Annotated in this window: 56 protein-coding genes and 1 pseudogene (1 of these 57 cut by a window edge); 28 read left to right on the top strand and 29 right to left on the bottom strand. The window is 72.6% G+C overall.

Translation table 11 applies throughout. The annotated features are described in order from the left end of the window. The 6 genes from ABZ810_RS31870 to ABZ810_RS31845 all read right to left on the bottom strand — a co-directional run. Positions 1-277 carry the beginning of a molybdopterin-dependent oxidoreductase gene (locus ABZ810_RS31870; protein ID WP_358409626.1) on the bottom strand. The gene continues 851 nt to the left of window position 1, outside the view, so 277 of the gene's 1,128 nt are visible here — the first part of the coding sequence; it begins with the start codon at positions 275-277; its stop codon lies off the left edge, out of view. Continuing rightward, positions 253-870, bottom strand: coding sequence for an SAM-dependent methyltransferase (locus ABZ810_RS31865; protein WP_358409624.1), 618 nt, complete (start codon positions 868-870; stop codon positions 253-255). Before ABZ810_RS31865 ends, ABZ810_RS31870 begins: the two co-directional genes overlap by 25 nt. Then, positions 867-1,508, bottom strand: a complete 642-nt coding sequence (locus ABZ810_RS31860; RefSeq protein WP_358409622.1) for a TIGR04282 family arsenosugar biosynthesis glycosyltransferase — start codon at positions 1,506-1,508, stop codon at positions 867-869. The genes ABZ810_RS31865 and ABZ810_RS31860 overlap by 4 nt, the downstream gene beginning before the upstream one ends. Next, on the bottom strand, positions 1,505-2,164 hold the full coding sequence (locus tag ABZ810_RS31855) for a glycosyltransferase family 2 protein (RefSeq protein WP_358409620.1): 660 nt from the start codon (positions 2,162-2,164) through the stop codon (positions 1,505-1,507). The genes ABZ810_RS31860 and ABZ810_RS31855 overlap by 4 nt, the downstream gene beginning before the upstream one ends. Then, positions 2,161-3,165, bottom strand: coding sequence for an NAD-dependent epimerase/dehydratase family protein (locus ABZ810_RS31850; RefSeq protein WP_358409618.1), 1,005 nt, complete (start codon positions 3,163-3,165; stop codon positions 2,161-2,163). Before ABZ810_RS31850 ends, ABZ810_RS31855 begins: the two co-directional genes overlap by 4 nt. Before the next feature lie 98 nt (positions 3,166-3,263). After that, positions 3,264-5,354: a DNA topoisomerase IV subunit B gene (locus ABZ810_RS31845; protein ID WP_358409616.1), complete on the bottom strand. Its 2,091-nt coding sequence runs from the start codon at positions 5,352-5,354 to the stop codon at positions 3,264-3,266. 228 nt (positions 5,355-5,582) lie between these two features. Here ABZ810_RS31845 and ABZ810_RS31840 point away from each other — a divergent pair, with 228 nt between their 5' ends. The 3 genes from ABZ810_RS31840 to ABZ810_RS31830 all read left to right on the top strand — a co-directional run bounded on the left by ABZ810_RS31840 (position 5,583) and on the right by ABZ810_RS31830 (position 7,930). Continuing rightward, entirely contained in the window at positions 5,583-6,485 is a 903-nt protein-coding gene (locus ABZ810_RS31840) for an ABC transporter ATP-binding protein (RefSeq protein ID WP_358409614.1), read from the top strand. Continuing rightward, a complete protein-coding gene (locus ABZ810_RS31835) occupies positions 6,482-7,555 on the top strand; it encodes an ABC transporter permease (RefSeq protein ID WP_358409612.1) in 1,074 nt (357 codons plus the stop codon). The genes ABZ810_RS31840 and ABZ810_RS31835 overlap by 4 nt, the downstream gene beginning before the upstream one ends. Before the next feature lie 144 nt (positions 7,556-7,699). Continuing rightward, positions 7,700-7,930 (top strand): hypothetical protein, encoded by a 231-nt coding sequence (locus tag ABZ810_RS31830; RefSeq protein ID WP_358409610.1) that lies wholly within the window; start codon positions 7,700-7,702, stop codon positions 7,928-7,930. A 113-nt stretch (positions 7,931-8,043) separates the two neighbouring features. On the opposite strand, the gene ABZ810_RS31825 is transcribed toward ABZ810_RS31830, so the two are convergent. Beyond that, the gene (locus ABZ810_RS31825; protein WP_358409609.1) at positions 8,044-8,787 is read right to left on the bottom strand and encodes a GNAT family N-acetyltransferase; all 744 of its coding nucleotides are present in this window, start codon (positions 8,785-8,787) and stop codon (positions 8,044-8,046) included. Between the two features lie 50 nt (positions 8,788-8,837). Here ABZ810_RS31825 and ABZ810_RS31820 point away from each other — a divergent pair, with 50 nt between their 5' ends. Further along, positions 8,838-9,578, top strand: coding sequence for a peroxide stress protein YaaA (locus tag ABZ810_RS31820; RefSeq protein WP_358409607.1), 741 nt, complete (start codon positions 8,838-8,840; stop codon positions 9,576-9,578). Positions 9,579-9,661: 83 nt separating this feature from the next. Here ABZ810_RS31820 and ABZ810_RS31815 read toward each other — a convergent pair whose 3' ends face one another. The 4 genes from ABZ810_RS31815 to ABZ810_RS31800 all read right to left on the bottom strand — a co-directional run bounded on the left by ABZ810_RS31815 (position 9,662) and on the right by ABZ810_RS31800 (position 16,148). After that, entirely contained in the window at positions 9,662-10,648 is a 987-nt protein-coding gene (locus ABZ810_RS31815) for a hypothetical protein (protein ID WP_358409605.1), read from the bottom strand. 261 nt (positions 10,649-10,909) lie between these two features. Beyond that, positions 10,910-12,589 carry an RNA polymerase sigma factor gene (locus ABZ810_RS31810; RefSeq protein ID WP_358409604.1) on the bottom strand — a complete coding sequence of 560 codons (1,680 nt, stop codon included), beginning with the start codon at positions 12,587-12,589 and terminating at the stop codon, positions 10,910-10,912. 256 nt (positions 12,590-12,845) lie between these two features. Further along, the gene (locus ABZ810_RS31805; protein WP_358409603.1) at positions 12,846-15,128 is read right to left on the bottom strand and encodes a SpoIIE family protein phosphatase; all 2,283 of its coding nucleotides are present in this window, start codon (positions 15,126-15,128) and stop codon (positions 12,846-12,848) included. A 438-nt stretch (positions 15,129-15,566) separates the two neighbouring features. Beyond that, positions 15,567-16,148, bottom strand: a complete 582-nt coding sequence (locus tag ABZ810_RS31800) for an HhH-GPD-type base excision DNA repair protein (RefSeq protein WP_358409602.1) — start codon at positions 16,146-16,148, stop codon at positions 15,567-15,569. Positions 16,149-16,232: 84 nt separating this feature from the next. Between ABZ810_RS31800 and ABZ810_RS31795 the strand changes: the two genes are divergently transcribed. The 11 genes from ABZ810_RS31795 (at position 16,233) to ABZ810_RS31745 (ending at position 26,443) form a co-directional block, all read left to right on the top strand. Further along, positions 16,233-16,952, top strand: a complete 720-nt coding sequence (locus tag ABZ810_RS31795; RefSeq protein ID WP_358409601.1) for a molybdopterin-dependent oxidoreductase — start codon at positions 16,233-16,235, stop codon at positions 16,950-16,952. After that, the gene (locus ABZ810_RS31790; protein WP_358409599.1) at positions 16,939-17,706 is read left to right on the top strand and encodes a cytochrome b/b6 domain-containing protein; all 768 of its coding nucleotides are present in this window, start codon (positions 16,939-16,941) and stop codon (positions 17,704-17,706) included. The genes ABZ810_RS31795 and ABZ810_RS31790 overlap by 14 nt, the downstream gene beginning before the upstream one ends. Positions 17,707-17,797: 91 nt before the next feature. Next, positions 17,798-18,052, top strand: a complete 255-nt coding sequence (locus ABZ810_RS31785) for a hypothetical protein (protein WP_358409598.1) — start codon at positions 17,798-17,800, stop codon at positions 18,050-18,052. Positions 18,053-18,282: 230 nt separating this feature from the next. Next, on the top strand, positions 18,283-19,785 hold the full coding sequence (locus ABZ810_RS31780; protein WP_358409952.1) for a hypothetical protein: 1,503 nt from the start codon (positions 18,283-18,285) through the stop codon (positions 19,783-19,785). Positions 19,786-19,875: 90 nt separating this feature from the next. Continuing rightward, positions 19,876-21,009 (top strand): SseB family protein, encoded by a 1,134-nt coding sequence (locus ABZ810_RS31775; RefSeq protein WP_358409596.1) that lies wholly within the window; start codon positions 19,876-19,878, stop codon positions 21,007-21,009. A gap of 4 nt (positions 21,010-21,013) precedes the next feature. Then, the gene (locus ABZ810_RS31770; RefSeq protein WP_358409595.1) at positions 21,014-22,984 is read left to right on the top strand and encodes an SseB family protein; all 1,971 of its coding nucleotides are present in this window, start codon (positions 21,014-21,016) and stop codon (positions 22,982-22,984) included. Next, on the top strand, positions 22,981-23,343 hold the full coding sequence (locus tag ABZ810_RS31765; RefSeq protein ID WP_358409594.1) for a hypothetical protein: 363 nt from the start codon (positions 22,981-22,983) through the stop codon (positions 23,341-23,343). The genes ABZ810_RS31770 and ABZ810_RS31765 overlap by 4 nt, the downstream gene beginning before the upstream one ends. Before the next feature lie 45 nt (positions 23,344-23,388). Then, the gene (locus ABZ810_RS31760) at positions 23,389-24,180 is read left to right on the top strand and encodes a putative hydro-lyase (protein ID WP_358409593.1); all 792 of its coding nucleotides are present in this window, start codon (positions 23,389-23,391) and stop codon (positions 24,178-24,180) included. A 54-nt stretch (positions 24,181-24,234) separates the two neighbouring features. Further along, a complete protein-coding gene (locus ABZ810_RS31755; protein WP_358409591.1) occupies positions 24,235-24,987 on the top strand; it encodes a 5-oxoprolinase subunit PxpA in 753 nt (250 codons plus the stop codon). 5 nt (positions 24,988-24,992) lie between these two features. Further along, positions 24,993-25,598, top strand: a complete 606-nt coding sequence (gene pxpB / locus ABZ810_RS31750; RefSeq protein WP_358409951.1) for a 5-oxoprolinase subunit PxpB — start codon at positions 24,993-24,995, stop codon at positions 25,596-25,598. Next, positions 25,595-26,443 carry a biotin-dependent carboxyltransferase family protein gene (locus tag ABZ810_RS31745; RefSeq protein WP_358409590.1) on the top strand — a complete coding sequence of 283 codons (849 nt, stop codon included), beginning with the start codon at positions 25,595-25,597 and terminating at the stop codon, positions 26,441-26,443. Before pxpB ends, ABZ810_RS31745 begins: the two co-directional genes overlap by 4 nt. Positions 26,444-26,476: 33 nt before the next feature. Here ABZ810_RS31745 and ABZ810_RS31740 read toward each other — a convergent pair whose 3' ends face one another. The 6 genes from ABZ810_RS31740 to ABZ810_RS31715 are packed head-to-tail and all read right to left on the bottom strand — an operon-like array spanning position 26,477 to position 32,530. Continuing rightward, on the bottom strand, positions 26,477-27,403 hold the full coding sequence (locus ABZ810_RS31740; protein WP_358409588.1) for a fumarylacetoacetate hydrolase family protein: 927 nt from the start codon (positions 27,401-27,403) through the stop codon (positions 26,477-26,479). A gap of 5 nt (positions 27,404-27,408) precedes the next feature. Beyond that, a complete protein-coding gene (locus tag ABZ810_RS31735) occupies positions 27,409-28,341 on the bottom strand; it encodes a VOC family protein (protein ID WP_358409586.1) in 933 nt (310 codons plus the stop codon). Between the two features lie 17 nt (positions 28,342-28,358). After that, positions 28,359-29,357, bottom strand: coding sequence for an amidohydrolase family protein (locus ABZ810_RS31730; protein WP_358409584.1), 999 nt, complete (start codon positions 29,355-29,357; stop codon positions 28,359-28,361). After that, positions 29,354-30,517: an FAD-dependent oxidoreductase gene (locus ABZ810_RS31725; RefSeq protein ID WP_358409582.1), complete on the bottom strand. Its 1,164-nt coding sequence runs from the start codon at positions 30,515-30,517 to the stop codon at positions 29,354-29,356. The genes ABZ810_RS31730 and ABZ810_RS31725 overlap by 4 nt, the downstream gene beginning before the upstream one ends. Positions 30,518-30,527: 10 nt before the next feature. Then, on the bottom strand, positions 30,528-31,547 hold the full coding sequence (locus ABZ810_RS31720; RefSeq protein ID WP_358409581.1) for a cyclase family protein: 1,020 nt from the start codon (positions 31,545-31,547) through the stop codon (positions 30,528-30,530). Continuing rightward, positions 31,544-32,530: a fumarylacetoacetate hydrolase family protein gene (locus tag ABZ810_RS31715; protein ID WP_358409580.1), complete on the bottom strand. Its 987-nt coding sequence runs from the start codon at positions 32,528-32,530 to the stop codon at positions 31,544-31,546. The genes ABZ810_RS31720 and ABZ810_RS31715 overlap by 4 nt, the downstream gene beginning before the upstream one ends. 105 nt (positions 32,531-32,635) lie before the next feature. Here ABZ810_RS31715 and ABZ810_RS31710 point away from each other — a divergent pair, with 105 nt between their 5' ends. Further along, the gene (locus tag ABZ810_RS31710; protein WP_358409579.1) at positions 32,636-33,556 is read left to right on the top strand and encodes a LysR family transcriptional regulator; all 921 of its coding nucleotides are present in this window, start codon (positions 32,636-32,638) and stop codon (positions 33,554-33,556) included. A 50-nt stretch (positions 33,557-33,606) separates the two neighbouring features. Here the strand turns inward: ABZ810_RS31710 and ABZ810_RS31705 are convergent, their stop codons facing one another. Then, entirely contained in the window at positions 33,607-34,311 is a 705-nt protein-coding gene (locus ABZ810_RS31705; protein WP_358409578.1) for a histidine phosphatase family protein, read from the bottom strand. Between the two features lie 43 nt (positions 34,312-34,354). Continuing rightward, a complete protein-coding gene (locus ABZ810_RS31700) occupies positions 34,355-35,146 on the bottom strand; it encodes an SDR family oxidoreductase (RefSeq protein WP_358409576.1) in 792 nt (263 codons plus the stop codon). A 98-nt stretch (positions 35,147-35,244) separates the two neighbouring features. Between ABZ810_RS31700 and ABZ810_RS31695 the strand changes: the two genes are divergently transcribed. Beyond that, positions 35,245-35,841, top strand: a complete 597-nt coding sequence (locus tag ABZ810_RS31695) for a TetR/AcrR family transcriptional regulator (RefSeq protein WP_358409574.1) — start codon at positions 35,245-35,247, stop codon at positions 35,839-35,841. A gap of 13 nt (positions 35,842-35,854) precedes the next feature. On the opposite strand, the gene ABZ810_RS31690 is transcribed toward ABZ810_RS31695, so the two are convergent. Then, a complete protein-coding gene (locus ABZ810_RS31690; protein WP_358409572.1) occupies positions 35,855-36,829 on the bottom strand; it encodes a helix-turn-helix domain-containing protein in 975 nt (324 codons plus the stop codon). A gap of 100 nt (positions 36,830-36,929) precedes the next feature. Here ABZ810_RS31690 and ABZ810_RS31685 point away from each other — a divergent pair, with 100 nt between their 5' ends. Next, positions 36,930-37,334, top strand: a complete 405-nt coding sequence (locus tag ABZ810_RS31685) for a hypothetical protein (RefSeq protein ID WP_358409570.1) — start codon at positions 36,930-36,932, stop codon at positions 37,332-37,334. Here the strand turns inward: ABZ810_RS31685 and ABZ810_RS31680 are convergent. Genes ABZ810_RS31680 through ABZ810_RS31665 form a run of 4 tightly spaced genes read right to left on the bottom strand, consistent with a single transcriptional unit; the run spans position 37,279 to position 40,012 of the window. Beyond that, positions 37,279-37,941: a YdcF family protein gene (locus tag ABZ810_RS31680; RefSeq protein ID WP_358409568.1), complete on the bottom strand. Its 663-nt coding sequence runs from the start codon at positions 37,939-37,941 to the stop codon at positions 37,279-37,281. The two genes, ABZ810_RS31685 and ABZ810_RS31680, sit on opposite strands and share 56 nt — an antisense overlap. A gap of 27 nt (positions 37,942-37,968) precedes the next feature. Continuing rightward, positions 37,969-38,400, bottom strand: a complete 432-nt coding sequence (locus ABZ810_RS31675; protein WP_358409566.1) for a hypothetical protein — start codon at positions 38,398-38,400, stop codon at positions 37,969-37,971. Positions 38,401-38,447: 47 nt separating this feature from the next. Continuing rightward, entirely contained in the window at positions 38,448-39,650 is a 1,203-nt protein-coding gene (locus ABZ810_RS31670; protein WP_358409565.1) for a DUF6596 domain-containing protein, read from the bottom strand. Next, positions 39,647-40,012, bottom strand: coding sequence for a YciI family protein (locus ABZ810_RS31665; protein ID WP_358409564.1), 366 nt, complete (start codon positions 40,010-40,012; stop codon positions 39,647-39,649). The genes ABZ810_RS31670 and ABZ810_RS31665 overlap by 4 nt, the downstream gene beginning before the upstream one ends. A 118-nt stretch (positions 40,013-40,130) precedes the next feature. Here ABZ810_RS31665 and ABZ810_RS31660 point away from each other — a divergent pair, with 118 nt between their 5' ends. Next, positions 40,131-40,973, top strand: coding sequence for an SMP-30/gluconolactonase/LRE family protein (locus ABZ810_RS31660; protein ID WP_358409563.1), 843 nt, complete (start codon positions 40,131-40,133; stop codon positions 40,971-40,973). Between the two features lie 168 nt (positions 40,974-41,141). Beyond that, positions 41,142-41,417: a hypothetical protein gene (locus ABZ810_RS31655; protein WP_358409561.1), complete on the top strand. Its 276-nt coding sequence runs from the start codon at positions 41,142-41,144 to the stop codon at positions 41,415-41,417. A gap of 116 nt (positions 41,418-41,533) precedes the next feature. Here the strand turns inward: ABZ810_RS31655 and ABZ810_RS31650 are convergent, their stop codons facing one another. After that, positions 41,534-42,616, bottom strand: coding sequence for a winged helix DNA-binding domain-containing protein (locus tag ABZ810_RS31650; protein ID WP_358409560.1), 1,083 nt, complete (start codon positions 42,614-42,616; stop codon positions 41,534-41,536). Between the two features lie 75 nt (positions 42,617-42,691). After that, entirely contained in the window at positions 42,692-45,328 is a 2,637-nt protein-coding gene (locus ABZ810_RS31645; protein ID WP_358409558.1) for an AAA family ATPase, read from the bottom strand. 196 nt (positions 45,329-45,524) lie between these two features. Between ABZ810_RS31645 and ABZ810_RS31640 the strand changes: the two genes are divergently transcribed. Next, on the top strand, positions 45,525-47,048 hold the full coding sequence (locus tag ABZ810_RS31640; RefSeq protein WP_358409556.1) for a histidine kinase: 1,524 nt from the start codon (positions 45,525-45,527) through the stop codon (positions 47,046-47,048). Between the two features lie 12 nt (positions 47,049-47,060). After that, positions 47,061-47,666 (top strand): response regulator transcription factor, encoded by a 606-nt coding sequence (locus ABZ810_RS31635; RefSeq protein ID WP_358409555.1) that lies wholly within the window; start codon positions 47,061-47,063, stop codon positions 47,664-47,666. A 124-nt stretch (positions 47,667-47,790) separates the two neighbouring features. On the opposite strand, the gene ABZ810_RS31630 is transcribed toward ABZ810_RS31635, so the two are convergent. Continuing rightward, positions 47,791-48,189 (bottom strand): VOC family protein, encoded by a 399-nt coding sequence (locus ABZ810_RS31630; RefSeq protein WP_358409554.1) that lies wholly within the window; start codon positions 48,187-48,189, stop codon positions 47,791-47,793. A 94-nt stretch (positions 48,190-48,283) separates the two neighbouring features. On the opposite strand from ABZ810_RS31630, the gene ABZ810_RS31625 reads away from it, so the two are divergent. From ABZ810_RS31625 to ABZ810_RS31615, 3 genes are all read left to right on the top strand, one after another. Next, entirely contained in the window at positions 48,284-49,216 is a 933-nt protein-coding gene (locus ABZ810_RS31625; RefSeq protein WP_358409552.1) for a haloalkane dehalogenase, read from the top strand. 86 nt (positions 49,217-49,302) lie between these two features. Further along, positions 49,303-50,049 (top strand): ribonuclease HII, encoded by a 747-nt coding sequence (locus ABZ810_RS31620; RefSeq protein WP_358409949.1) that lies wholly within the window; start codon positions 49,303-49,305, stop codon positions 50,047-50,049. A gap of 71 nt (positions 50,050-50,120) precedes the next feature. Next, positions 50,121-50,750, top strand: a complete 630-nt coding sequence (locus ABZ810_RS31615; protein WP_358409551.1) for an endonuclease — start codon at positions 50,121-50,123, stop codon at positions 50,748-50,750. Between the two features lie 75 nt (positions 50,751-50,825). Here the strand turns inward: ABZ810_RS31615 and ABZ810_RS31610 are convergent, their stop codons facing one another. Continuing rightward, entirely contained in the window at positions 50,826-51,503 is a 678-nt protein-coding gene (locus ABZ810_RS31610) for a nitroreductase family protein (RefSeq protein ID WP_358409549.1), read from the bottom strand. Positions 51,504-51,603: 100 nt separating this feature from the next. After that, entirely contained in the window at positions 51,604-52,875 is a 1,272-nt protein-coding gene (locus ABZ810_RS31605; RefSeq protein ID WP_358409547.1) for a TerD family protein, read from the bottom strand. A gap of 137 nt (positions 52,876-53,012) precedes the next feature. On the opposite strand from ABZ810_RS31605, the gene ABZ810_RS31600 reads away from it, so the two are divergent. The 3 genes and pseudogenes from ABZ810_RS31600 to ABZ810_RS31590 form a co-directional block, all read left to right on the top strand. Then, the gene (locus ABZ810_RS31600) at positions 53,013-53,660 is read left to right on the top strand and encodes a DoxX family protein (RefSeq protein ID WP_358409545.1); all 648 of its coding nucleotides are present in this window, start codon (positions 53,013-53,015) and stop codon (positions 53,658-53,660) included. A gap of 98 nt (positions 53,661-53,758) precedes the next feature. Next, positions 53,759-54,754: a hypothetical protein gene (locus ABZ810_RS31595; RefSeq protein ID WP_358409543.1), complete on the top strand. Its 996-nt coding sequence runs from the start codon at positions 53,759-53,761 to the stop codon at positions 54,752-54,754. 405 nt (positions 54,755-55,159) lie between these two features. Then, positions 55,160-56,026, top strand: a pseudogene (locus ABZ810_RS31590) (DNA-directed RNA polymerase subunit beta); the annotation flags it as partial.

The raw sequence follows: 56,026 nt of genomic DNA, 5'->3' as shown, positions 1-56,026 counted from the left end.
GATAGACGGTCCACAACTTGGCCAGCAGCAGCGGGATCGTGGCCAGGCCGCCGATGACGTGCAGGCCCTGGGTGACCCGGTAGAGGTTCACCGGGCGGGACGGCCAGCGCAGCCAGTCCGGCGGATGCTGCATGAAATGGCTGATGAGCCCGGTGACGAACGCGGTGCCGAACGCCACCGCGAGCCAGACGCCGAGCCACGACGCGGTGCGCTCGTCGTGCAGGCGGCTGCTGAAGCGCCCCCGGGCACGTCCTAGAACCGCAGGCTGACGAACCATCGTCCGGCCTCCTCCCATGACTCCGCGACCGCGGCCCCGGCGCCCGCCGCGAACATCGCCGCGTCGTCCGCGGAGACCCGCGCCCACGCGAACCACTCCCCGACGTTGCCGGCGGTGCGCAGCCGGACCCGCTCGGTGCGCGAACGGGTCCCGGGGGCGGCGACCTCGGCGAGGATCCGGCCGCCGGCGCCGAGCAGCTCCCCCGCCCGGCGCAGCAGCGCGACCGGATCTCCGCCGATGCCGATGTTGCCGTCGGCCAGCAGGATCGTCCGCCACTGCCCCGCGCCCGGCACCCGGTCGAAGACGTCCCGGCAGAGCGCGGGCCCGCCCGCGGCCACGGTGAGCGCGACCGCGTACGGCGCGATGTCGATGCCGAGGGCGAGCAGGCCCCGTTCGGTGAGCGCGACCGTCAGCCGTCCCGGGCCGGAGCCGACGTCCAGCGTCGGGCCGGCGCACCGGCCGAGGAGAGCGGCGTCCCCGGGCCGCAGGTCCAGCCATTCACCCACCGGCAGCGGGCGCCGCCGGCCCGCCGCGTCCTCGATCTCGACGCGGTGCGAGCCCTCCAGGGCCCGCTCGTACAGTTCGCCGATCATGCGCGGACGGCCCGTTCGTCCCGCACGCGGCGCACCGCGGCGGCGAACCGGCCGTGCGGGGCGGCGGCCGCCACCTTGCCCGCGTCCGCGGCCGTGTCGACGTCGGTCAGTTCGGGCAGCAGCGCCACCGACAGGCCCGCGGCGCGGAGCCGGCCGAGCTGGACCCGGCCCGTGTCCGGACGCGACATCGGAACGCCCCGGATCAGCCCGGCGTCGGGCCGCCGCAGGCCCAGCAGCCAGAAGCCGCCGTCCTCGGCCGGGCCGTACACCGCGTCGTGCGCCCGCAGCGCGTGCGCGGCCTGCTGGAGCAGCAGCAGGCTCACCTGCGGGGTGTCCATCCCGATCAGGACGAGCGGATGCCCGGTGTAGGCGTCGTCGAAGGCCGCGGCGAGCCGTTCGTCCAGGCCGGCGCCGCGCTGCGCGACCACCCGGAAGCCCGGCGGCAACCACGGGCCGGGGGCACCGTCCAGCGCGAGCACCCGGCCGGTGGACGTCACCGACGCCACGGTCTCCAGGGTGTCGGCGAGCGCCGCCTCCGCGAGTCCGGCCGCCTCCTCGGGCGTGTACGCGGGCATGAGCCGGGTCTTCACGCGGCCGGGCACCGGCTCTTTGGCGATCACGAGGTAGGTGACGTTCACGACGCGGCCTCCGCGAGGATCCGGCGCATGTCGCGGACGGCCCTGAGGGTGCCGCCGACCGTGCCCGTCACCTTGGAACGGCCCGTACGCGGCAGGTAGGGCACGTCCAGTTCGACGACCCGCCAGCCGGCGCCCGCCGCCCGCAGCACCATCTCCAGCGGGTATCCGAACCGCCGGTCGTGCAGGTCCAGCGCCACGAGGTCGGCGCGGCGCGCGGCCCGCATCGGCCCGAGGTCGTGCAGCCGGGTGCCCGCGCGCCGGTTGAGCGAGCGCGCCAGCACCGCGTTGCCCAGCCGTGCGTGCGGCGGCCACGCCCCGCGCCCGGCCGGGCGCCGCCGCCCGAGGACGAGCCCCGGCCGCGGGTCGGCGGCCAGCTCCGCGACGAGCCTCGGCAGCTCGCCCGGGTCGAGCGAGGCGTCGGCGTCCATCACGCACACCACCTCGGCCGTGGCCGCGAGGATCCCGGTGTGGCAGGCCGCGCCGAACCCCCGTTCCGGCGCGTCCACGACCGTCGCGCCATGCTCGCGGGCGACGCTCGCCGAGTCGTCGGTCGAGGCGTTGTCGACCACGATGGGCCGGTAGCCCTCGGGCATCCGCGCCAGCACCCACGGCAGGGCCTCCGCCTCGTTCAGGCAGGGCAGCACCACGTCGATCATGCGACCGCCCCCGCTCCGGCGAACTCGGCCATCCCGTCGGAGAACGAGACCTCCGCCCGGAATCCCAGCTCGCACCGCGCACGTTCCGGCGAGGCCACGATGTGCCGCACGTCGCCGAGCCGGTAACCGCCGGTCACCCGCGGTTCCGGACCTCCGTACGCCGCCGCCAGCGCCCCCGCCATGTCGGCGATCGTGCGGGGCCCGCCGCTGGCGATGTTGTACGCGCGGAACGCCCCCGCGTCCCCTGCGACCACATGGTCCAGCGCCAGGAGATTGGCCCGGGCCACGTCGCGCACGTGGACGAAGTCGCGCCGTTGCCGCCCGTCCTCGAACACCAGCGGCGGCTCGCCCCGTTCCAGCCGCGACCGGAACAGCGCCGCCACCCCCGCGTAAGGGGTGTCGCGCGGCATCCGCGGCCCGTAGACGTTGTGGTAGCGGAGCGCGGCGACCGAGCCGCCGGTCATCCGGGCCCAGGACGCGGCCAGATGTTCCTGTGCGAGCTTGGTGTCGGCGTAGACGTTGCGCGGGTCGAGCGGCGCCTCCTCGCCGACCGTCCCCGGGGCGAGCGGGCGGCCGCATCGAGGGCAGCCGGGCTCGAAGAGACCCGCCCCCAGCGCCTTCTCCGCACGCGGCCCCGGCCGTACGACCCCGTGCTCGTCGCATCTGTAGGCCCCCTCGCCGTAGACGACCATCGAGGAGGCGAGCACCAGGTGGTGGACGTCCGCACGAGCCATCTCGGCCAGGAGCACGGCCGTGCCGTGCACGTTGACGGAGGCGTAGCCGGGAAGGTCGAAGACGTCGACGCCGAGCCCGACCATCGCGGCCTGGTGGCAGACGGCGTCCACGTCCCGCAGCGCGTGGCGCACCGTTGTGGCGTCCCGGACGTCCTCGCGCGCGTCCGTGCCGTTGTCGAGGCCGCGCACGGAGTGCCCGGCGGCGGTCAGCACGTCGGCGACGTGCGAGCCGATGAACCCGGCGGAGCCGGTGAGCAGCACCTTCATGCGCCCGACGCTAGGTCGCCGGGAGCCCGTTCAGCCGGAAACGCGGCTCGCCGTACGCACCTCGTAAGATTTGCCGGCGGGCCGCGCGGCCGGGCCGGTCAGGTGTCGATGCGCTCGATGTCGAGCTCGGCGGCGCCCGCGGTGATGAACTCGCGGCGGGGCGCGACCTCGCTGCCCATCAGCAGATCGAAGATCTTGGCCGCCTCCTCGGAGTCCTCCACGCGGATGCGGCGCAGGATGCGGTGGCGCGGGTCCATGGTGGTCTCGGCCAGCTGGTCGGCGTCCATCTCACCGAGGCCCTTGTAACGCTGGACCGGCTCCTTCCACCGCTGGCCCTTGCGCTCGAACTCCACCAGCTTCTTGCGCAGCTCTCCGTCGGAGTAGCAGTAGACGTACTTGTCCTGGCCCTTCTTGGGCTTGACGAGCTCGATCCGGTGCAGCGGCGGCACCGCGGCGAACACCCGGCCTGCCTCCAGCATCGGCCGCATGTAGCGGTAGAGCAGCGTCAGCAGCAGGGTGCGGATGTGGCTGCCGTCGACGTCGGCGTCGGCCATCAGGATGATGCGGCCGTAGCGCGCGGCCTCGATGTCGAACGTGCGGCCCGAGCCGGCGCCGATCACCTGGATGATGGCGGCGCACTCGGCGTTCTTGAGCATGTCGGCGACGGACGCCTTCTGCACGTTCAGGATCTTGCCGCGGATCGGCAGCAGCGCCTGGAACTCGGAGTTGCGCGCCAGCTTGGCGGTGCCCAGCGCCGAGTCCCCCTCGACGATGAACAGCTCGCTGCGGTCGTCGGCGGTGCGGCAGTCGACCAGCTTGGCGGGCAGGGCGGAGTTCTCCAGCGCGTTCTTGCGGCGCTGGTTGTCGCGCTGGGTGCGGGCCGCGATGCGGGTCTTGGCCGCGCCCACGACCTTCTCCAGCACGGCGCGCAGCGGCTGCTTCTGGCCGCGCGCCGGGTTGTCGAAGACGTTCTTGAGCTCGCGCGCGACGACCTGCTGGACGATCCGGGTCGCGGCCGAGGTGCCGAGGATCTCCTTGGTCTGGCCCTCGAACTGCGGCTCGGGCAGGCGGACGGTCACGACGGCGGTGAGGCCCTCGAGGATGTCCTCCTTGATGACGTTCTCGTCGCCGTTCTTGAGCAGCTTGGTGGCGCGCAGCTGCTCGTTGAGCACCTTGACCAGCGCGCGGTCGAAGCCCTGCACGTGGGTGCCGCCCTTGGGGGTGGCGATCACGTTGACGAACGACTTGGTGACGGTGTCGTAGCCGCCGCCCCAGCGCAGCGCCACGTCGACCTCGAGGTCGCGCTCGACGTCGGTGGGGGTGAGGTGACCCTGATCGTCGAGTACCGGAACCGTCTCGGTGAAGTGACCGTTGCCCTGCAGCCGCAGCACGTCGACGATCTCGGCGTCCTTGGCCAGGTAGGAGCAGAACTCGCTGATGCCGCCGTCGAAGCGGAAGGTCTCCTCGACGACCTCCTCGCCGCGCTCGTCGCGGACGTCGATGGTCAGGCCGGGGATGAGGAACGCGGTCTGGCGCATGCGGTCCATGACCAGCGGCTGCTCGACCGTGGCGTCCTTGAGGAAGATCTGCAGGTCGGGCCAGAAGCGCACGCGCGTGCCGGTGGTCTTCCTGGCCACCTTGCGGATCTTGCGCATGCCGGACTTCTTCTTGAACCGCCCCTCGGGGCCGGGGGTGGCGAACTCGCCCGGCAGGCCGCGCTTGAAGCTGATGGCGTGGGTGGCGCCGTCGCGGTCGACCTCGACGTCGACCCGCGCCGAGAGCGCGTTGACGACGGAGGCGCCGACGCCGTGCAGGCCACCGGACGCGGTGTAGGACACGCCGCCGAACTTGCCGCCCGCGTGCAGCCGGGTCATGACGACCTCGACGCCGGGCAGCCCGGTCTTGGGCTCGATGTCGACGGGGATGCCCCGGCCGTTGTCGACGACCTCGAACGAGCCGTCGGGGTGCATCGTCACGCCGATGTGGGTGCAGTGACCGGCCAGCGCCTCGTCGACGCAGTTGTCGACGATCTCCCAGAGGCAGTGGGCGAGCCCGCGGCTGTCGGTCGACCCGATGTACATGCCGGGTCGCTTGCGCACGGCCTCCAGCCCCTCCAGCACCGAGAGGTGCCGGGCGGAGTAGCCGTGCTGGTCGTCGGTCGTCACTTCTTCAGCGGTCGCGGCGGTCAACTGCGTGTGCTCCTCGGGGGATGGACGTCGGTGGCAGGGTACTCCTGGGAGCCGACGGTCCTCCTGAAGGCTCGCCGCTGGGTGCGGGCGAGCCGGTGATCGCGATGTTCGAACATACCATCGAATACATCCCGGGGGGTCGAGTTCGGGTCGGCGCGACGGGTGGAGTCTTCCAACTCCACCCGTGGTGGGGTGTCCCCTGACCTGGCGCTCCGTAACGTGCAGATCATGGCACAGACGATCAGTGTTGCCGGTCTCCGCAAGAACTACGGGGACGTGCGGGCCGTCGACGGCGTGTCGTTCGAGGTGGACCAGGGCGAGTTCTTCGGGATCCTGGGCCCGAACGGGGCGGGCAAGACGACCACGCTGGAAATCATCGAAGGGCTGCGAGAGGCGGACGAGGGGACGGTCGCGGTCCTCGGGCTGCCGCCGTGGCCGCGCAATTCAAGGCTACTGCCCCGCATCGGCGTGCAGCTCCAGGCTTCGTCGTTCTTCGAGCGGCTGACGGCGCGCGAGCAGCTCCAGACGTTCGGCTCGCTGTACGGCGTCCCGGCGAAGAAGGCCGACGCGATGATCGAGACCGTCGGGCTCACCGACAAGGCCGACGTGCGCGTGGAGAAGTTGTCGGGCGGCCAGGCCCAGCGGCTGTCGATCGCCTGCGCCCTGGTGCACGACCCCGAGCTGGTCTTCCTGGACGAGCCGACCGCGGCACTCGACCCGCAGGCGCGCCGCAACCTGTGGGACCTGCTGCGCGAGATCAACACCGCCGGCCGCACCATCGTCCTCACCACGCACTACATGGACGAGGCCGAGATCCTCTGCGACCGCGTCGCGATCATGGACAGGGGCAAGATCCTGCGGCTCGGCCCGCCGGCCTCGCTGGTGCGCGGGCTGGACGCGCCGACCCGGGTCAGCGTGGCGAGCGGGGTGCTGGCCGAGGACGAGGCGAAGGACCTGCCCGGCGCCGACGAGGTCTCCGACGACGACGTCTCGCTGACGATCTCCACCCGGGATCCCTCGGCCGTCGTCGCCGCCCTGTCCGCCAGGGACGCGCTGGACGGCGTGCAGATCCGCGGCGCCACCCTGGAGGACGTCTTCCTCGATCTCACCGGACGGGAGTACCGGGCATGAGCACGCTGGCCAGCTTCAAGAGCCTCTCCCGCGCGATGGTGCGGGGATTCCTGCGGGACAGGGGGGCGCTGTTCTTCACCATCCTCTTCCCGCTGATGTTCCTGGTGATCTTCGGTGGCGTGTTCGGCAACCAGACCACCTCCAAGGCCGACGTGATCGAGGTCGGCACGGTGCAGGTGCTGGACCAGGCCAAGGCCGGCGCCGGCGCCGAGCTGGACAAGGTCATGTCGATCACGAAGAGCACCGACCTGAAGGGCGCGCTGAAGAAGGTCGAGGAGGGCGACGCCGCCGCGGCCGTCGAGCAGCGCGGCAACGAGGTGATCGTCCACTACTCGGCCGCCGACCAGGTGGTGTCGGGGACCGTCCGCGGCACCCTGAACTCGATCGTGCAGACCGCCAACATCGCGGCCACCGGCAGGCCGCCCGTCTACGAGCTCAGCGTGCAGCAGGTCGAGGACGACTCGACCAAGGCGATCCAGTTCTTCACGCCGAGCCTGCTGGGCTGGGCGCTGGCCTCGGCGGGCGTGTTCGGCGCCTCGCAGACGCTGGTCACCTGGCGCACCAAGGGCATCCTGCGGCGGCTCCGGCTGTCGCCGGCCCCGATCTCGGCGGTCTTCGGCGCCCGGGTCACGGTCAGCGTCGGCATCGCGATGGCACAGCTGGTGTTGTTCCTGGCGGTCGCGCGGCTGCCGTTCTTCGGGCTGCGACTGGAGGACTCCTGGTGGATGGCGATCCCGCTGGTCGTCTCGGGGGTGCTGGCGTTCCTGTCGATCGGCATGGTGATCGGCGCCTGGGCCAAGACCCAGGAGGCGGCGCAGACCGTCACGCAGCTCGTGGTGCTGCCGATGGCCTTCCTCGGCGGCTCGTTCTTCCCGATCGACGCGTCGCCCGGATGGATGCGGGCGATCTCGTACGTCTTCCCGCTGCGCTATCTGAACGAGGGGATGCTGAACGTCATGACGAGGGGCCTTGGACCGGGATCGGCCCTGCCCCAGATCGCCATCCTTCTCGGCATCTCGGTGGTCGGCGGATTGGTCGCTACCAGACTCTTCCGCTGGGATGACGCGTGACGTTCATAAAACCCTTGCCAAAGCGTGTGATGTCGGTCACTTATTGCCCCATTCTGCTCTGGGCGTACTCGTAGGCAGGTTGGGAACGTCAGCGTCGGGTTAGATGTTCTCCTAAGTACCGACCCCGAGCATGAGGAAGGTGCCGTGACTGGAGCCCTTGCCCCAACCAAGCCGCTGTCCGTCGCTGACCGTTGCGACCGCTGTGGCGCCCAGGCCTACGTCCGTGCTGTCCTTGTAGGCGGCGGCGACCTTCTGTTCTGCGCCCACCATGGGCGTAAGTACGCAGAGGCCCTCCGCGCGAACGGGGCCGACATTCAGGACGAGAGCGACAGGCTGAATGAATCTCCGGCTACCGCCCCCGAGGTCGAGCGGTAAGCCCCTGACATAAATGAATCCCGCGACGGCGGTCACCGACAACGGTGGCCGCCGTTCGCATTCCGCACAGTTATCACGCCAATACTCTCCGTATATGCACGATCTGCGTTCGGTCACTTCACGCGGTAGTGATAACCACCCGCAACGGTGAATCCCGCCCCGTCGTAGAGAGCCCGCGCGGCGGTGTTGCCCTCCACGACGAGCAGATAGGCGCGCCGGCAGCCCCGCGCGTGCCCCCAGTCCAGCAGCGCCGCCAGGACCCTCCTGGCCAGCCCGCGCCGCCGGGCCTCCGGCGCCACCGCCATCGCGTAGATCCCCAGCCACTCTCCCTGCGGCACGGCGCGTCCGGCGGCGACCCCGTCGAGCATCGCGTAACCGGCCGAAACGCCGGTGAGGATCTTCTCGGCCATCGGCAGCTGCTCCGGATACCGGCCGTCCACCGACCACCAGAGGTCGAGCCACTCCCGCGACGGCTCCCCGCCCACCACCACGCCGTCCGGGGCGCCCGCGCCGTCCCGGGCCACGCCCGGCGGCCCGTCGAGCTCCCTGATCATGGCCAGGGTCGGGTCCACCCGCGCGTAGCCCCGGGCCGCCAGCCGCTCGTCCAGCCCGGCGGGGCGCGCCCGGCCCGTGACCGAGAACACGGCGGGCTGCCCGAGACCCGCGTAGAACCGTTCGACCTGGTCGATCGAGGTGTCGAGCGGCCCGGGATCACCGGCCGGGAGCACCGAGTTGGCACGCTTGGTGACCCCGGCGGCGTGCCTGAGCACCCACCCGCCAATATTCTGGGAGTACGGGGCGGGCCAGGCCGCGGCCACCAGATCGTCGACGTTCAGGTCAGCGTTCGCGCCGTTCATCCGCAGCACCCTACGCGGATCACGCCGTCGTCATGCTCCCGGGAGAACCGTTGCTCATCTTGCTGCCGCCGTCGGAACGTAAGGCGACCGACGGGGACGGCCCGCCGCTCGATCTGGCCGGGCTGAGCTTCCCCGAGCTCAACCCGACCCGGGAACGGGTGTTGTGCGCGCTCGGCGAGGTGTGCCTGCGCGCGGACGCGCCGGAGGTCCTGGGGCTGCCCGCCGGGCAGGTCGTGGAGGCGCTCGGCCGCAACCGCGGGTTGTTCACGGCCGCGACGCTCCCGGTGGCGCGGCTCTACACCGGCGTGCTGTACGACAACCTCGACCTGGCCGATCTCCCGGCCGACCGCGCGGCCGACCAGATCGTCGTCTTCTCCGGCCTGTGGGGCGCGCTGCGGCTCACCGACCGCATCCCGCCGTACCGCCTGGCCATGGGCGTCTCGCTGCCCGAGGAGGGACGGCTGGCGGCGTTGTGGCGGCCCGTCCTCAAGGAGGCGCTGCACACCGGCGGCGAGCTGGTGGTCGACATGAGATCGGGCCCGTACGCGGCCGCGTGGAAGCCCCCGCGGCCGGCGGTGGCGGTGCGGGTGTTCCGCGAGCACATCCTCGGCGGCGTGCCGAAGCGCACCGTCGTCAGCCACATGGCCAAGGCCACCCGCGGAAAGGTGGCGCACGACCTGATCAAGGCCGGGGCCGCGCCGGAGACCCCCGAGCAGCTCCTCAAGGCCGTCGCCGGCCTCGGCTACACGGTCGAGCTGAACGGCTCCAATCTGGACGTCATCCTCGCCTAGGGCGTGTCTCGAGGTCGGCGTCCGTGGCGAGCGGGGCAGTCGACTTCGAGACACGCCCCAGGGTCGGCTCACCCCGCGCCCGGTCAGGCGGCGTGCACGTTGAGGTGGCGGCAGGCCTTGACGTACTGCGCGACCTCGTCGCCGCCCAGGTAGGTCCAGGGCAGGCTGCTGGGCCGGCCCCAGGTGCGGGACAGGTGCTGGCGGGCGGGACGGCGCGCGTCGGCCAGGTGGAACGCGGCGCCGAAGAGGTTGTGCGCCTCGATCGTGCGCGGGTGCGGGTACGGCCCCTCGAACCAGCCGCGGGCCGCGCCCTCGACGTCGCGGATCTCGTCCGACGAGAACCACGACGAGGCGCCCCGGATGATCCCGGAGCGTTCCTGCACGAAGTACTCGAAGTAGGCGAGCGGGACCAGCGCCGCGCGCGGGTCGGCGCGGTCGGCCATGCTCATCGCGAAGCGAGCGAAGTCGAACATCTCCTCCGGCACCCCGCCCCACTGCGGGGACAGCTGGACGACACGGGCCACGTGGGAGCCGAACAGGGTCGGATGGCGGTGGTGCGCCTCCTTCCAGAGCGCGTCCTTCTCCTCGCGGTCCAGATCGAGGCCGAGCGCCAGCCAGATCATGCTCTCCCACGGCACGGGGTCGTCCGGCCACATCTCCGCCGCGGTCATCAGCGGCTCGCGGGCGGCCCGCAACTTCTTGGTGAACGCCGTGTAGCCGGCGGCCTGGACGGCACGGGCGCGGGCGTCCGGCCTGATCTTCCAGGCCTCCTCCACGCGGGTGCGGCCGAGCCACAACCACAGGTCGGGGTTGCCGGGGTCCTCGGCGAGCAGGGCCTCGATGCCCTGGCTGTAACCGATGCCGGCCTTGCTGAGCGCCTCGACGCGCAGCGACCGCAGCTCGGCGTCGGCACGGGCCTCCGCCAGGGCGTACACGCCGGCGCGCAGGTAACGGTCGCGGACGGCCTCGACGGCGTGGTCGAGAACGGGGTCCATCCAGGGACGTCCGCCGATCACTTGTGGTGTGCGGGGGCGGGCCGCCGGGGGCCGGCCGAGCCTGTGCTGCTCCACCGGACCTCCAGGCGCCCGACCAAGCTCCATGAGTCCCATAGCGCGGAAGCGTAGGAACGGGCGAGGCTGCGGACGCTACTTGGATGTAAATAGTGTGTTACATGCCGTGGGAAGCCCTGACCTGGAGGTTTTCCACGAGTCATCGGTGATCGCCTGGCCGCCCTCCGGGACGTACACACGCGCGTAACACCGTGCCCGGAAACGCGGGAACGCCGGCCCCGCGCATGGCGGGACCGGCGTCCTCCGGTGGTCGTGCCGGGCCTAGTCCAGGTAGTCGCGCAGGACCTGGCTGCGGCTCGGGTGACGCAGCTTGGACATGGTCTTGGACTCGATCTGCCGGATGCGCTCGCGCGTCACCCCGTAGACCTTGCCGATCTCGTCGAGCGTCTTGGGCTGGCCGTCGGTGAGGCCGAACCGCATCGACACCACGCCCGCCTCGCGCTCGCTCAGCGTGTCGAGCACCGAGTGCAGCTGCTCCTGGAGCAGCGTGAAGCTCACCGCGTCGGCCGGGACGATCGCCTCGGAGTCCTCGATGAGGTCACCGAACTCGCTGTCGCCGTCCTCGCCCAGCGGGGTGTGCAGCGAGATGGGCTCGCGGCCGTACTTCTGGACCTCGACGACCTTTTCGGGGGTCATGTCGAGCTCCTTGGCCAGCTCCTCCGGGGTGGGCTCGCGGCCCAGGTCCTGGAGCATCTGGCGCTGCACGCGGGCCAGCTTGTTGATGACCTCGACCATGTGCACCGGGATGCGGATGGTGCGGGCCTGGTCGGCCATCGCGCGGGTGATCGCCTGCCGGATCCACCAGGTGGCGTACGTGGAGAACTTGTAGCCCTTGGTGTAGTCGAACTTCTCGACCGCGCGGATCAGACCGAGGTTGCCCTCCTGGATCAGGTCCAGGAAGAGCATGCCGCGGCCGGTGTAGCGCTTGGCCAGCGAGACCACCAGTCGCAGGTTGGCCTCGAGCAGGTGGTTCTTGGCGCGGCGGCCGTCCTCGGCGATCCACTCGAAGTCCTCGAGGTCCTCCTCGGACATCGTCGGACCGTCGGCGGCCAGGCGCTCCTCGGCGAACAGGCCGGCCTCGATGCGCTTGGCGAGCTCGACCTCCTGCTCGGCGTTGAGCAGCGGGACCTTGCCGATCTGCTTGAGGTAGTCCTTGACCGGGTCGGCGGTCGCGCCGGCCGCGGCGATCTGCTGCGCCGGAGAGTCGTCCTCGTCGTCACTGAGCGTGAACGACTCCTCCTCCGAGGTCGGGCCGGCGGGGCCCTCGGCGGCCTCGCCCGGCTTGCCCGCGGCCTTGGCGACGGGAGCCTTGGCGGGCGCGCCCTCCTCGGGCTCGGCCTCGGTCTCGTCGGTCTCGCCCTGCTCACCGTCGGCGGCGACCTCCTCGAGGTCGGCCTCGAGGTCGGCGAGGTCGGCGACATCGAGGTCGGCGACGTCGACGTCCTCGTCCTCGAGCTCGGGGTCGTCGCCCGCCTTGCCGGCCTTCTTGACCGGGCCCTTGGCGGGCTCGGCGGCGGCGGCCTTCTTGGCTCCGGGCTTCTTCGGCTTCGCCGGCCCCTTCTTGGGCTCGGCCTTCTTCGCCGCGGGCGCCGGTGTCGGCGCGGCGGCGGTCTCGTCCTCGTCACTCACGACCGCGGTCACCGTGTCGGGCTGCTCTTTAGCTGCAGCGGCTGTCTTGGGCCTGCGCGCCGGCGGCGCCGCGCGCTTGCGCGAACGCTTGGGCGCCGCGGAGTCGGCAGCGCTCACCATGACGGTCACACCCTCCTTGCTGAGGCTCCGCAGAATGCTGGAGGCCTTCGACACGGGGATGTCGGCCTCCTCGAACGTACGTCGTACGTCGTCGGCTTCGAGGTAACCCTGGGACCGTCCACGCTCGATCAGTTGCGCGATGACGTGCTCGTGCAGATCTGAAGCTTTCGAGGTCGAGCTAGCAGGCGACACAAATACCTCTCGAACGAACGTGTGGCTTGGTTGACCCAAGTGCCCTGACGGGCCCGGCCTCACACGGGGTGGGGCCACACACTGGGCGGGACTCCCCGGTGCGGGACCGCAGCGTACCCGCTCTTACTAGGGTCAAGCATTCTGGCACGGCTGCGCATTCCGCATGGACGTCCTGCCCGGTAACACACCACCTTAGGGGGCGCGGAGCGGTCCTTCGTACGCACTACGCCGTCTTCTCGCGGGTCTTCGGTGGTGATCAAGCGGACTTCGGCGGGACGTGCAGGGCAAGTACGGTCACATCGTCCACTTGCTCATACCCGGCAAGCATGCGATCGACCAGGAAGTCGACGAGTCTCTCGGGATCTCCTACCACTTCAGGTGGAGCGTCCGCGGCCACGGAGACGAGCTCCTCGAGGCCGACGTCCACTCCACGCCTACGGTTCTCCACAAGTCCATCGGAATAGAACACCACAGTGTTGCCGGTCTCGATGGAAAAACTTGTCTGTTGGCGCTGACTCGGCCACCCGAGGGGCGTTCCGGCTTCCCTGGTGCTCACGCGCGCGGGCGTGTCGGGCGAGATCAGCAAGGGCGGCGGATGCCCGGCGTTGCTGAACGCGCCCTTGCCGGTCTCGGGGTCGATCACGGCGTAGGCGACGGTGGTGAACTGCTCCTCGTCCTCCGTCGCGCTGAACAGCCGGTCGAGGCCGGCCAGCACGGCCGCGGGCCGCGGGTCGTTGAGCGCCAGGGCGCGCAGCGCGTTGCGGACGCGGCCCATACCGGCCGCGGCGAGGACGCCCTTGCCCATCACGTCGCCGACCGCGACGGCGAGCCGGTCGTCCGGCAGCCGGAACACGTCGTACCAGTCGCCGCCGACCTGCACGTGGCGCGTCGCGGGGTTGTAGCGGGCCGCGAGCTGCATGCCCGGCAGCTGCGGGAGGTCGCTGGGCAGCAGGCTGCGCTGGAGCTCCTCGGCGGTCTTGTGCTCGCGCTCGAACAGCAGCGCGCGTTCGACCGCCAGCGCGCACTGGCCCGCCAGGGCCTCCAGGAAGACCCGCTCCTCCTCGGTGATCTCCCGCGGGCGGGTGAACGAGAAGCGCAGGGCTCCTATCGGCGCGCCCGCCGCGAGCAGCGGCAGGCCCACCCAGGCACGTTCCTCGGTGTGCTGGAGGAACAGGCCCGCCTCGTCGCGGCCGAGCTGCAGCCGGAGGCTGTCGGGATGCTCGGCGAGGAACGGCCGGCTCTCGCGCACCGCCACCGACATAACGGTTTGGTCACTGACCTTGAAGTCGTCGCGGGAACCGCCGCGGCCCTCGCCGTCGCGTTCGGCGCCCGGCTGGGACGGCGCGACGATGCTGAGCCGGAGCTTGTCGTCGTCGAGCAGCGCCACCGCGGAGTAGTCGGCGCCGATCGCCGACCGGCCCACCTCGGTGATCACCTGGACGACCTGGCTGACCGTGAGCGCCTCGGCGAGCATCGAGGTGGCCTGCTGCAACCGCGCGGTGCGCAGCGCCGCCGCCGACAGCTGCTCGGTCAGGCGGCCGCGCATCTCCTCGGCCTCGCGCTGGCCGGTCACGTCGGTGTTGGCGCCGACCCACTCGATCACCGACTCGCCCTGCCAGATCGGCACGGCGCGCACGTCGAAGTGCCGGTACGTGCCGCTCTTGGTGCGGATCCGGTAGTTGGTCTCGAAGACGCGGTTGTCCTCGACGCAGTCGCGCCAGATCGACTCGATGCGCGGCTTGTCCTCGGGGTGCACGACCGCCAGCCAGCCGTCGGTCGCGTAGTCGTCCTGCGTCTGCCCGGTGATCGCCCGCCATTCGGGCGCGTCGTCGATCACGCCGCCGGCCGGCGCGGCCACCCAGACCACCTGGGAGCTGGCCTCCACGAGCGAGCGGTAGCGCTGCTCCTTGCGCCGGATGACCTCCTCGGCGCGGCGCCGCTCGGTCACGTCGAGCGCGGTGAGCACGACGCCGAGCAGCTTGCCGTCGGGGCCGTGCGAGGGCAGCCAGGAGCAGGTGAGGATGCGTTCGTCGCCGAGCAGCCGTCCGGGCGTGTCGGAATCGGTGCGGACCGTGGCGGAATCGGCGGGCTCGGCGGCCGGATCGGGCCCGTTGGACGTCGCGGCGCCGGGCTCCGCGTGCGGATCGCCTCCGCCGGGCGCCTCGCCGGAGGCCGTGGTGCCGGCGTCGGCGGGCTCAGCCGGGCGCGGCACGGCCGGCGGGCCTGAGACGGTCAGGTCGACGTCGGCCAGGGGCCGGTCTTCGGCCAGGACCTTGCGCAGCGCGGTCTCGAAGGCGGTCGCGAGCTCCTCGGGGAGCGACTCGGCCGGGCGGCGGTCCTGCAGGTCGCCGGTCGCCACGCCGAGCAGCCGGGCCAGCGCGTCGTTGACACGGCGGCAACCGAGCCCGGTGTCGAAGAACGCGAACCCGGCGGGGGCCTCCTTCATCAACGTCGCGTACAGCGCGGAGTCGGACGCATCCATGGGCTTGCCCTCCACCCCAGAGATCCGGGGACGCGGAACGGACGTGTCGGTGTTCATGGACAACACCTCCGTCCCAGGGGGTCCCGTACCGCGAGGCAAGTCTTCATCACTATGAGTGAATGGGAGCAGGCTAACGCTCCCGCCTCCATCACAACACCGGTCGGAGTCAGGTACTCATCATCCCGATGGTTCGCCGTGGACGGAAGCCCTGTCAGGCATCCAAGTCACGCGACCCCCATGGAATTCGGACGCAGCCCGGCCCCACGCCCGGTGATCCCGGGCGCTCCGGTTCGGACGGCAAGTAGGAGATGTTACGACGCCACGGCCTCGCGAGGAACCGATCCGCGCACATCGATCTGTTTTGGGACACGCCGAATGGCCCGCGAGCTGCGCCGCATCCCTTTGCAAAAAGAAGGTAAAGCCTCACGGAGGGTCAGATCCGGCCCGTCGACCGGCCCGTCGACCGGCCCTCGACCGGCCCCTTCGCCCCGCCGGTCAGCCCTTCGCCTTGGCGGCGGCCTTCATCTCCTTCTTGAAGGCGCGGACCTTCTCCAGCGAGTCGGGCCCGGTGATGTCGGCGACCGAACGGGTCGAGCCCTCCTCGCCGTAGGCGCCCGCGGCCTCGCGCCAGCCGTCCGGCGTCACCCCGTACTGCTTGCCGAGCAGCGCCGTGAAGATCTGCGCCTTCTGCTTGCCGTACCCGGGCAGGTCGTTGAGCCGCTTGAACAGCTCGCGGCCGTCCGGCACGTCCCGCCAGATCGCCTCGGCGTCGCCGCCGTAGTGCTCCACCAGGTACTGGCAGAGCTGCTGCACCCGCTTGGCCATCGAACGCGGGTAGCGGTGCACGACCGGCGGCTCCGCCATCAGCGCCTCGAACGCCTCCGGGTCGTAGGCGGCGATCTCGTGCGCGTCCAGGTCGTCCCAGCCGGCCCGCCGCGTGAGCACGTAGGGCCCGGCGAACGCCCGCTCCATGGGGAACTGCTGGTCGAGCAGCATGCCGACCAGCGCGGCGAGCGGACTGCGCCCCAGCAGCTCGTCCGCCTCCGCCTGCTGTGCAAGGTGAACCTCGATGGCCATGCCCCCAGCTTAGAGATCTGACGGTTCCCTTACGCCCCGACCCGGCCCATGGCGGTACGGGTGCGGCAGTGCTCGAATGGACGCGTGAACGAACGACCCGTGGACGAGGACGACGAGACGGGCGGCGCGCCGGTGGGGCGGCGGGTCGTCCTGGGCATGCTCGGGCTGGGCGCCGTCGGCGTCGCGGTCGGCGCGGGCCTCCAGCAGAAGGTCAACCGGGCGCTCGCGCCGCTCGGGCCGGTCGGCCAGGTGCTGCCCGCGGCCGGCGGGTTCCGCTACTACTCGGTGGTCCCGAGCGTGAAGCGGCTGACCCCGGTGACGTACCGGCTGACGGTGAACGGGCTGGTCGACGAGCCGCGCACGTTCGGCTTCGCCGAGCTGGGGCGGCTGCGGCAGACCCAGATGACCAAGGACTTCCAGTGCGTGACCGGCTGGCGTGTGGAGGACGTCGCCTGGGCCGGCGTCGCGCTGCCCGACCTGCTGGACGCCGTCGGCGTGTCGGCGCGGGCCCGCGCGGTGCGGTTCCACTCGTTCGACGGCGTCTACACCGAGTCGCTGACGCTCGGCCAGGCCCGGCGCCGGGACGTGCTGGTCGCGACCGGGATGCTCGGCGGGCAGGTGTCGCACGACCACGGCGGGCCGGTCCGGCTGTTCGTGGCGCCGATGTACGGCTACAAGTCGCTGAAGTGGCTCGGCCGCATCGAGCTCACCAGGGACGTCGTCCCCGGTTACTGGGAAGATCGTGGATACGACGTCGACGCGTGGGTCGGCCGGTCGAACGGGCGTGACGATGAGCCGACCTGACGTGACCGACGCCGCCCCCGGGCCCGGGCCCCGGCCCGCGGCCGGGCGGGACGCGCTGATCGCGCGGTTCACCCGCGCCGAGCGCGCGGTGCACCACCTGACCGGCCTATTGATGCTGGTCTGCCTGGTCACCGCCGCCTGCCTGTACGTCCCCGACCTGGCGACGCTGGTCGGGCGGCGGAACGTGATCAAGCCGATCCACGTGTGGGCGGGGTTCCTGCTGCCGGTGCCGATCCTGCTCGGCCTGGCCTCCCGCGCGTTCCGCCGCGATCTCGGCCGGCTCAACCGGTTCGGGCCGCACGACGCCGAATGGCTGCGCCGCGGCGACCGCCGGGACGTGCTGGACGGGCGCGGCGTGATCGCCGTCGGCAAGTTCAACGCCGGGCAGAAGCTGAACGCCGCGTTCGTGGCCGGGTCGATCCTGGTGATGCTCGGCACCGGCGCCATGCTCACCTTCCCCGACCCGTGGCCGGACTCCTGGCGCGGCGGCGCCACGTTCGTCCACGACTGGCTGACCCTGGCGATCGTGATCATGACGGCCGGGCACCTGGCCTACGCGCTGCGCGACCGGGGCGCGATGACCGGGATGCTGACCGGCCGGGTGGACCGTCCGTGGGCGGCCCGTCACCACGCGGGATGGCTGGACGCCGTGGACCGTTCCCGGACGGGGGCGGGCGGCGCGGCCGGCGATTCCCGGAACGTTCCCGCAGGCGGAGCCGAAGAGCCTGGAAAACATGACCGGATGAGCCCTTGACACCTCTCGCAGAAACGTTGGAATAGGACATCGAGGAGAGGTTGGCCGGTACCCCGTCCGCAGGGACCTCTTGGGCTCGGAAGGTGTGCGTATGCCTGCACTCGCCGATCACCGAAGCGCGACCCGCGACCGTCTCGCGCGGCGTCTCGCGGCGGAGTTCGCGTCCTTCAACGCCGTCACGGTCGAACGTTGTGTCGCCGACGTCCAGGCGTGCATGACGCACCTGGGACTGGAGGCCACGCCTGATCTGGTGGAGCGCATGGCCCGGGAGCACCTGGTCGGGATGATCAAGTCCGAGCCGCCGTCCGGGCGCGCGCCGTTCCACCAGGCACACGGCGATCTCTGACCCGGCTCAGGGGTCTCCCGGCCGGTTCCGCCCGGCGCGCCCGGCGCGGTTCCGCGCGGTGCGCGGCGCCGGGCGGCCCATTCCGGTCTGGCGGAGGTGTCCTGGACACCGCCAGGCAGCGGATCTGAGAAGCTAGAGACGTGAGTTCCCGCAGCCGCCGCCGCCCCTTCGGGGATTCCGCGCGGGACGGCAGGCCGCCGTCGGACGAGGTCTCCGCGATCTTCGACGACATGTTGCGGCACGCCCGGGAGCTGCTCGCGGTGCGCAGCCCGCTGGACGCCGAGCTGATCGTCAGCGAGATCCTCGGCTCCTGGTGGGGGCACCGGCTCGCCGAGGGCGACGTCGAGGAGGTCATCGGCGAGGCCCTGATCGACTACGCCGGGCGGGCGGGCACGCCGGCCGCGCTGGCCCTGCTCACCGGCGTCTCCTACCTCGGCACCCCGCGCCAGCAGGCGCGCGCCGAACGCGCCGCGCTCGAGCTCATGGACCGCGGCGTCGCCCGGCCGGGATGGGCCGACCGGGTCGGGATGGTCGCCCACGAGGAGTGCTACGTCTCCCGCGACGTCTACGGCGACCAGGACTCGATCATCTGCACCTACACCTACGGCGGCACCGAGCGGCACGCCCTGGTGGTGCTCGTCGACCGCAACAAGGCCACGCACGCCGGCGACGAACGGCCGCCCTCGTGCGGCATGGTCCGCGACGCGTGGGTGTCGTCCCAGGTCGACAGGCTGCTCGACCACTGCCGCCAGGAGGGCCGCGACAACCCGCTGATGCGGTTCGAGCAGCTCGACCCGCGCGACACCCGGGCCGTCCTGCAACGCGCCCTGAGGTTCACCGGCGAGACCGCGAGCCCGCCCGTCAACGACACGTTCGGCTCCTACCACGCGTTCGTCCGTGCCCGGGTGCGCGCGCTGCCGCCGGGCGGGCGGTCCCCGCGGCCCGAGCCGTTCGGGCGCGACCGGCGCGCCACGATCGCCGCCAGGTTCCTGGCGTCCGACGAGGCCGAGGACCTGTCCGACCGGTCCGCCGCCAGCCACTGCGTCGACCGGATCATCGACTACGGCTGCGCCCACGACTTCGGCCGCCCGCTGCGGGTGAGCCCGATCAAGTGCGAGATGTTCCTGCTCGACTGGCTGCCGCGCAAGGTGCTGCTGTCATCGGCCGAGCAGGAGGCCGTGCCGCACGTGCTGGCCGCCTGGGTGCGGTGGGCGGGCCGCCGCACCGGGCTGCCCGAGGAGGGCGTGCGCGCCACCCTGGACGCCGTCTGGGACGCCACCACCAAGTTCGCCGAGGCCTACCACGACCCCTCCTCGTTCGGCCTCGACCGCGAACTCGTCGACCGCCTGCTGCCCGACGGCGATCTGGAGGCCCTCCCCCGCCGGGCGTTCGCGCTGCCGTTCCTGTCGGGGCGGCACCGCCTCTCCGGGCGGCACGGCGTGATCGACCTGTCCACCCTCGACCCCGCCGACGCCGCCGACCGCCGGGTCATGATCGAGTTCGAGCATCCCGGCGCCGACTCCGACCACGTCGACGCGCACGAGCGGCTCACCGAGCGGCTGTGGAACGGTGATCCGCCGCAGCTGTGGGAGACCGCGCAGGCCCTGCTGGACGTCGGCTACGAACGGCACGAGATCCTGCACAAGTTGATCGAGGTTCTCGATCGGCCCGGCGGAGACGCCGAACTGGTGAAATCCTTGCGTGTCCTGCGTCACGAACCGCCTCCTGAGTGAACTTCCGGTTTGCCAGCGGCGTCCGGGACGACAATCATCGGGATCTCGGGCGCGGGTTTCGGGGACGTCCCGGCGGTAGGGAGTGTGATCTTGTTGGAGTGGTCCGAGTTCGCCCAGCGGCTGGGCCGTGAGCTGGCGGGGCTCGAGCAGGACACCATCCTCATCGTGCGCGAACGCGACGAAAGCCGCCATTACGTCCAGGCGATGCGGGAGCCGGACCGGCTCTACGCCGAGGCGGTCAGCAACAACTTCCTGGACGGCCCGCTGTTGCTCACCCTCGCCGACGAAGAGGTCATGAGCGAGGCCGGCTGGCGCCCGCCCGCCGAGCCCGCGCCGCGCAACTGGTGGACCGAGCTCTCCGAGTCCCTCCACTCGTCCATCCACCCGGTCGACTACTCCCGGCTCGCCGACGTGATGGTCACCGCGCTGCGCGACGTCCAGGGCGTGCGCCGCCCCTCCGACCTGGTCTACGAGTCGTTCCACCGGCACGGCACCGGACTGATCGAGCTGCTCGACTTCGGCATCGAGACCGCCGACCCGAGCCGGATCAGCATCCGCCGCCGCACCGCCGACCCCGAGGACCTCGAGAGCCTGCTGGCCGACGCCAAGCAGCGCGGCGACCACAACGCCTACTTCCAGCTGCTGCTCACCGCCGACCTCGTCCTGCCCGCCACCGGTGCCGCCGTCGAGGACCCCGAGGTGGCCGAGTTCCCGACCACGACCATCGGCGGCGCCACCTACGTCATGGTCTTCACCTCGCCGCACGCCCTCGCGCGTTCGGTCGGCGACCAGGCCGCGGGCCTCTACCGGCGGTCCTCGTTCGACCGGCTGGCCGCCGCCTGGCCCGACCCCACCTGGCAGCTGGCGGTCAACGCGGGCCTGCCGTCCGAGGTGCACCTGGACGCCACCGCCGTCGCCCGCCTGGACTCGATGGCCAACCCCGCGGGCGGCTCGGCGGCCGGATCGCCGGCCGGATCGCCGGCCGGATCGCCGGGCGGCCCGGTGAGCGGATTGCCGGGCGGCCCCATGGACGGTCCGACGGGCGGGGAGCCCGAGCCCGCGCTCCTGGCCGCGCCCGTCCCCACGGGCCTGCCCATCCGCACCCCCCAGGGCACCCGGCTGTGGCGCTGGAACGGCGAGGGCGACGAGGTCCCCGTCGCCGTCTTCGACGCCATCACCGGCTCCTGGACCCCCGTCGCGATACCCGCCCCATGGACAGAGTGACCGCGTGGACTGGAACGACTTCGCCCAACGGCTGACCATCGAGCTGATGAGGCTCCCGGTCCGGTCGTTCCTGATCCTGCACAAACCCGGTGGCCTCCCGTACGCCCAGGTCATGCGCACCCCGGAGTTCCTCGACTCCGAGGCGGTGAGCAGCGCCTTCCTGTCGCGCCCGCTGAAGGCGCGCCAGGAGAAGATCCTCACCGACCTCGGCTGGCGCCCGCCCGACGACCGCGAGCACCACAACTGGTGGCACCGCGCGGCCGTCGACGAGCGCACCGGCTACCCGCTCGCCGCCACCTGCGACGAGCTGGCCGGGCGGATGGCCGCCGCCTTCCGCGACGTCTACGAGGTGAGCTCGCCGCTGGAGCTCGTCTACCAGGCCTCCCGGCCCGGCGAGGGGCCCCTGGCGATCCCCGGCCTGGGCATCCCGCTCGCGCTCCCCGACGTGCCCGACCAGACCCCCGACCTGGAGTCCTCCCTCACCGAGGCCCGCGAGCGCGGCGACCAGCAGGCCTACCTGGACCTCCTCGCGGGCACCACGCTCTACCTGCCCGGCGACCCCTCGCGCGACGACCACCACTACGCCACCGCCCAGTTCGGCGACGGCACGTTCGTCCTCGCGTTCACCTCGCCGGACGCGATGGACCGCTCCCTTCGCGGCCAGGCCGTCCACCACCGCGCCGCCACCCTCGCCGACCTGGCCCGCGGCTGGCCGCGGCCCGAATGGCGGCTGGCGATCAACCCCGGCCTTCCCAGCGCCGCCTACCTGGACGCCTCCGTCCTGACCCACACTCCCCCGCCCGCGGCTCCGCCTCCGGCCGCTCCCGCCGCGACGCCCGTCCACGAGGCGCCGCCGGCGCATGAGGCGCCGCCGGTGCACGAGGCGCCGCCGGTGCCGAACAACGTGAACGGCGACCACGCGCCCGCGGAGCACCTGGCGCACTGGCGGGACGAGTCCGAACGTGCCGAGACGGCGGCCCCCGCGTACGCCCCCCAGGCGTCGCCGGTCTTCGATCCGGCGCCACCGGCACAGGAGGTCGCGCCCGACGCCCCCGTGCCGGCCGACGAACGCCTGACGCCGTGGCACGACGACGCGGAGCAGCCCGTCGTCGCCGCTCCCGAGGCGGCTCCCCTTTTCGACGCCTCCTCGGCCGATGTGGGCGCACCCGCCGTTCCCATGGAGCGGGAACGACCGCCCGCGCCCGCTCCGCCCGCCGCGTCCCCCGCGCCGCCCATCGCGCCCGAGGCTCCCCCTGCGCAGCCGCCCATCGCGCCTGAGGCCCCGCCCGCACAGGCGCCCGTCGCACCCGCGCCGGCGCCGCTCCAGGACCCTGAGCCGCTCGCCGAGCCCGCGCCGCCGCCCCCTCCCGCGGACGTCCCGCGCCCGGAGCCGGAGGCCCCTCGGGTGGAGGAGGAGGCGGCGCCGCAGGCGAACGTGGCGGCGGCGCACTCCGCGGACGCCGCCGAGAGCGAGCCCGCGGCGCACATCGAGGTCGTCGTGATGCAGAAGGTGGTGCGCCACGAGCACGTGAGCCATTACCTGGACGGCGGCTACCCGTGGGTGGCCGGCTACGTGCACCGGCTCCAGGACGTGGTCGACCTCGACACGCCGCAGCGCATCGTCCGGGCGCTCGGGCTGGTCTACGAGGGGTCGCCGTTCTCCTGGCGCGACGAGGACGTGCACGTGGTGCGGTGGCCCGTGGTCAAGCCGGGGCTGTTCCGGCGGCCGCTGGGCGGGATCGACGAGTGGAGCATGGGCATCATCCCGGGCGGATGGGTGATCGAGAAGGCGCCGTTCCCGGGGTCGGGCTACGCGCCGGGCGACGGGCCCGCGATCCCGGAGTTCAAGATCGACAGCCAGCGGCTGCCGCACGGTGCCGAGATGTACCGGATCGACCGGACGGGCGCGGAGACGCTGGTGGCCGGCTACGACGCCGACCTCCGCCGCTGGGTGCGAGTGGAGGGACCGGCATGAGGCACGGCTACTACGCGGCCTGGCGCGGCGGCGAGTACGAGGCGAGCCCGGACGGTCCGCAGGTGCGCCTCTACTCGGCGGCGCCGGTGGACGGCTTCGAGGAGGCCTCGCCGGGGCGGTTCGTGCGCGTCGTGCGGGCCGGGGAGGTCGAGCGGCTGCTGTACGTCAACACGTTCTGCACGTGGCGCGGCGAGCCGTTCGTGGTGCTGGGCGAGCACGAGACGTGGCTGCGGGTGGAGTACACCGGCGGCAAGGCGCCGGTGGCCGAACGGCTCGGGCTCGAGGCGTTCGACCGGGGCGTGTACCAGGCGTGGGCGCCGCGCACCGAGGTCATGGATCTTCGCGAAGAGGCCGTCTGACGGAAAGGTCCGTCTAAACGGGCACCGAACGGGCATGAGGTCCGCATGACCGCCCATCAGCCTTCGGTGCTGACCCCCACCCAGGCGCGGGCGTTGTTCCGTACCGGCGCCACGACCCCGACGACGAGCGGCTGGTGCCGGGGCCACGCCCAGGCCAACCTGCTGGCGGTGCCGCGCGAGCTGGCGTTCGACGCGCTGCTGTTCGCGCACCGCAACCCGGGCCCCTGCCCGCTGCTGGACGTCACCGACCCCGGCGACCCGCACCCGCGCGCGGTGGCGCCGACCGCGGACCTGCGGACGGACCTGCCCGCCTACCGTGTGTACGAGAACGGCGTCCTGCTGGCCGAGGTGGGCGACGCGACGGAGTACTGGCGGCCCGACCTGGTGTCGTTCCTGTTCGGATGCAGCTTCAGCTTCGAGGCGGCGTTGTCGGCGGCGGGCGTCCCGGTGCGGCACATCGGCCAGGGCCGGAACGTGTCGATGTACGTGACCGACCGGCCGTGCGTGCCCGCCGGCCGCCTGTCCGGGCCGCTGGTGGTGTCGATGCGGCCGATCCCGGCGGGGCAGGTCGCGACGGCGGTCGAGGTGAGCGCGCGGTACCCGGACATGCACGGGCCGCCCGTGCACGTGGGCGACCCGGCGGAGCTGGGGATCGCCGATCTGGACCGGCCGGAGTTCGGAGATCCGGTGGAGTTCGCGCCGGACGACGTGCCGGTCTTCTGGGCGTGCGGCGTCACGCCGCAGGCGGTGGTGATGGCGAGCAAGCCGGAGTTCGCGGTCACGCATTCGCCGGGGCGGATGTTCATCACCGATCACTCGGACGCGGCGCCGCTCTGACCGGGTGACGGCTCTGGTCGGGTGACGGCTCTGGTCGGGTGATAGATCTGGGGCATGGCGGTCATCGACATCAACGCCGACCTCGGTGAGGGGTTCGGCATCTGGGAGCTCGGCGACGACCTCGGACTGCTCGGCGTGATCACCAGTGCGAACGTGGCGTGCGGTTTCCACGCGGGCGATCCGCTGGTGATGCGGCGGGTGTGCGGGTGGGCGGTCGAGCGCGGCGTGACGATCGGCGCGCAGGTCTCGTACCGCGATCTGGCCGGTTTCGGGCGGCGCGCGATGGACGTCCCGGCGCCCGAGCTGACCGCGGAGGTCCTCTACCAGGTCGCGGCGCTCGACGGCATCGCTCGCGCGGAGGGAGGCCGGGTCGCCTATGTGAAGCCGCACGGCGCCCTCTATAACCGTGTCGTGGGCGATCGGGAGCAGGCGGGTGCCGTGGCGGCGGCCGTGCGCGCCTACGACCCGTCGCTGCCGCTGCTGACGTTGCCCGGGTCGGTGGTGCACGAGGTCGCCGGCGGGCTCACGGTGGTCAACGAGTACTTCGCCGACCGCGCGTACACCCCGGAGGGCACGCTGATGCCGCGGGGCGAGCCGGGCGCGGTGATCCACGATCCGGGCGTGGTGGTCGAACGCGCCGTGCGGATGGCGGCCGGCGAGGCGGTCGCCGCCGCCGACGGCACCGAGATCGTGCTGGACGCGCGCTCGATCTGCGTGCACGGCGACACCCCGGGCGCGGTGGAGCTGGCCCGGCTGGTCCGCGAGGCGCTCACCGGCGCGGGCGTCGGGCTGGAGTCCTTCGCGTGAAGGTCATGAGGGCGGGCGACGCCGCGCTGCTCGCCGACACCGGCGACCTGGAGACCGCGCACCGGCTCGACACCGCGATCCGCGCCGCCGCCCTGCCGGGCGTCGTCGACGTCGTCCCCGGCGAGCGGACCGTGCTCGTCGTCACCGATCCGGCGCGCTGCGATCTCGGACGGCTGGCGGCGCGGCTGCCGGAGCTGCCGCTGACGGCGGCCGAGGCGACGGCGGCGCCGCCGGTGGAGATCCCGGTCGTGTACGACGGCGAGGACGTGGCCGAGGTCGCCGGGCTGACCGGGCTCTCCCGCGACGAGGTCGTCGAACGCCATGCCGCCGCCACCTACACCGTCGCCTACCTCGGCTTCTCCCCGGGCTTCGGGTACCTGACCGGCCTCGACCCGGTGCTGCACGTTCCGCGCCGCGAGTCGCCGCGCACGTCGGTGCCGGCCGGCTCGGTGGCGATCGCCGGCCCGTACGCCGCCGTCTACCCGTCGGCGTCGCCGGGCGGCTGGCGGCTCCTCGGCCGCTCGCCCCTGACGTTGTGGGACGTGACGCGCGACCCGCCGTCGCTGCTGCGGCCCGGCGGCCGGGTGCGCTTCGTCCGGGAGGAACGGTGATCGAGGTCGTCCGCCCCGGCCCGCTGGCGACGGTGCAGGATCTCGGCCGTCCGGGGCACGCGCACCTGGGCGTCCCGCGTTCGGGGGCCGCCGACGAACGTTCGTTCCGCCTGGCCAACCGGCTGCTCGGCAACGCCGACGACGCGGCGGCCGTCGAGCTCACGCTGGGCGGCGCGGCGTTCCGCTTCGACCGGGCCGCGTGGATCGCCGTCACGGGAGCGCCCGCGCCGCTGACGATCGGCGGGCGGGCGTACGGGGCGAACGCGCCCTGCCCGGTGCCCGCGGGCGGCCTCGTCGAGCTGGGCCTCCCGTCCGGGGGCCTGCGCACGTACCTGGCCGTGCGCGGCGGGCTCGACATCGAGCCCGTGCTGGGCAGCCGTTCCACCGACCTGCTGTCCGGCCTCGGCCCCGGCCCCCTGGCCGCCGGCGACCGCCTGCCGGTCGGCCGTTCGCGCGGCGACATCACGGTGGACGTCGCGCCGGTCGGCCCGCTGCCCGCCGAGCCCGTCCTGCGGATCCTGCCGGGCCCGCGCGACGACTGGTTCACGCCGGACGTCATCGCGGTGCTCTGCGCGCAGCCGTACGAGGTCACCGCGGACAGCAACCGTGTCGGCGTCCGGCTCGACGGCGCCAAGCTGCTCCGCACGCGCGAGGGCGAGCTCGGCAGCGAGGGCATGGTCACCGGGGCGCTCCAGGTGCCGCCCAGCGGCCTCCCGATCATCTTCCTGGCCGACCACCCCACGACCGGCGGTTACCCCGTCGTCGCCGTCCTGGCCGCGTCCGACGTCCCCCTGGCCGCCCAGCTCCGTCCCGGCGGGCGCGTCCGCTTCCGCCCGGCGGGTTAGCGGGCGGGTCAGGGCGTCGCCCGCGGGGCGGCCTCAGGGGCGGTCCCGGGGGCGCTCGCGGGCGGGCGGGACGGGGTGGGGCGGGACGCCGGGGACGACGGTGTTGGAGATCGTGCCGATGCCCTCGGCGGTGAGGGTGACGGTGTCGCCGGGGCGCAGGGGCGGCGGGTCCCGGCGGCCGTTGCGCCCCCAGAGCTCGGCGAGGCAGCCGCCGTTGCCGCACGTCCCGGAGCCGAGGACGTCGCCCGGCCGGAGCTCGGCGCCGCGGGAGGCGTAGGCGATCAGGTCCTCGAACGGCCAGCCCATGTTGGACAGCAGGTCGCGGCCGACGACCTCGCCGTTCACCTCGGCGGTGAGCGCGAGGCGCAGGAAGCCGCCGGCGTCGCGGCGGGGCTCCAGCTCGTCGGCGGTGACCAGCCACGGCCCGAGGGTGGTCGCGGAGTCCTTCCCCTTGCACGGCCCGAGGCCCACCTGCATCTCGCGCGCCTGAAGGTCGCGCGCCGACCAGTCGTTGAAGATCGTGTAGCCGAGGACGTGGTCGCGGGCCCGCTCGGGCGTGAGATCGCGGCCGGCCCGGCCGATCACGACGGCGATCTCGAGCTCGAAGTCGAACGCCTCGCAGCCGGGCGGCATCGGGACGTCGTCGTGCGCGCCGACCAGGGCGCGAGGATTGCTGAAATAGAACGTCGGCGCCTCGTACCAGGCGTCGGGCACGCCGGACGCGCCGCTCACGCTGCGCCGCACGCCCTCCACGTGCTCCTCGAAGGTGACGAAGTCGCGGACCGACGGCGGCGCGACGGGCGGCAGCAGCCGTACCCCGGCGAGCGGAACGGGGTCTCCGGTGGGCGGGTACGGGGGCGGGGCGAGCAGGTCGGTGCCGGGCGGGAACGGGTGGATCAGGTCGCCCTCCACCCGTCCCGTGCGGCGTTCGCCCTGATGCTCGTAGGCGGCGAGGCGCATGGCGGTCAGACCGGCGGGGCGACGAAGACGCCGCGGTCGGGGTCGTTGAACGATTCCTTGGCGACCAGTTCGTTCATCGGGTTGGCGGTGCCCCACTGGTCGGTGACCTCGGGTTGTGAGAAGTCGTAGACGTGCGGGTGCCAGGCGTCCTCGTCGAGCGTCTCCAGCTCGGTGGTGTACTCGATCGTGTTGCCGTGCGGGTCCAGGAAGTAGGAGAAGGTGTTGTCGCCGGCCAGGTGCCGCCCCGGCCCCCAGATCATCCGCACGCCCGCGCGCAGCAGGCGGCCCGTCCCGTACATGTACTCGTCGACGCCGCGCATCTCGAACGAGACGTGGTGCAGCGCGGTGTGCGGGCCCTTGGCGATGGCGAGGCTGTGGTGCTGCGGGTTGCAGCGCATGAAGTGCATGACCTCGCCCATGTGCGGTGAGCTGAGGGTGTCGCTGAGGGCGAAGCCCAGGTGCGTCTCGTACCAGCGGCGGGTGGCGTCCAGGTCGGGCGCGTTCAGGACGACGTGCGAGAGGCGCACCGGCACCGCCTCGCGCTCCTCCAGCCTGCGGTGGGCGCGGACGGCGACGTCGGCCGACACCTCCACGGTGCGGCCGTCGAGGTCGAAGAAGCGCACGCCGTAGCCGCCGCCGGGGGTGCCGAGCGCGCCGGGTTCGGTGATCAGGGTGACGCCGGCGGCGCGGAGCCGTCCGGCGAGGGCGTCGACGTCGGCCGGGGTCTCCGCGCCGAACGCGATCAGGTCGAGGCGCTTCTCGCCGGCGCGGCGCAGCCGGACGATGTACTGCTCGGGCGAGCCCTCGGCGGCGAGGAAGGAGATCCCGGAGTCGTTCGCGACCTCGGTCAGGCCCCACACGCCGCCGTAGAACTCGCGCTGCCGTTCGTAGTCGGGCACGGCCAGGTCGACGTGCCTGAGATGGGTGATGAGACGCATGCCGGTCCTCAGTTCCTTCAGTCCTTGATGTCGAAGAGGGCGAGGGCGTTGCCGCCGCCGATCGCGGCGCGGTCGCCGGGGTCGGTGACCGCCGCGTGCAGGCGGGCCAGCGGGTCGTCCACGCCCATGTCGAACGGGTGGTCGGAGCCGAGCACGACCCGGTCGGCGCCGGCGGCGGCGACCAGGGCGCGCAGGGTGGCGGCGTCGTGGACGAGCGAGTCGAACCACAACCGCCGCAGGTAGGTGCCGGGCGGCTCGGCGCAGCCGCGGGCCTCGGGGCGCACCGCCCAGCCGTGGTCGGCGCGGCCCAGGTAGACCGGCAGGTAGCCGCCGCCGTGCGCCGCGACGACCTTGAGAGCCGGATGCCGGTCGAGCACGCCGGAGAAGATCAGATGCGAGAGCGCGACGGCGTTCTCGGCGGGCTGGCCGACGATGTTGGACAGGTACCAGCGGTCGAGCCGTTCGTCGAGCGTGCAGCCGAACGGGTGCAGGAAGACCACGGCGCCGGTCGCGGCGGCACGTTCCCAGAACGGCTCCAGCCCGGGTTCGGACAGCTCGCGGCCCGGGGCGTGCGAGGAGATCTCCACCCCCTTGAGCCCGAGCGAGAGGGCGTGGTCGAGCGCCTCGACGGCCAGATCGGGATGCTGGAGCGGCACGAGCCCGAGGCCGTGCAGGCGGCCGGGCGCCTCGGCGCAGTGGGCCGCGACGCCCTCGCCGGCCAGCGTCCACACCGTCCGGGCGAGGTCGCGGCCGGCCCAGTAGTGGTAGTGGGACGGCGACGGGCTGACGATCTGCACGTCCACCCCGGCCGCGTCCATGTCGGCCAGCCGCACCGGCACCTGGGTGAGCCTCGGGATCCGCTCCCTCACCATCCGGCCGCTGACCTCCAGCGACGCGGCGCCGTTGCGGCGCGCGTCCAGGGCCTTGTGCTCGGCGTGGCCCGGCGCGCCTGCGACGGCCCGCTCGATCTGCGGCAGCAGGACGTGCGCGTGCACGTCGACGACCCGGGGGCTCACGGGCGCTCCGAGACCATGGCGGCGACCCGGCCCATCAGGCCCGGCACGTCGGCGTCCCGGACATCGTCGAGGAGCCACCGCGCCAGCTGGAGCGACGACTCGACGACCGTGCGGACGCGGTCGTGCCTGCGGTCCATGAACGTGTCGAAGAGCCCCTGGTCGAGGTGGTCGGCGGCGAGGAGCAGCTCGGCCAGGACGACCGCGTCCTCCAGGCACTGGGCGGCGCCCTGGGCGAGGGTGGGCGGGCAGGCGTGCGCGGCGTCGCCGATGAGGACGGTGCGGCCGCGGTTCCACGGGCGGCCGACCAGGAGCGACTCGAACCAGGTGTAGTTGATGCGGTCGGGGTCGGTGATCCCGGCCCGGATCTCCTCCCAGGGGCCGCCGTACGCCTCGGCCAGCGCGCCCATCAGCGCGGGCTTGTCGGCGTCGGTGAACGAGTCGCGCGGCCGGGCCCGTTCGACGAGGTAGGCGTAGAGGGTGTCCTCGTTCGCCGGGCAGTAGCCGGCGATGAAGCACGGCCCGCCGTAGATGAGGTCGGTACGGACGACGTCCTTGGGACGGGCGGTGTGCACGCGCCAGATCGCCATGCCGTTCGGCTCCGGCGTCACGTCCACGCCGATCATCGCGCGGACCGCCGAGCGCACGCCGTCGGCGCCCACGACCAGGTCGTAACGCGCGGTGGTGCCGTCCGACAGCCGCACCTCGACCTGCTCGCCGGGGCCGGCGCCGGGGCCGGAGCCGGCGTCGTTGCCGGTTTCGGTGAGGGTCTCCACGGTGAGGCCGTAGCGCAGCCGCGCGCCCGCCTCGCGCGCCGCCGCGGTCAGGATCGCGGTCAGCTCGGGCCGGTAGACGCCGAGGGTGGCGGGCAGGTCGGGCCCGCCGGTGCGCATGTCGGGGATCTCCGCCAGCAGGGTCCCGTCGGGGGCGCGGATGCCGAGGCCGTCGAAGCCGAAGCCGCGGTCCCGCACCCGCTCCCAGACGCCGAGGTCGCGCAGCGCGCGCAACGCGTTGCCCTGGAGGGTGATGCCGGAGCCGAGGACGTTCGGCCCGGCGCCGATCTCGGCGACGTCCACGGTGACGCCGCCCCGGGCGAGGGCGATCGCCAGGGCGAGCCCGGACGTTCCGCCGCCGACGATCAGCACGTCGTTCACTGCGGGCATGTCGGTCTCCTCACTTGAGCGCGATGGGGTTGACGGGGGCGCCGACGGCGCCGGTGACGGGCAGCGGCGCGGCGGTGAGCAGGAACTCGTGGACGCCGTCGGCGGCGCAGTCGGCCGCCAGCCCGTCCAGATCCCACATCTCGCCGATGAGCAGGCCCAGATGCGGGATGACGACCTGGTGCAGCGGCTGGAAGGCGTGCTCGAACTCGTTCGGCCGCACCTCGAAGCCCCACGTGTCGGTCGCGATGGCGGCGATCTCGGTGCGGTGCAGCCATCCGGCGGTGGTGAACGACAGGCCGGGCGCGGGCCCGCCCGCGTAGTCGCCCCAGCCGTCGCCGCGCTCGACGGAGCGGCGGACGCGGGCGAGCTGGCCGGTGCGGACGAGCACGATGTCGCCGCGCCTCACCTCGACGCCGTGGGCGTCCATCGCGGCGCGCAGGTGCTCCTCGGTGACGGCGAACCCGTCGGGAAGCTCGCCGTCCTCGCCCGCGACGCGGCCGACGTCGAGCAGGACGCCGCGTCCGGTGACCGGCGCGGCGAGGTGCTCGATGCCGGTCACCCGGTCGCCCTCGCTGGTGACGACCTGCGCGGCGTCGCGCCCGTTCCACGCCCTGCCGTGGTCGAAGATGTGGCCGAGGCCGTCCCACTGGGTGGCGCACTGCAACGGCATGAAGATCACGTCGTCCGCGCCGCCGAACCCGTGCGGGAAGCCCTGGACGCCGAGCGCGGCCTCGGCCCCGGTGTCGGTCATGGTGTGCACCGGGTTCACGCGGCGCCGCCAGCCCTTCTGCGGGCCGTCGTTCTGGAAGCGCATCGCCAGCGAGAAGCTCGCGCCGCGGCGGACCAGCCCGGCGGCGCGGGCACGCTCGGCCGCGCCGATGAAGTTGACCGTGCCGAGCACGTCCTCGTCGCCCCAGCGGCCCCAGTTGGAGTACGCCCCGGCCGCCGCCGCGATCGCCCCCTCGGGGTCGTGCGGGTCCGGCGCCGTGCTCCGGTGGTCCGGCGCCGTGCTCTGGGAGTCCGGCGTCATGACTCGGCCCGGCAGCGGTTGCGCTGGGTGCCGAGCCCGGTGATCGAGCCCTCCATCACGTCGCCGTCGCGCAGGATCTGCCCCCAGTGCTTGCCGTTCCCCGCCGGGCTTCCGGTCAGCACGAGGTCGCCGGGCAGCAGCGTGGTGGTCTGCGAGACGTACGACACCAGCCGCGCCACGTCGAAGATCATGTCCTTGGCGGACTCGTCCTGCCGGACCTCGCCGTTCACCTTCAGCGTCAGCCGCAGGTCCCGCGGGTCGGCGACGAACGCGGCGGGCACCAGCCACGGCCCGAGCGGGGTGAACGTGGGCGCGTTCTTGGCGCGCAGCCAGTCGCTCCCGATGGCGGGCATGTCGGGCCGGAAGACGACCTCGCGCGCCGTGACGTCGTTCGCGATGGTGTACGCGGCCACGTGGGCCAGCGCGGCGTCGCGGTCCACCCGGCAGGCCGGACGCCCGATCACGGCGGCCAGCTCGAGCTCCCAGTCGGGCTCGGCGCACCAGGACGGCAGCACCACGTCGTCGTACGGGCCGGTGATCGCCGACGGCAGCCCGACGAAGACGTACGGCAGGTCCTCGGCGGCGCGGCGGTCCATCATCGCGGCCGTCTCCGCCCGCACCCGGTCGGCGTCGCGCGGGTCGTCGGCGGCGCGGTGCGCGACCGCGAGGTCGATCACGTGCGTCCGGTAGTTGGCGCCCGACTGGAACACCTGCCGGGGCTCCACCGGGGCCAGGACCCGGAGGTCCGCGACCGGCACGCCCTCGGCGGCGGCCCGCCCGGCGAGCGCGCCGAGCAGCGGGAACACCGCGTCCCAGTGCTCCAGGAGCACGCGCGTGGTGAGCCCGCCCGCGGGCGGGCCGGGCAGGGGCGGACCGGCGGTCCGCAGGTCGAGCACGTGATCGTCGCTGACGAGGCCGGGGTACGCGCCGCCGCCGGCGGGGTCGGCGAACGTGCCGAGGACGAATTGCTGGGGTGAGGCCACCGGAGGTCCTTTCGGGGTGGGTCCTCCCAAGGTGACGCCGCTCACTCGATCTGGCAAATGAATAGTATGTATGCACTACATCTGTCGGACGAATAGTCTGAGGTCATGCAGCTGGCAGGCCTCGACCTCAACCTGATCGTCGCTCTTCGCGCCCTGCTCGACGAGCGCAACGTGACCCGCGCGGGCGCGCGGATCGGGCTGAGCCAGCCCGCCACCAGCGCCGCGCTGGCCCGCCTGCGCCGCCATTTCGGCGACGACCTGCTCGTCCGCGTCCGCGGCGGGCACGAGCTGACGCCCCTGGCCCTGGCGCTGGTCGAGCCCGTCGAGGCCGCCTGCGTGATGCTGGAACGGGTGTTCACGGCGCAGCCCGGCTTCGACCCGGCGACGGCGCGGCGCGAGTTCACCGTCCGCACGTCCGACTACGCGCTGGCCGTGCTCGGCGAACGGCTGTCGGCGGCCCTGCGCGGCGCGGCGCCCGGGGTGCGGCTGCGCCTCCACCAGTTCGGGCCCGCCGAGGTCGACGACATCGACACCACGCTGCGCACGTGCGACGGGCTGCTGATGCCGCACGGGTTCCTGACCGACCACCCGGCGGTCGACCTGTTCACCGACCGCTGGTTGTGCATGGTGGCCAGCGACAATCCGGCCGTGGGCGACCGGCTCACCCTGGACGACCTGGCGACCCTGCCGTGGGTGGACCTCTTCCACCGGCCCACCGCGTACACCCCGGCGTCCCGCCACCTGCGGACGCTCGGCATCGAGCCGCGGATCGACATCGTCGTGGAGAGTTTCCAGGCGATCCCGTTCCTCATCGCCGGGACCGACCGGATCGCCCTCATCCAGGAACGCCTGGCCGCCCGCTACGAGGGGCTCGCCGCCGTCCGCACCCTGCCGTGCCCGTTCGACGCGGTCCCGCTCGTCGAGGCGATGTGGTGGCATCCGGTGCACGCGCGCGACGCCGGCCACGCCTGGCTCCGCGAGACCATGGCCCGCGTGGGCCGCGAGGTCCAGAACGCGCCCCCGTGAAACGCGCCGCCTGAATCGTGCCGCCTGAATCGTGCCCTGCCGCTGGTGGGTCAGGTGAGGGGAGTGAAGCCCGCCTCCAGGTCGGTCTCCAGGTGGGCGGTGTCGTTGAAGCGGCGCACGGCCCACTGGCCGCCGACCACGACGAGCTGCGAGATCGAGCCGTTGTCGGCGCCGAGGAAGGCGAACGGGCGGGAGCCGGACGCCAGGGCGAGCGCCTGCGCGATGACGCCGCCGTGCGTGAAGACCGCGACCCGCGCGTCCGGGTGCGCGGCCACGATCCGGTCGATCGCGCCGCGCACCCGGGCGGCGAACACCTCCGTCGGCTCGCCGCCCGGGATCACGTCCCAGCGTTCCTCGGCCCAGAGCCGCCGCGCGACCGGCCCGTTCTCGTGGATCATCTTGCGGAAGAGGCCGCCCTCCCATTCGCCGAGGTGCACCTCCCGCAGGTCCTTCTCCACCAGCGGCTCCAGCCCGTTCCGGCGGACGAGCGGCGCCGCGGTCTCGGCCGTCCGGCGCAGCGACGTCACGTAGACGGCGTCGAGGGGCACCGCGCTCAGGCGCTCCCCGACCCGTTCGGCCTGCACCCGGCCCTCGGATGCCAGCTCGGGATCGCCGTGCCCGTCCACGAGCGGGAACGGCGAGTCGGGACGCGCGGCCTGGGACGCGCCGTGCCGGACGAGGAGGACCTCGGTCGCGCCGGCCGGCGGTGCGTAGGGGGTCTGCCGGTACTCGGTCTGATCATCAGCTGCCGCCACACCGCGACCCTAACCGCCACCGGCGAGGGACCACGCCCCCGGGTCAGGCCAGCATGCCGCCGTCGATGGTCAGCACCGAGCCGGTGACGAACGAGGCGTCCGGGCTCGCCAGGAAGACGATGCCGGCGGCGATCTCGGCGGGCCGGCCGAAACGGTCCAGGGCGTTGAGGGCGCGCTGCCCGCCGGCCATCGGGCCGTTCTCGTCGTTCATGTCGGTGTGCACCGAACCCGACTGCACCACGTTCACCGTGACCTCGCGCGGCGCCAGGTCGCGGGCCGCGCCCTGCGAGTAGCCGATGATCGCGGACTTGGTCGCCGCGTAGTCGGCCATGCCCGGGAAGCTCGTCCGGCTCGACAGGTTCGAACCCACCGTGATGATGCGCCCGCCGGGGGCGATGACCTTGGCGGCGCTGCGGATGCCCGCGACCACGCCCTGCACGTTCACCGCGTACATGTGGTCGGCGGCGGCCGGGTCGATGTCGCCGACCGTGCCCGTGGCGATCACCCCGGCGTTGTTGACCAGCACGTCCAGCCGCCCGAAGTCCGCGACGACCTGGTCGACGAGCCCGGCCACCTGGGACGGGTCGGCCTGGTCCGCCTTGTAGGCGTTCGCCCGCACGCCCTTGGCCTCCAGGTCGCGCACCACGTCCGCGGCCTTGTCCGCCGAGGCGGCGTACGCGATCGCCACGTGCGCGCCCGCGTCCGCCAGCGCGCGGGCCGCCGCCGCGCCGATGCCCCGCGACCCGCCGGTGACCAGCGCGACCTTGCCGGCCAACTTTCCGTCCACCTTGCCGTCCGACCTGCCGTCGAGCTTGCCGTCCAATGCCTTGCCCATGCCGAGCCTCCATATTGTGCACCGAGATGTGTACCGAGCGGTATTGAACTCCATGGAGTACTATACCGATCGGTACTGATTGCGCAATGGAGGATGGGATGGCGACCGGACGCCCGCGGGAGTTCGACCTCGACGAGCGGCTCGACCGCGCGCTGGAGGTCTTCCGGCGGCACGGGTACGAGGGCACCGCGCTCTCCGACCTCACCGAGGCGATGGGCATCAACAAGCCCAGCCTGTACGCGGCGTACGGCAACAAGGCGGCCCTCTTCAGCAAGGCGCTCGACCGTTACAGCGCGGGCCCCGCGAGCTATGTGCAGGAGGCCATGAACGCGCCGACCGCCCGCGCCGCCGCCGAGACGCTGATGCGCGGTTCGGTCGACCTCAACACCTGCGAGCCGCGCGGCTGCCTGTTCGTGCAGGGCGCGCTCGCCACCGGCCCCCAGGGCGACCCGGCGCGCGCGGAGGTCGCCGCCCGCCGCGACGCCGGCCAGGAGGCTCTCCACGAACGTTTCGAACGCGCCCTCGCCGAGGGCGACCTGCCGGCCGGCACCGACACCGAAGCCCTGGCCCGCCACATCTGGGCCGTCACCTACGGCCTGTCCATCCAGGCGACCGGCGGCGCGACCGCCGACGAGCTCCACCGCACCGTGGACCTCGTCCTGTCGGCCTTCCCCCGCCCGGACGCGACGCCCTGACGGGGCGGCCCGGTCAGCCGGCGTCGGCGCAGTGCGACTGCGTCGCCCGGTACCGCGACGGCGGCACGCCGTAACGCGCCACGAACGCCTGGCGCAACGTCTCGACCGTCCCGAACCCGCAACGCGCCGCGATCGCCCCCATCGGCAGCGACGTCGACGTCAGCAGGTGCGCCGCCGCCTCCGTGCGCGCCCGCCGCACGTACTTGCCGGGCGCCTCCCCCACGTTCTGGATGAACAGCCTGGTCAGATGCCGCTCGCTGACGCCCGCACCCGCCGCCAGCGCGGCCGCGGAGAGGTCCTCGTCCAGATGCGCGGCAACATGGTCCATCACCTGCCGGACCAGCCCATCGGCCGCCGCCGGGGCGCTGGTGAACATGCTCATCTGCGCCTGGTTGCCCGGCCGCTGCAGGTAGGTCACCAGGTTGCGCGCGACGTCGCGCGCCATCGCCGCGCCGTGGTCCTCCTCGACGAACGACAACATCAGGTCGAGGGCGCTGGTGACCCCCGCCGCCGTGCACACGTTCCCGTCCCGGATGAAGATCGGATCGGCGTCGACGTCCACGTCGGGGAACCGCGACGCCAGGTCGGGCGCCCACCGCCAGTGCGTGGTGGCGCGCCGGCCGTCCAGCAGCCCGGCCGCGGCCAGGACGCTCGCGCCCGTGCACACCGACGCGACCCGCCGGGACTCCCGCGCCAGCCGCCGCACATGCCCCACGATCAGCGCGTCCGCGGCCGCCTTCGCGTGCCCGATCCCGCCCGAGACGATCAGCGAGTCGAGCGGCCCGGTCACCCGTTCCAGCTTCTCCTGCGCGACCAGCGTCAGCCCCGTGCCGCACGTGAACGCGCCGCCACCCGGGGCGGCCACCCGCACCTGGTAGGGCGGCGAGGCGCGGACGAAGTTGGCCATCTCCAGGCTCGTCGTGATGCAGGCGATGTCGAGCAACTCGGCCGCGTGATACCCCACGACGACGACACGCCGTTCGGTCATGCCCCCGACCCTATGCCTCCCGGACGGACATCCCAAGTTTCCGGACACATACCCCTGCCCCCTATTGGCATAGGTCCGGTGCGCGCACGAGAGTGAGCACATGATTCAGACACCCACGGCCACGCGCCGCCCCTGGCTCCGCTTCACCTGGCACTACATCGAGATGATCATCGCCATGTTCGTCGGCATGGGCGTCCTCGGACTGCTCTTCGCCCTCGCCGGCGTCGACCCGTCCTACGAGACGCACCCCGAGGCCGCCTACCTGCTGATGGCGTTCAACATGTCGGTGGGCATGGCCGCCATCATGCGCTTCCGCGGCCACGGGTGGCACGTCACCCTGGAGATGTGCGCCGTCATGTTCGCGCCCGCCGTCCTCTTCCCGCTCATCTGGCTGGACACGATGGACGGCATGACGTTCATGATGATCGCCCACGTCGCGATGTTCCCGCTCATGCTCGCGCTGATGTTCCTCCGCCGCGACGAGTACCTTCACCACCACCACTGACGATCCTGCTGTCGTAACCGGCGGCCACGAGCCGCCGGTAAGCGGCGTGCACGCCCGCGGGCACCTCCTGCTCGATCGCGAACCCGCGCGCCGGATACTCCACCACCCGCTGGAGGTCCCCGACCACCATGTCGATCACGAACCGCTCGTCCCCGATCGCCTCCACGTACTCCCCGAACGTGAGCGGCTGCGACGCCGACACGACCTCCACCTCCGGCCACATCCTCCGCACCGTCGCGTACGACCGCCGCTCCATGTAGGGCTTGGACACCAGCAGCACCGACCCGACCCCGATCCCCCGCCCCTCCAGCAGCGCCCGCGAGAAGGCGATGTTCTCCCCCGTGTTGGACGCGTCCGGCTCCACGATGATCGCCTCGTCCGGAACGCCCAGCTCCATCGCCCGTTCCCGGTAGTGCACGGCCTCGCCGCGCGGGAACGCCTCAACGGTCGTCGGGCTGTTGCCGCCGCTGAACACCAGCACCTCGAACAACCCCCGCCGGTAGAGCTCGGCCGCCCACACCGCCACCCCGATGTCGTGACTCCCCAGCCCGATCCCCGCCGAGCACGCCCGCAGCTCATGCCCCATCAGGTGGTAATCCCAGATCACCCGAGCGTCATCCCGGACGCCCACCGGTCAGTCCGCCGCGATGCCGCGTGCGGTGAGCACCTCCAGCAGCTCCGGCCCGAGGAACTCCGACCCGAGCACCCGCCGGAGGTTGGGAACCAGCGCCAGGTCGTCGAGCGACCCGATGTCGAACAGGTCGTCCTCCCCGTCCCAGACCGGCGCGCACTCCTGGTAGACCTGGTTGCCGCCGTCCATGCACAGCTCCTCGACCCCGGCCAGCAGCTCACCGGGAATCTCCAGCGCCTCGAAGTAGGCCCTGGCCTCCGGCATCACCTGGTAGGACAGCCCCCGCTCGTGGGCGTAATTCCAGGGATCGCCCCCGAATCCCTCCTTCCCCTTGAGCAGATCCGCGAGCCGGAACTGCGGCGTCAGCGTCTCGTCGATGTACATCAGCTGCTCGACGACGACGAGCTTGAAGTTGAAGTCCTTGAACGAAGCCACGCGACCAACCTAGACACCCCCTCCGACATCGGCCGCCGGGGGCTCGTTCAGGTGGGGAGGCGGGTGGCCTTGGACTTCAGGTAGCGCCGTTCGGGGAGGCTGAGGGTGCGGCGGGCGGCTTCTTCGTAGTGGGCGCGGGCGGCGGGGAGGTCGCCGTTGAGCTCCAGGAGGTGGGCTCGTACGGCGTGGAGGCGGTGGTGGCCGGCCAGGGCGGGGGGCGGGGCGGCGAGGAGGTCGAGGCCGGCTCGGGGGCCGTGGACCATGGCGTGGGCGACGATGCGGTTGAGGGTGATCATCGGGCTGGGGGCGAGGGTCTCCAGGAGTTCGTAGAGGCCGAGGATCTGGCGCCAGTCGGTGGCGGCGGCGTCGGCGGCCTCGTCGTGGACGGCGGCGATGGCGGCCTGGAGCTGGTACGGGCCGATCGGGGCGGTGGCCAGGGCGTGGGTGATGAGGGCCGTGCCCTCGGTGATGGCGGCGGCGTTCCAGCGGGTGCGGTCCTGGTCGGCGAGCGGGACGAGGGCGCCGTCGGCGCGGGTGCGGGCGGGGCGCCGGGCGTCGGTGAGGAGCATCAGCGCCAGGAGCCCGGTGACCTCGCCGTCCTCGGGGAGCAGGGCGTGCAGCCCGCGGGTCAGGCGGATCGCCTCGGCGGAGAGCTCGACGCGGTTGAGGGCGGGGCCCGAGCTGGCGGTGTACCCCTCATTGAAGATCAGGTAGAGGACGTGCAGGACGGCGGCGAGGCGTTCGGCCCGTTCGGCGGGCGGCGGCAGCCGGAAGGCGGCACCGGACGCCTTGATGCTCGCCTTGGCCCGGCTGACGCGCTGCGCGAGGGTCGGCTCCGGGACGAGGAGGGCGCGGGCGATCTCCGCGGTGGTCAGGCCGCCGACGGCGCGGAGCGTCAGGGCCACCTGGGAGACCGTCGTGAGCGACGGGTGGCAGCAGAGCAGGAGCAGGGTGAGGGTGTCGTCGGCGGCGGGGGCGGGGGCGGACCCGGCGGGTTCGAGGACGGCCGCGGTCTCCTCGCGGCGCCTGCGCGCGGCGTCGCTGCGCCACAGCTCGATCCGGCGGCGGGACGCGACGGTGATCAGCCAGCCCTTGGGGTTGGCGGGGACCCCGTCGCGGGGCCACTGGACCGCGGCGGCGAGCAGGGCCTCCTGCACGGCGTCCTCGCAGGCGTCGAAGTCGCCGTGGTGGCGGACCAGGGCGGTGAGCACCCGCGGCGCCAGGCCGCGCAGGAGGTCCTCGGTGGTCACGGCCCGCGCAGCCCCATGACCGGCCGCACCTCGATCATGTTCAGGAACGCCTCCGGGATCCGCCCGGCGATCTCCGTGGCACGTTCGAGGTCCTCGACGTCGACCAGGTAGAAGCCGGCCAGCTGCTCCTTGACCTCGGCGAACGGGCCGTCGCTGGAGATCGTCTCGCCGTCGCGGACGCCGACGCGGCGGGCCGTCTCCGGGTCGGCGAGGCGTTCGGACACGACCAGCTCGCCCGACTCGGTCAGCGCGGCGTCCAGCGCCTCGTAGGCGTCCAGGCCGAGCGCCTGCTCGGCGGGTGACATCTTGTCCCACAACGCCCGGCTCTCGGGGTTGTGGTAGATCATGATCAGGTACTTCACGTCCGCCTCCCCAGAATCTCTCCGAAATTCTCTCTCACCCGATGTCGAGAACGCCCGCCCGGCCTCTACGTCCCGGGTGAAGGGCGCCGGCGGGGCGCCCCGGAGAGAGGACAGGACCATGCGTTCACTCGACACCCTGATCGACGGCGGAGCGTTCTTCGAGGGGCCGCGCTGGCACGACGGGCGGCTGTGGGTCTCCGACTTCTGGCGCCACCACGTGCTGGCCGTCGCGCCCGACGGCTCGGCCGAGACCGTGGCGGAGGTGCCCGGCTCCCCGTCCGGCATCGGCTGGCTGCCCGACGGCACCCCGCTGATCGTCTCCATGATGGACAACACGCTGCTCAAGCTGGTGGACGGCGAGCCGGTGCCCTTTGCCGACCTGTCGGAGGCCGCGGCGGGCGGGGCGGCCAACGACATGGTGGTGGACGCGGCGGGCCGCGCCTACATCGGCTGCTGCGACGTCATGAACTGGGACGCGCGGCCGGCCACCAACCTGGTCCGCGTGGACCCGGACGGCTCGGTCACCGTGGTGGCGGAGGGCATGTCGTTCCCCAACGGGCCGGCCATCACCCCGGACGGCGCCACGCTGATCATCGCCGAGTCGTGGGCGGAACGGCTCACCGCGTTCGACATCGGGCCCGGCGGCGCGCTGGACGGCCGGCGCGTCTGGGCGCACGTGCCCGGCAGCCCGCCGGACGGGATCGCCCTGGACGCCGAGGGCGCGGTGTGGATGGCCGACGCGGGCGGCAACCGCGCCGTCCGGGTCCGTGAGGGCGGAGAGATCCTGGACGAGGTGAGCGCGGGCGACCTGGGCGTCTTCGCCTGCGCCCTGGGAGGCGAGGACGGCCGCACGCTGTTCCTGTGCGCCGCTCCGACCTACGACCCCGAGCAGGCGGCCCGGATCCGCCAGGGCCGCGTGCTGACCTGCCGCGTCCCCGTCCCGCACGCCGGCCGGGGGTGATCGCCGCGGTCGAGGCGTGACCCGGGGGTGTTGCGGGGGGCCGTTCGGCGGGCGAGGCTGGCCTGTGAGGCCCGCCTCGCCTGCCGGGCGCCCTTTACCGATCTTTGCCTGGTTACGAAAGGGCAGGTCAGAGCCATGACGGCGGGAGCGACGGGGAAGGTACAGATCATGAACCAGAAGCCGTCCAAGCCCAGGCCCACGGGTTCCGGGGATCGCAAGGCCCTCAAGGGCGAGGTCACCGACGCGGCCGTACGGGAGAGCACCGAGCGCAGCTGGGACGACTGGTTCGCCGTGCTCGACCAATGGGGGGCAAAGAATCGCCCGCGCGGCGAGATCGTCCGCTGGCTCGTCGAGGACCAGGGGGTCGATCAGTGGTGGGCGCAGACGCTCACCGTGGGGTACGAGCAGGAACGCGGCCTGCCGGCTCCCGACCAGGACTCGTGACCCTCGGCTCAGCCCCGGGATCAAGCCGGAGATCGGGCCCCGAGATCAGCCCGGAGGCCTGCCCGAGGATCCGCCCAGGGGCCTGTCCGGGGATCTGCCCACGGCCGGGCCTGAGGTCACAGGAGGGGCGTCAGGCGGGCGATCTCGGCTTCGAGTGGTGTGGCCGGGATGTCCTCCCACGGGGTCACGGTGAGGCCGCCGCCGGACCCGGGCTCCCAGACCCCGGCGACGCGGCCCTCGTACAGGACGACCGGTGAGATCCAGCCCGCGGTGCGGCTGACCTTGGAACGGTGCTCGGCCGGGACGAGGTAGGTGGAGCCCGTGCCCGCCCCCAGAACGTACTGGTCGAAGCCGCCGAGGAGGCGCACGGACCGGGTGGGCCCGGTGCCGAGGAGCTCGTCCAGGTGCTCGGGCAGGACGTACATCTCCGAGCCCTCGACGTCGACGGTGGCGAGCTCCCCCGCGGCCTCGAACCACGCTCTGACGTCCCTCTTGCGAGAGGCCTTGCGCATCAGCCAGTTGTCGAAGCCGTCGGGCGTCGCCGGGCCGTGCGCCGACAGGAAGGCCCGGACGGCGGTGCGGGCGGCGTCCTCGACGGCGGGAAGGCCCTTCCAGCCGGGGATGGCGCGCTCAGGGGAGGCGAAGGTGACGCGCGTGCCCTGCGACGGGCCGTAGCAGAGCACTCCCCACCAGGCGAGCGGCTTGAGCAGCGTGCCCCAGCCCGACCCGAGCAACTCGGCGAGGTGCGTGGAGCCGGTCGCCTCGACGATCGCCGCGCCGAGCTCCTCCCGGGTGAGCGCGGCACCGCCGGCGAGCGCGTCGGCGGCGGCGGCCGCGATGGTCTCCAGGTCGACGGGGTCGGCCCCGAACGCCTTGGCCCAGGAGGGCTTCTCCCAGCTGCGGATGGTGGCGCACAGGGCGAGGTAGGCCCCGGCCTCGTCGGCGGGCAGCAGATGCAGGGTGCCGCGCATGGCCCAGGTCTTGACGAGGGTGCGTTCGTCCCACAGCGCGGCCGGCACGGCGCCGAAGGCGGGCGCCGGATGGCGGAGGGCGACCGCGAGCTCGGCGGACGAGGCGACCTGCGCCTGGACACCGGCCAGGCGGCGCGTGATCTCGACCGCGTCCAGGGCCTCCGGCGCCTCGAGCAGCTGGCGCCGCATGCGCCACGCCAGCACCTGACCCCACGTCACCGATCTCATGCGTCCGATTACACCGCATCCCTCCGACAGTCAGCCCGCGCCGACGCCACGGCCGCGGCCCAGCGGGGCGCGGGCTCAGATCAGGCGGTGGGTGACCTCGGAGAAGGCGGCCCGCACGTCGTCGGTGGTGAGGACGGTGAGATCGGCGGTGGTCGCGGCATGGCCGAGCTGGGCGGCGCGGAGGGCACGCGAGGCGCTCGCCTTCTCGTACAGGGAACGGGCGAAACGGCCGTTGCCCAGCTCGTCGATGCGCCCCGTGCCGCACGCGCGCTGGAACACCAGGGCCAGGTCGTCGAGGGCCTCCTCCTCCCACCGGTCGCCACCCTGCTCGGCGATCAGCTGGGCGATCTGCAGCAGCTCGTCCGGGCCGTACGACGGGAACTCCACCCGCACGTCGAAGCGCGACGCCAGACCGGGGTTGGTCGCCAGGAAACGCTCCATGTCGCGGTCGTAGCCCGCCAGGACCACCACGATGCGGTCGCGGTCGTCCTCGGCCCGCTTCAGGAGCGTCTGGACGGCCTCCGCGCCGAACGCGTCACCGCCGCTGTAGCCGGGGTTGCTCAGCGAGTACGCCTCGTCCACGAAGAGCACCCCGCCGAGCGCCGAGTCGATGATCTTGTTGGTCTTGAGGGCGGTGGCGCCCAGGTGCTCGCCGACCAGGTCGGCGCGCTGCGCCTCGACCACGGACGGGCGGGCGAGGAGCCCGAGGGCGGAGAAGATGCGGCCGAGCACGCGGGCCACGGTCGTCTTGCCGGTGCCGGGCGGCCCCGTGAAGACGAAGTGCCGCGTCGGCGGACGCGTGACCAGGCCCTGCTCGGCGCGCAGCTGCGCGACCTGGAGCTGTGCGGCGATCTCGCGCACCTGGCGCTTGACCGGCTCCAGCCCGATCATCGCGTCGAGCGAGCCGAGCGCCTCGTCGAGGGTCGGCGTCTCGGCGTACCCGCGGTACCGCTCGGTGAGCTCGGCGTACGCGGTCTCCACGTCCTCGGTGCGCAACGTGACGAGGTCGTCGGCGGTGGGGCTGCCGCCGGCCTCGACCACGCGCATGTCGCGGGCGCGCGCCGCGGCCTCGGTGATCGAACGCACCAGGCGCCCGTTGCCGAGCTCGTCGACGATGCCGCGCCGTTCGACCTCCTCGAACCGCACGCCCAGGCGGCGCCGGGCCTCGTCGTCGAGCCGGTCGTCGCGCAGGCCGGTGTGGTAGTCGGCGATGAGCAGCAGCTCGTCGGGGCGGTACGAGGGGAAGTGCACGCGGGTGCCGAACCGCGAGGCCAGGCCGGGGTTGGAGTCGAGGAACTCGGCCATCTGCGTCTCGTACCCGGCCAGGATGACGACCAGGTTGTCGCGGTCGTCCTCGGCCCGCTTGAGGAGCGTCTGCACCGCCTCGTTGCCGAACCGGTCCGGCTGGCCCTCGGAGGCGTTGACCAGCGCGTACGCCTCGTCGATGAACAACATGCCGCCGAGCGCCGAGTCGACCAGCTGGTTGGTCTTGATCGCGGTGGCGCCGAGGTACTCGCCGACGAGGTCGGCGCGGTGCGCCTCCACGACGGCCGGCGTCGGCAGCAGCCCGAACGCGTAGAAGATCTTGGCGAGGACGCGGGCGACCGTGGTCTTGCCGGTGCCCGAGGGCCCGACGAAGACGAAGTGCCGCATCGGCTTCTCGGTGGGCACCCCGGCCGCGGCGCGCAGGTGCGCGGCCTCGATGGACGCGGCGATCGACCGCACCTGGCGCTTGACCGGCTCCAGCCCGATCATGTCGTTCAGCTCGGCGAGCGCCTCGGCGACCGAGATCTCCGGCTGGTCGTCCGGGCTGCCGTCCCCGGTGGTCTCGCCGGACGGGTCGCCGCCCGCCTCGCGCGCCTGGGTCTGCGCCTGCGCCGCCGCGCGCTGCTCGTACGCCGCCTGCGTCGCCGCCGGAACGCCCGAGGGCGAGTCGTCGGAGTCGGAGGCGCCCGAGCCGGAGCCCGGTCCGTCACCGTTCTTCGAGCCACCGCCCCCCTTCGAGCCTCCGCCCGTCTTCGAGCCTCCGCCCGTCTTGGGCCCGCCGCGCCGATCCGAGCGCGGCTTGCCGCCGGACGACGCCGCCGCCGTCCCGTCGCCGCCGCCGCGCGGGTTGGACTGCTCCTGCACCCAGCCCGTCTCGTACGCCTCGGCGGACACCGAACGCCGCGCCTCGTTCCAGCGGTACGCCAGGACGACGAGCGCCGCCAGCCACGCCGGCAGGACGTTCATGTCCGGCAGCGGATGCACGGCCGCGGCCGTGACCACCCCCGCCGCGCCCAGCGTGAGCAGCGCCGTGCGCCACGGCACGTACCCCCGCAGCCGGAACGCCACGAACGCCACGGGCAGCGCGAGGAGCGCGAGCAGCAGCGAGTGGCTCAGGTACGGCGGCCGGCTGTCGTGCTCCGGGAAAAGGTGACCGAGAGGTATCGACAAGGCCAGCCACCCCAGGATCACCGTGACGACGGCCATGCCCGTCGGCGACCGCAGCGTCAGGTGGACGACGACCAGCAGGATGAGCGTGAACGCGGCGGCGCTCAGCACCGGCGCCTCCATCACCACAGCCACCGCCACGACCACGGCGAGCAGCAGCAGTCCCCCCAGGAACCGCAGCCCCGGCTGGACCTGGAAATAACGCCATCGCAGGCGCTCGAATAGATCCCGCGCCGCGGTGCCCGCCGGGCGGGAGCGGGATCTCCCGAACAGTGCCATCACAGGCGAGTAAAGCGCAGGACAGGCTCGAACGGGACTCCTCGGGCGCGGTTCGTTGACTCCTGACGAGAAGCGATCGGTCGGATTTCGGCCCTCCCGCGGGCACTCCGGACACCGCGGCCGGGACATTCGTACTGGGCAGGAGTGGATTCGCGGCCCTGCCGCCGGCCCGGCCCGCGTCCGTAACGTCGGAGATGTGAGAAACAAGATCACCAATGCCGGTGCGGCGTGGCGCGCCGCCGCCGGGCCGGCCGCGGGCGGCCCGGCGGCGGCCATGGGCGAGTCCGGGGCCGGGTTCGGGCGCGGCATGGCGCTCTACCCTGAGGGGCGTGCACGAGGTGTTCGCCAGGTGAGGAGCCTGCGGAACTGGCTGGCCGACGCCGCCGACGCCGCCGACGCCGGACGGCGGCGCCCCGACGTCGACATCGACAAGGTCGAACGCAAGGGTCCGAGCCCCGCCGGAATGTGCGTCTGCCTGGTCTTCCTCGCCTGGCCGGCCAAGCACGCGCTGACCGGGGGCGGCGGCCCCGCGTGGGCGATGTTCCCCGCGCTGGTCGTGATCGCGGGCCTGTACGTGGCCACGGTGCTCACCGCGTTCAGCGCCAAGGTGCCACTGCGCGCGCCGATCGGGCTCTTCGGCGTGCTGATGCTGGTCACGGGCCTGGCGACGTGGGGCTTCGGCGAGCGGTGGTACCCGCTGTTCCCGATGCTCGGCCTCGCCGCCGGATCACTCGCGGGCCACGTGCGGGCGCGTCACGACGGCCCCGACCTCCCGCTCGTGGTCATCATCGGGCTGCCGACCGGGTTGTCGATCCTCGTCCCGGCACTGGCGGGCGAGAGCGGCCAGAGCATGCTCGGGTACGCGTACGGCACCGCGACCGCCGGGCTGGTGACCGCGATCGTGCTGCGGCTGCACATCGTCATCGGCATGCTGCGCGACGCACGCGGGGAGCTCGCGCACGCCGCCGTGGAGCAGGAACGGCTGCGCTTCTCCCGCGACCTGCACGACCTGCTCGGCCACACCCTCTCGATCATGGTCGTGAAGGCGCAGGTCGCCCGGCGCCTCGCCGGACGCGACCCCGTCCTCGCCGCCGAACAGGCCGCCGACATCGAGACCGTCGGACGCCAGGCGCTCACGGAGGTGCGCGAGGCCGTCTCCGGCTACCGAGGCCGCGGCCTGAACGCCGAACTCGACGCGGCCCACACCGCCCTCGCCGACGCCGGCGTCGAGATGGTCGTGCGCCGCACCGGCCCGCCGCCGCCGGCCGGACCCGACGCGCTGCTGGGCTGGGCGATCCGCGAAGGCGTCACCAACGTCATCCGGCACAGCCTCGCCACCCGCTGCGAGATCACCCTGCGCAACGACGGCGAACGGGTCACCGCCGAGATCCGCAACAACGCCCCCGCCGCCGGCGGCGCGCAGAGCCTGAGCAGCGCAGACGGCCTGGGCGGCGTGGACGGCGTGAGCAGCCTGGGCGGCGTGGACGGCCTGAGCGGCGTGGACGGCGTGAGCAGCCTGGGCGGCGTGGACGGCCTGAGCGGCGTGGACGGGGTGGACGGGGTGGACCGGGTGGGGCGGCTTTCGGGAGGGACAGGCGGGCATGGGCTGAAGGGGCTCGGCGAGCGCATGGCGGGCGCCGGCGGGGCGGTGGAGGCCGGTCCGGCCGCGGACGGCGGGTTCGTGCTGGTCGTACGAGTACCGCTCGGCGACGGCCGGTAGGACAATGGCGGCGTGATCAAGATCCTCCTGGCGGAGGACCAGGGCATGATGCGGAGCGCCCTGGCCCTGCTCCTCGACCTCGAAGAGGACTTCGAGGTGGTGGCCCAGATCGCGGACGGCGGCGAGGTGCTCGCCGCCGCGCTCGGGACCCGGCCGGACGTCGCTGTGCTCGACATCGAGATGCCCGGGCGCGGCGGCCTGGACGTGGCCGCCGACCTGCGCCGCGAGCTCCCGTCCTGCAAGGTCCTGATCGTCACGACCTTCGGGCGCCCCGGATACCTGCGCCGCGCGATGGAGGCGGGCGCCGGAGGGTTCCTGGTCAAGGACGGCCCCATCGAGGACCTCGTGGACGCCGTCCGCCGCGTCCTGGCGGGCGAGCAGGTCGTCGACCCCGCCCTGGCCACGGCCGCGCTCTCGGTCGGCCCCAACCCCCTCACCGGCCGCGAACGCGACGTCCTCGCGGCGTCCTCCGACGGCTCGACGGTCGCCGACATCGCCGCCCGCCTGCACCTGTCGGAGAGCACCGTCCGCAACTACCTGTCGTCCGCCATCGGCAAGACCGGCTCACGCAACCGCATCGAGGCCGTCGGCACCGCCCGCCACAACGGCTGGCTCTGACGCACCCGCCCGTACGACGCGTACCGCCCGTACGACACACTCGCCCGTACGACACACTCGCCCGTACGACACACCCGCCCGTACGACAGACGGGTACCGCCCCGTCCGGCACTCGGCGGCGTCCTCAGCCCTCGCGGACGTAGGTCTCCTCGCGCGGCGCCAAGCAGAACAGGTGACCCGCGGGGTCCGCGAAGACGCGGAACACCTCGCCCTCCGGCACGGTCTGGTCTTCGGGAACGGACGCGCCGAGCTCTCGCAGCCGCCGTTCCATCACGTCCAGCCCCTCGTCGACGGCGAACTCCAGGTGGTGCCGCCGGGGCGACGCCGGATCGGGCCAGCGCGGCGGCGCCGGGTTGCCCACCTTCTGGAAGTCCAGCCGCACCTCCGCCCCGTCCATCACGAGCACCGCGAAATCCCCCTCCGGGGCGACGGACACCGTCCCTCCCAGAAACCCTTGGTAGAAGCGGGCGAGCTCGCCCGGATCGGGACAGTCCAGAGTCACGGCGAACATGTTCACAGGCATGCCGGAAGCCTAGGGAGAACGGAACGACGCCTGCGACCCATTGCCCCGGTGCCGGGAGCGTCTGCTGCGAACGCCGGCTGACATCATGGGCGCCATGCGAACGCTGCGCACCCCCGACGAGCGCTTCGGCGACCTGCCCGGCTTCCCGTACGAGCCACGTTACGCCGACGTCCCCGACCAGGACGGCGGGGCGTTGCGGATGGCGTACGTCGAGGCGGGCCCCGCGGACGGCCCGGTGGTGGTGTGCCTGCACGGCGAGCCGAGCTGGTCGTTCCTCTACCGGCACGTGATGCGCGTGCTGGCGGACGCGGGCCTGCGCGTCGTCGCCCCCGACCTCGTCGGCTTCGGGCGTTCCGACAAGCCCGCCGAGATCGGCGACCACACCTACGCCCGCCACATCGAGTGGACGCGCGCGCTGCTGTTCGACGTGCTCGACCTGCGCGGCGTCACGCTCGTCGGGCAGGACTGGGGCGGCCTCATCGGCCTGCGGCTCGCGGTCGCCCATCCCGAACGTTTCGCGCGGATCGTCGCCGCCAACACCGGGCTGCCGACGGGCGACTTCCCGATGCCGGAGACCTGGCTGCGGTTCCGCGAGTCGGTCCGCACGGCGGCGGAGTTCGACGTGGCGCGCGGTGTCCGGTCCGGGTGCCGCACCACCCTGCCCGGCGAGGTGAGCGCCGCCTACGACGCGCCGTTCCCGGACGAGGCGTACAAGGCGGGCCCGCGTGCGATGCCCGGCCTGGTGCCCGCCGACCCGGACGACCCCGAGGCCCAGCCCAACCGCGACGCCTGGGACGTCCTGCGCGCGTGGGACAAGCCGTTCCTGGTGGCGTTCAGCGACCAGGACCCGATCACCGGCGCGATGGCGCCGCTCTTCCGCCAGTTCGTGCCGGGAGCGGCGGCGCTGCCCGCGGCAGGCGTCGACCACCCCACCATCGAGGGCGCGGGGCACTTCCTCCAGGAGGACGACGGCGAACGCCTCGGCCGCGAGATCGCCGCGTTCGTCGAACGAACCCCGGTCGCCTGACTGCGATAATGCTGGGCTAACCCCGATGACGCGGAGCCGGACACCTCACCTTGGGAGACGCCTTGACCGACCACCAGGCGGGTGCGCTGCCCGGTCTCGAGGAGACGGCGCCCGCCGGACGGGCGACGCCGCCCAAGGAGGCGGGGTACGAGATCGAGGCCCAGCTCCGCGCCGGCGGCGCCGTGCGCATCGCGGGGCTCGACGAGGTCGGGCGCGGCGCCTGGGCCGGCCCCGTGGTGGTGTGCGCGGCGGTCACCGACCTCACGCCCCCGCCGGCGCTGCCCGGACGCGGCGGACGCCAGGTCCGGCTGACCGACTCCAAGCTGCTCACCGAGGCGCACCGGGAGGCGTTCGCCGAGGTCCTGCCCGGCTGGCTGACCTCGTACGCCATCGGCTCGGCCTCCCCCGAGGAGATCGACGAGGCCGGGATGACGATCGCGCTGCGGCGCGCCGCCGTACGGGCACTGGAGGCCCTTCCGGAGGCGCCCGACATGGTCATCCTGGACGGCTCCAACGACTTCCTGGGACACCCCTGGCGGGTTCGGTGCGAGATCAAGGCCGACCAGCGTTCGGTGACGGTCGCGGCCGCGTCGGTCATGGCCAAGGTGCACCGCGACCGCCTGATGGCGGCGCTGGAGCCCGCCTTCCCGGCGTACGGGTTCGCGGCGTGCTCGGGTTACCCGTCCCCCGTCCATCAGAAGGCACTCGAAGAACACGGACCGACACCGCACCATCGCATGTCGTGGTCCTATCTGGACGACCTCCCGCAGTGGCGTCACCTTAAGAAGCACCGCGATCCGCTCGCGGGGGAAGGGCAGCTCAGCCTGATCTGACGGCGCTTTCCGTTCGGGCGGATTGTTCCCGCTGGCCGGGGTAGGTCGCTCGAGGACGGGAGGACGCTGTCATGGACGCTGTCGTACGGAAGCTGTTGCGTGAGGCGAGCACGACCTTCGCGGAGGAGGCCGGGATTCCGCTGAAGGACCAGCCCGCCGCGCTGTTCAAGCTGCTGGTCCTGGCCAACCTCATGAGCACCCGCATCTCCTCCGACATCGCGATGGACGCCGCCCGGGAGTTGTTCGCGGCGGGCGGCGGCACACCGCGCGGCCTGGGCCGGCTGAGCTGGCAGGAACGGGTCGACGCCCTCGGCCGGGCCCACTACGTCCGGTACGACGAGAGCACCGCGAGCCGGCTGGGCGACATGGCGGAGATGGTGCAGGACAAGTACGGGGGTGACCTGCGGCGGCTCGCCATCGAGTCAGGCCGCGACAGGGAACGCGCGGGCAAGCTGTTGCGCGAGTTCCCCGGTATCGGACCGACCGGGGTGGACATCTTCTGCCGAGAAGCACAGGCCATGTGGCCGTGGCTGCGTCCCTATCTCGACTCGCTCGCTCTCAAGGGCGCCGAACGCCTCGGCCTGTCCACCGACCCCGAGCGGCTCGCGGACGAGGTCCCCGGCAAGGACATGTCCCGCTTCGCCGCCGCGCTCGTCCGCGTGGCCAGGGACAAGAAGCTCGCCGACTCCCTCAAACCCTGACCCCCACCCGTCGTCGGCCCGGGCCGGCCGGGCGGGGCTGCTCGCCCGGCCCGGCTCAGCTCCGGTCTGCTCGGCTCAGCCGTCGAGGTGGACGACCACCTCGTCGATCGGCTTGCGGGCGATGTCGGGCACCATCGCGTCGCCGGCCGGGTAGCCCACCGGGATGACCACGTACGCGCGTTCCTCCTGAGGCCGCTCGCAGACCTCGTTCAGGAACCGCATCGGGCTCGGCGTGTGGGTGAGCGTGGCCAGACCGGCCTGATGCAGCGCGGCGAGGAGGAACCCGACCGCGATGCCGACCGATTCCTTGACGTAGTAAGGCCGGGGCGTGTGCGGTCCCTTGTGCACCTCGAACACCACGATGACCGCCGGCGCCTCCTCCAGGAAGGGCTTGCGCCAGTCGGTGCCGATCGGCGCCAGGGCGTCCAGCCATTCCTGGGAGGCACGGCGTTCGTAGAACTCCCGTTCCTCCTCCTCGGCCGCCTCTCTCAGGCGCCGCTTGCGCGCGGGGTCGGTGATGACCACGAACCGCCACGGCTGCAGGTTGGCCCCGCTCGGCGCCGTCGCCGCCGCGCGGACGGCGTGCTCGACGATCTCCATCGGGACCGGCCGGCCGGAGAAGTCGCGCACCGTGCGGCGCAGCGCCATGGTGTCGGCGAACGCCTGCGCTCGGCGGACGGCCTGCTCATCGGGCACGTCGAAGTGCGGGGCGGGCACCACCGGGTGCCGAGGGGACTGCCGGGAAGCACTCATGGATCACTTGATACCGCGACCGCCCGGGCACGACAACCGCCGGACGATCATGGTCGCGGCCCGTTCCGGCGGACCAGGGCCGCGACCGTCGCGGCCGGTGTCAGTCCTTGCCGCGCGAGGCGACCCATTCGAGGTTCCACCCGTACGCCTGGTCGACCGACATCTTGCCCCAGCGCGGACGGCCGGACGGCGGCAGGACGAACCGGCCCTCACGGTGCACGACGAGCTCGCCGTTCACGTTCTCGATGAGCGCCAGGACCGCGTCGCGCGAGGCGTCGTGACAGTCGTCCATGCGCATGTCGATCGGCGGCGACCCGACCGGGTGGAGCGTGGCGACCGCGTCCAGCCCGCGGAAGTCGTCGGCGCCCTCGTAGATCTCCGCGAAGACCAGGATGCGCTTGAACTGCGCCGCGTGGTCGAGGTTGATCGTCATGTTCTCGCCGGACTCGACCGCGCCCGTGCGGTCGTCCTTGTCGAGCTGGATGTACGGCGGGCGGTCCAGCGCGCCCATGTCGCCGACCGCGTGGATGATGCCCTTGCGGCCGTCCTGCAGCTCCCACAGGCAGCACAGGTCGAGGTCGAGGTCGTAGCCGCGGCGGCGTTTGCCGAACAGCCCGGTCGCGACGCCCTCGCGCGCCGTCCAGTTGAGGTTGACCCGCATGTTGCCCGACGTCGCGCCCTGCTTGGTCAGCGACACCGACGGCGAGCTCTTGGTCAGCGAGATCTTCCCGCCCTGCACCGGAGGCTGCGCGGGCCGCTGCTGCGGCGGAGCGACCTGCTGCGGGGGCGGAGGCGGGGGCGGCGTCTGCTGAACGGGAGGAGGCGGGGGCGGGGCCGGGGCGGGGGCCGGGTCATCGACCGAGATGCCGAAGTCGGTCGCCAGTCCCGCGAGCCCCGAGTCGTATCCCTGCCCGATGGCGCGGAACTTCCAGGCGCCCTGGCGCCGGTAGAGCTCCCCCAGCACGAACGCCGTCTCCGTGGTCGCGCCGGGGTTGTCGAAACGTGCGACCTCGCTGCCGCCCGCCGCGTCCAGCACCCGCACGTACAAGCCCTGGAACTCGCCGAACGTGCCGCCGTCGGCCGAGGCGGCGATCACGATCTTCTCGATGGCCTCCTCGACCCGGCCGAGGTCGACGCCCAGGACGTCCGTGACGGTCGGGCCCCGCTGCTTGCCCTCGTGCCGTACGGCGCCCGAGGCGTGCGCAGGCTGGTTGTAGAAGACGAAATCACCGTCCGAACGGACCTTGCCCGTACCCGAGATCAGGAGCGCGGAGGCGTCGGCGTCGGGCACACCCGGGCCGCCCTGCCATCCCAGCTCGACCCGCACCGAGGCGACCGGCACCGGAGTGTTGGCGCCCTTCTGCATCGACATCTACCGAACCCCTTCTCTTCCGACGTTGTCCAACCTATGACCAGGAGCACCGTGCAGGCGACCAGGGCGGCTCGCGCTTCCACCGAGTCACGGTCATACTCACGATCTGCTCCGGCAAAACGGAAGGAACGGCGTCAATGCGCCCTCAATCGTTGTTCTACGACGTCGTGGCCCTGCTCGCCCGGATCGCGGTCGGCGTCGTCTTCATCGCACACGGCTGGCAGAAGATCGAGGCGGGCATCACCGCGACCGGCCGGCAGTTCGACGACATGGGCGTCCCCGCCCCCACCGGCGCCGCCGCCTACGCCGCGTTCGTCGAGCTCCTCGGCGGCGCCGCCCTGATCGCGGGCGTGGGCCTCCCGGTCGCCGGCGCGTTCCTCTTCCTCGACATGGCCGGCGCCTTCGTCTTCGTCCACGCCGACCAGGGGCTGATGCTCGTCGACGGCGACAAGGTCGGGTACGGCTACGAGCTCGTCCTGGTGCTCGGCCTCACCAGCCTCCTCTTCGCCGCCGGCGCCGGAGGCCGGCTCTCGGTCGACACCCTCCTGCTCAAGCGCGGCGCCTGGCCGCCCCGCCGGGAGGACGACGACGACCAGGAGGTCATGGAGGCACTGGAGCACTTCGACGAGGTGTCCGACCCCGACAAGCCCAGGACGGCCGCCGCGATCATCGAGGGCACCGAGGACGACACCCTGGTGGCCGGCCGCAAGGGCATCCGCCGGCGCCGCGCCACCGAGACGCAGCCGATCGAACGCCCGGCCTCCCCCGACGAGGGCTCGTCCTGACGGGCCGCGAAATGTCAGTGCCGCGAAATGTCAGTGCCGTGCACTAACTTCGTCGCTCTACGGAGTCATCCGACCCCGATCCGTACGGAGGAGCGACCATGGCCGGCACGTCCCGCACAGCGTCCGCGTCCCGCACCGCATCCACGCCCGGCACCGAGTCCACGCCCGGCCCGGACATCACCGTCGAGCTGCTCTGCACCGAGGCCGACTTCGACGCGATGCGCCGAGCCCGCCCGGCCGCCGGCGACTACGCCCGATACCGCGAGCGGGCCCGGTTAGTCCTGCGCGACCTGCGACGGCACGGCGGCCACGTCTGGGTGCGCCCCCTCGACCCCGACGACTACCGCGCGTTCTGCGCCGACGAGGGCGTCCCGGCCGACAGCGCCGTGAGCCGCGCCCAATACTCCGCCGACCGCCGTCTCCTGCCGCCCATGCCCTACGCGGGCGAGCCCCTCGACGTCGTCCTGCGCCACCTCGTCGAGCAGCGCGACGACGAGCGCACCGCCTCCACCGCCCTCGGACTGCTGGACCTCGCGACCGAGCCCGCCGAGCGCGCCGCCACCCCCGCGAGCGAGGCCGCCACGTTCGGCGGCTCCCACCTGGTGGCCCTCGTCCGCGGCGCCGGCCCCGGCGCGCACCGCCTGACCTGCGTCATGGACGCGGGCCCCGAGCAACTCTCCGCCCAGGCGGAGTTCGAGCAGGACGAGCAGCGGCTCTGGTCGTACGGCCCTCGCCTCGACATCTTCGCCACGCTCCTTGCCGCCACCTACGCCCTGGGCGAGTCCGCCACCATCACCCTGTGCACCCGACCCCTCCCCGCCCACGCCCCTGAAGCAGGCACCGGCACTGAAGCAGGCACCGGCACCGAAGCAGGCACCGACACTGAGGCCGCGGCCGATACCGAGGGCGAGACCGTTCGGGGCTGGCGCCTGCTCGCCGACCGTTTCGAGCCGCTCACACCCATGGAAGTCCGCGACGCCCACCCCGCTCCATCTCCCACCGCGTCTCCCACCGCATCTCCCACCGCATCTCCCACCGCATCTCCCACCGCGCGATACGCACCCGGCTTCCCTCTCCATCCCCCGCCCGAATGACACCAAGGGCACGTGCCGGGACCCGACCCCCGCGGGTCCCGGCACCCGCCCCTCCATCACCGGGCGGTTCGCCGGGCTCGATCCGCTGGAGCGCATCCCTCGGATACTGCTGTGTGACGGATGAACTCGGCCGTCCCGGACGCGACGCCCTTCTGGCCGGTATATGTTCAGGACTGCCCCTCTAGGACATTCCTAGAGCGTCTGGCTTGACGATTTCCACGCAGGCATGCGATCCTGATTGCGGGATTGAGGTTTGACACTGTTCATAGGTGTGGACATCTGTCTGCGTTTTGCCTTATGCTGCGCTTCTACGCCTACCCTCGCCGTCCCACTCCTCCGTAGTGGTTGTGACGTCGTCTGGCGTGCATGTCGTCAGTCCGCCGCGAGCCCTCGGAAGGACATCTGTTGGCAGCCTCGCGCAATGCCTCCGCCGTACCCGCTGGTCCCCGTCGCGTCACCTTCGCGCGCATCAAGGAGCCGCTCGAGGTTCCCGATCTTCTCGCCCTGCAGACCGAGTCCTTTGACTGGCTGCTGGGCAACGAGAGGTGGAAGGCCCGGGTCGAGGCGGCCCAGAAGGCCGGAAGTAAGAGCGTCCCGACGCAGTCGGGCCTCGAAGAGATTTTTGAGGAGATCAGTCCGATCGAGGACTTCTCCGGAACCATGTCGCTGTCGTTCCGTGATCATCGGTTCGAGCCGCCCAAGTACTCCGTGGAGGAGTGCAAGGACAAGGACATGACCTACTCCGCCCCGATGTTCGTCACGGCGGAGTTCATCAACAACACCACCGGTGAGATCAAGAGCCAGACGGTGTTCATGGGTGACTTCCCGCTCATGACCCCGAAGGGCACCTTCATCGTCAACGGCACCGAGCGCGTCGTCGTCTCGCAGCTGGTCCGTTCGCCCGGCGTCTACTTCGAACGCAACCTGGACAAGACGACCGACAAGGACCTCTACGGCTGCAAGGTCATCCCGTCCCGGGGCGCCTGGCTGGAGTTCGAGGTCGACAAGCGCGACAACGTGGGCGTCCGCGTCGACCGCAAGCGCAAGCAGCCGGTGACCGTGCTGCTCAAGGCGCTGGGCTGGGACGAGGCGCGGATCCGCGAACGTTTCGGCGGTTACGAGTCGATCAACGTCACCCTGGAGAAGGACCACACGTCCACCCAGGACGAGGCTCTGATCGACATCTACCGCAAGCTGCGTCCGGGCGAGCCGCCGACCAAGGAGTCGGCGCAGACCCTGCTGGAGAACCTGTACTTCAACCCCAAGCGCTAC

Source organism: Spirillospora sp. NPDC047279 (assembly GCF_040643285.1).
GTDB lineage: Bacteria > Actinomycetota > Actinomycetes > Streptosporangiales > Streptosporangiaceae > Spirillospora.
The sequence above is the reverse complement of the archived record's forward strand: the minus strand, read 5'-3'. Positions and strand labels throughout refer to the sequence as shown.

Coding starts and splice junctions, on each gene's coding strand:
- ABZ810_RS31865 (WP_358409624.1), bottom strand. CDS start 870: ATGATCGGCGAACTGTACGAGCGGGCCCTGGAGGGCTCGCACCGCGTC.
- ABZ810_RS31855 (WP_358409620.1), bottom strand. CDS start 2,164: ATGATCGACGTGGTGCTGCCCTGCCTGAACGAGGCGGAGGCCCTGCCG.
- ABZ810_RS31850 (WP_358409618.1), bottom strand. CDS start 3,165: ATGAAGGTGCTGCTCACCGGCTCCGCCGGGTTCATCGGCTCGCACGTC.
- ABZ810_RS31840 (WP_358409614.1), top strand. CDS start 5,583: ATGGCACAGACGATCAGTGTTGCCGGTCTCCGCAAGAACTACGGGGAC.
- ABZ810_RS31835 (WP_358409612.1), top strand. CDS start 6,482: ATGAGCACGCTGGCCAGCTTCAAGAGCCTCTCCCGCGCGATGGTGCGG.
- ABZ810_RS31825 (WP_358409609.1), bottom strand. CDS start 8,787: ATGAACGGCGCGAACGCTGACCTGAACGTCGACGATCTGGTGGCCGCG.
- ABZ810_RS31805 (WP_358409603.1), bottom strand. CDS start 15,128: ATGAACACCGACACGTCCGTTCCGCGTCCCCGGATCTCTGGGGTGGAG.
- ABZ810_RS31800 (WP_358409602.1), bottom strand. CDS start 16,148: ATGGCCATCGAGGTTCACCTTGCACAGCAGGCGGAGGCGGACGAGCTG.
- ABZ810_RS31790 (WP_358409599.1), top strand. CDS start 16,939: ATGAGCCGACCTGACGTGACCGACGCCGCCCCCGGGCCCGGGCCCCGG.
- ABZ810_RS31785 (WP_358409598.1), top strand. CDS start 17,798: ATGCCTGCACTCGCCGATCACCGAAGCGCGACCCGCGACCGTCTCGCG.
- ABZ810_RS31780 (WP_358409952.1), top strand. CDS start 18,283: ATGTTGCGGCACGCCCGGGAGCTGCTCGCGGTGCGCAGCCCGCTGGAC.
- ABZ810_RS31765 (WP_358409594.1), top strand. CDS start 22,981: ATGAGGCACGGCTACTACGCGGCCTGGCGCGGCGGCGAGTACGAGGCG.
- ABZ810_RS31760 (WP_358409593.1), top strand. CDS start 23,389: ATGACCGCCCATCAGCCTTCGGTGCTGACCCCCACCCAGGCGCGGGCG.
- ABZ810_RS31755 (WP_358409591.1), top strand. CDS start 24,235: ATGGCGGTCATCGACATCAACGCCGACCTCGGTGAGGGGTTCGGCATC.
- pxpB (WP_358409951.1), top strand. CDS start 24,993: ATGAGGGCGGGCGACGCCGCGCTGCTCGCCGACACCGGCGACCTGGAG.
- ABZ810_RS31740 (WP_358409588.1), bottom strand. CDS start 27,403: ATGCGCCTCGCCGCCTACGAGCATCAGGGCGAACGCCGCACGGGACGG.
- ABZ810_RS31735 (WP_358409586.1), bottom strand. CDS start 28,341: ATGCGTCTCATCACCCATCTCAGGCACGTCGACCTGGCCGTGCCCGAC.
- ABZ810_RS31725 (WP_358409582.1), bottom strand. CDS start 30,517: ATGCCCGCAGTGAACGACGTGCTGATCGTCGGCGGCGGAACGTCCGGG.
- ABZ810_RS31720 (WP_358409581.1), bottom strand. CDS start 31,547: ATGACGCCGGACTCCCAGAGCACGGCGCCGGACCACCGGAGCACGGCG.
- ABZ810_RS31710 (WP_358409579.1), top strand. CDS start 32,636: ATGCAGCTGGCAGGCCTCGACCTCAACCTGATCGTCGCTCTTCGCGCC.
- ABZ810_RS31700 (WP_358409576.1), bottom strand. CDS start 35,146: ATGGGCAAGGCATTGGACGGCAAGCTCGACGGCAGGTCGGACGGCAAG.
- ABZ810_RS31695 (WP_358409574.1), top strand. CDS start 35,245: ATGGCGACCGGACGCCCGCGGGAGTTCGACCTCGACGAGCGGCTCGAC.
- ABZ810_RS31690 (WP_358409572.1), bottom strand. CDS start 36,829: ATGACCGAACGGCGTGTCGTCGTCGTGGGGTATCACGCGGCCGAGTTG.
- ABZ810_RS31685 (WP_358409570.1), top strand. CDS start 36,930: ATGATTCAGACACCCACGGCCACGCGCCGCCCCTGGCTCCGCTTCACC.
- ABZ810_RS31660 (WP_358409563.1), top strand. CDS start 40,131: ATGCGTTCACTCGACACCCTGATCGACGGCGGAGCGTTCTTCGAGGGG.
- ABZ810_RS31655 (WP_358409561.1), top strand. CDS start 41,142: ATGAACCAGAAGCCGTCCAAGCCCAGGCCCACGGGTTCCGGGGATCGC.
- ABZ810_RS31650 (WP_358409560.1), bottom strand. CDS start 42,616: ATGAGATCGGTGACGTGGGGTCAGGTGCTGGCGTGGCGCATGCGGCGC.
- ABZ810_RS31645 (WP_358409558.1), bottom strand. CDS start 45,328: ATGGCACTGTTCGGGAGATCCCGCTCCCGCCCGGCGGGCACCGCGGCG.
- ABZ810_RS31630 (WP_358409554.1), bottom strand. CDS start 48,189: ATGCCTGTGAACATGTTCGCCGTGACTCTGGACTGTCCCGATCCGGGC.
- ABZ810_RS31625 (WP_358409552.1), top strand. CDS start 48,284: ATGCGAACGCTGCGCACCCCCGACGAGCGCTTCGGCGACCTGCCCGGC.
- ABZ810_RS31615 (WP_358409551.1), top strand. CDS start 50,121: ATGGACGCTGTCGTACGGAAGCTGTTGCGTGAGGCGAGCACGACCTTC.
- ABZ810_RS31610 (WP_358409549.1), bottom strand. CDS start 51,503: ATGAGTGCTTCCCGGCAGTCCCCTCGGCACCCGGTGGTGCCCGCCCCG.
- ABZ810_RS31605 (WP_358409547.1), bottom strand. CDS start 52,875: ATGTCGATGCAGAAGGGCGCCAACACTCCGGTGCCGGTCGCCTCGGTG.
- ABZ810_RS31600 (WP_358409545.1), top strand. CDS start 53,013: ATGCGCCCTCAATCGTTGTTCTACGACGTCGTGGCCCTGCTCGCCCGG.
- ABZ810_RS31595 (WP_358409543.1), top strand. CDS start 53,759: ATGGCCGGCACGTCCCGCACAGCGTCCGCGTCCCGCACCGCATCCACG.